This is a genomic window from Streptomyces sp. NPDC052301 (assembly GCF_044593395.1).
Lineage (GTDB): Bacteria > Actinomycetota > Actinomycetes > Streptomycetales > Streptomycetaceae > Streptomyces.
In genome coordinates this window covers 149,034-206,704 of sequence record NZ_JBIUBE010000014.1, presented here as the reverse complement: position 1 = coordinate 206,704, position 57,671 = coordinate 149,034, and the positions used below count along the sequence as shown (strand labels likewise).

Here is a 57,671-nt window from a genome sequence, read left to right as displayed (position 1 = left end):
TCATGACGACGAGCGTGCCACAGCCTCGATGGCCTTGGGTGCCTGGTCCTCGGGCAGCTCCGGGCGCGGGTGCGGCTTGGCGTTCTGCAGGACGGCCGCCGACTCCTTCATCGAGGCGGCCACCTTCTGCGGGCCCTGGCTCTTCTTGGCCTTCTTCGCGAACAGCAGGCCGATGCCCGCGAGGAGGCCGGCGACCAGCACGTTGGCCGCGAAGGACAGCAGGAAGCAGACGGCCAGGTTCCAGCCGCTCCAGGTCCGGATGCCGTAGGCGAGGGCGAAGTTGAGCATCGGCAGGGAGAACACCAGTACCGCGCCCGCCACGGAGAAGGCGCCGCCGCTCACCGCGCCCTTCTTCACGTCGCGCTTGAGCTGGGCCTTGGCCAGGGCGATCTCGTCGTGCACCAGCGCCGACAATTCGGTCGTCGCCGTGGCGAACAGCTGGCCGATGCTGCGTTCGGCGCCGACCGGGCTGCCGTCGGGTGCGCTCATCGCGTTCTCCCTCGTCGTCTAACGTGCCGTCTTGATTTGTACCGTCTCGTCAGATCATGCCGGACGGTCGCCCTCCTCGCCTGCCCCGCCCGGTACTTCCTGAAGCCCGTGGCGCGCCGCGTCCGCCCGCTCGGCGGCGATGCGCCGGTGTTCGGCGGCCTTGCGCTCGTGGATCTCGGCCATGCGCAGGTGATAGGCGGGGTCGTCCTGCTCGTAGACGTCCGGGACCCCGTCGAGGTCCTCGTCCCGCTCCTCCTCCTCGCACAGTCTGCGGTACTTGGCGTTCCGTATCTTCAGCAGCACCGTGGCGCACACGGCCGCTGCCAGGGAGCCGGTGAGCACGGAGGCCTTGACCTCGTCGGTGACCACGGTGTCGCCGGCGAAGGCGAGTTCGCCGATGAGCAGGGAGACCGTGAAGCCGATGCCGGCGAGCGAGGCCACCGCGAAGACGTCCGCCCAGGCGAGTTCCTCGCTGAGCGAGGCGCGGGTGAAGCGGACGGTCAGCCAGGTGCCGCCGAAGATGCCGATCGTCTTGCCGACGACCAGCCCCAGTACCACCCCGAGCGTCTCGGGCCGGGTGAACACCTCTCCGAGCGCCCCGCCGGAGATCGGCACCCCCGCGCTGAAGAGCGCGAACAGTGGTACGGCGAGCCCGGCCGACAGCGGTCGCACCAGGTGTTCGATGTGCTCGCCCGGCGACCGGCTCTCGCCCTCCCGGCGCGTGCAGCGCAGCATCAGTCCCATCGCCACACCGGCGATGGTGGCGTGCACGCCGCTGTTGTACATCAGTGCCCAGATCACCAGGGCCAGCGGCAGGTACACGTACCAGCCGCGCACGCCCTTGCGCAGCAGCAGCCAGAAGACCAGCAGTCCGGCGGCGGCCCCGCCGAGCGCGGCGAAGTTCAGCCGGGCGGTGAAGAAGACCGCGATGATCAGGATCGCGAAGAGGTCGTCGACGACCGCGAGGGTGAGCAGGAAGGCCCGCAGCGCGCTGGGCAGGGAGGTGCCGATGACCGCGAGGACGGCGAGCGCGAAGGCGATGTCGGTGGCGGTGGGCACGGCCCAGCCCCGGGTCGAGCCGTGCCCGGCGAGGGTGGTCAGGGTGTAGACGAGCGCCGGTACGGCCATGCCGCACAGCGCGGCCACCACGGGCAGCACGGCCGCCCTCGGGTCGCGCAGGTCCCCGGCGACCAGTTCGCGCTTGAGCTCGATGCCGGCGACGAAGAAGAACACGGCGAGCAGGCCGTCGGCGGCCCAGTGGGTGACGGACAGGTTCAGGCCCAGGACTTCGGGGCCGAGACGGAAGTGGCCGACCGTCTCGTAGCCGTGCTGCAGGGCGGGGATGTTCGCCCAGATCAGTGCCGCGACGGCGGCGAGGAGCAGCAGGACACCGCCCACCGTCTCGGTGCGCAGCGCGTCCGTGACGAAGGTCCGCTCGGGCAGGGACAGTCGTCCGAGAACCCGGCGAACGGTGCGGGGGGTGCGGGGCGCGGTCACGGGGACCTCCGGTCGATGGGCAGGACGGCTCACATTGCCGACCAGACTTCCCGGCGCACCTTGTCGCGTTCTTGACGCTTTACTTAGCTTACCTAAGGTTGCTTGGTCGTCCAAGGATGCGGTCCGGAACCGGTGGTCCTCACGCTAGACGCAGAAGGGGCACCCGGCCCGTCGGCCGGATGCCCCCGAGGGTCGGCGCCGCTCAGTCCTCGCTGGGCGCCGCGGGCAGCTTGGTCTGGATGAGGTCCATGACCGTGGAGTCGGTCAGCGTGGTGACGTCACCCAGCTGACGGTTCTCGGCCACATCCCGCAGCAGACGGCGCATGATCTTGCCGGAGCGGGTCTTCGGCAGCTCGGCCACCGGCAGGATCCGCTTGGGCTTGGCGATCGGGCCGAGCGTGGCGCCGACGTGGTCGCGCAGCTCGCCGACGAGCGCCTCGGTCTCCGCGGCCGTGCCGCGCAGGATCACGAAGGCGACGATGGCCTGCCCGGTGGTCTCGTCGGCGGCACCGACGACGGCCGCCTCGGCGACCGACGGGTGGGAGACGAGCGCGGACTCCACCTCCGTGGTGGAGATGTTGTGCCCGGACACGAGCATGACGTCGTCCACGCGGCCCAGCAGCCAGATGTCGCCGTCGTCGTCCTTCTTCGCGCCGTCACCGGCGAAGTACTTGCCCTCGAAGCGGGACCAGTAGGTGTCGATGAACCGCTGGTCGTCGCCCCAGATGGTGCGCAGCATCGACGGCCACGGCTCGGTCAGCACCAGGTAGCCACCGCCGCCGTCGGGCACCTCGTTCGCCTCGTCGTCGACGACGGTCGCGCTGATGCCGGGCAGCGGGGTCTGTGCGGAGCCGGGCTTGGCCGCGGTGACGCCGGGCAGCGGCGAGATCATCATCGCGCCGGTCTCGGTCTGCCACCAGGTGTCCACGACGGGCGTGCTGTCGGCGCCGATGTTCTTGCGGTACCAGATCCACGCCTCGGGGTTGATGGGCTCGCCCACCGAGCCGAGGACGCGCAGGGAGGACAGGTCGAACTTGGCGGGGATGTCGTCACCCCACTTCATGAACGTCCGGATCGCGGTCGGCGCGGTGTAGAGGATCGTGACCTTGTACTTCTGCACGATCTCCCAGAACCGGCCCTGGTGCGGGGTGTCCGGGGTGCCCTCGTACATCACCTGCGTCGCGCCGTTGGCCAGCGGGCCGTAGACGATGTACGAGTGGCCGGTGACCCAGCCGACGTCGGCCGTGCACCAGTACACGTCCGTCTCCGGCTTGAGGTCGAAGACCGCCCAGTGGGTGTACGCCGTCTGGGTGAGGTAGCCGCCGGAGGTGTGCAGGATGCCCTTCGGCTTACCCGTCGTACCGGAGGTGTAGAGGATGAACAGCGGGTGCTCCGCCCCGAACGCCTCGGGGGTGTGCTCGGCGGACTGCCGTCCGACCAACTCGTGCCACCACACGTCCCGCTCGCCGTCCCAGGCCACCTCCTGCCCGGTCCGGCGCACCACGAGCACATGCTCGACGGTGCCGGCCTTCTGCACCGCCTCGTCCACGGCCGGCTTCAGCGCGGAGGGCTTGCCGCGCCGGTAGCCGCCGTCGGCGGTGATGACGACCTTGGCGTCCGCGTCCTGGATCCGGGTCGCGAGCGCGTCCGCCGAGAAGCCGCCGAAGACGACCGAGTGCGCGGCGCCGATCCTGGCCGAGGCCAGCATCGCGATCGCGGTCTCCGGGATCATCGGCATGTAGATGGCGACCCGGTCGCCCTTCTGGACACCCAGCTCCAGCAGGGCGTTGGCGGCCTTGGAGACCTCGTCCTTCAGCTCGGCGTAGGTGATCGCGCGGCTGTCGCCGGGCTCACCCTCGAAATGGATGGCGACGCGGTCCCCGCGACCGGCCTCGACATGCCGGTCCACGCAGTTGTACGCGACGTTCAGCTCGCCGTCCTTGAACCACTTCGCAAACGGAGGGTTCGACCAGTCCAGCGTCTCGGTCGGTTCCTTGGCCCAGGTCAGCCGGCGGGCCTGCTCGGCCCAGAAGCCGAGCCTGTCAGCCTTGGCCTGTGCATACGCCTCCGCTGTGACATTGGCGTGCGCGGCCAGGTCGGCGGGCGGCGCGAACCTGCGTTCTTCCTTGAGCAGGTTGGCCAGGCTTTCGTTGCTCACGACATCTCCCTCTCGAAGGGTGTCCGTTGTGTCCCAGGCCACAGCTCATCAGACGCGAGGGGCCGATGACAAGGGTCGACGGAAAAATTGGTTTAGACCTGTCGCGAGTGCGGCTCACACCGGACTGCCTGCCTCCTCTCCTGCGGTGACTCCTCTCTCGACGTCCTCGAACACGGGGACCGCTCCGTCCAGCGCCGTGAACAGATACGCCCGCGCCTCGCCCACATGGAAGTACATCCCGTGCAGTTCCAGCTCGCCCCGCTCCAGCGCCCGGGCGACCGGGCCGTGGGCCTTCAGGTGCTCCAGCTGCTGGACCACGTTGGTCAGGCACAGCTCCTCGGCGGCGTCCGCCGGGCCCCGGCCGGCCAGCCGCGGCCGGTCCGCGCGGGCGTCGGACGTCCGGGCGAGACTCGGCAGCCCGTGTCGCAGCCAGCGCCGCAGCGCGGTGCCGTCCGGGGCGGCCCCCGGTGCCGGTGCGCCGGCCAGCAGCGCCTGCATGGCCCCGCACCCGGAGTGCCCGCACACCGTGACGGAGCGGACCCCGAGCACGTCCACGGCGTACTCGACGGCGGCCGCCACCGAGTCGTCGCCGCTTTCCTCGCCCGGCGGCGGCACCAGGTTGCCGACGTTGCGGACGACGAACAGGTCGCCGGGACCACTGGCGGTGATCATCGACGTGACCAGCCGTGAGTCGGCACAGGTGATGAAGAGTTGTGAAGGCCGCTGACCCTCCCGGGCGAGCCGCGCCAGCTCCTCGCGCACCAGCGGAGCGGTGTGCCGCTGGAAGGAGTTGATGCCCCAGACCAGCTCGTGCCCCGGACGCTGTCCTGCCGAGGCGGTGGGGTGCCCCACGAAGCCCATGAAACAGGACTGGTGATTGCGCCAGGGTGTCCAGGGCCGGCACCGGCACCCGGTGGAGGCGGTCGGCCCGGCGGTCCGGGTTCCGTCGCGCCGTCCCGACAACTCGGCCGTACCACCCCGCGCGATGTGGGAGCTGCGCCAGTCCTGCAGAGACTCGTACGCCGCGTGGTCCATGAACGAACCGCTCAACTCCACCACGGCGTGGGCGCCTTGGGGTACGAGATGCAGGGCTCGGCTCAGCCGGGGCACCGCGAGGAACGTCAGCTGGCCTCGGATGTGTACGTGATGGACTCCTTCCTGCTCGTCATGGGTGATACGGGTGCGGGTGAGGCGGTGCAGGGCGACGGCGACCGCCACGGCGACCCCGAGGAGCACGCCCTGAAGGACGCCGAGGAACACCACGCCGAGTGTGGTCGCGGCGTAGACCGGCACTTCGCGGTGGCGCGTCACCGTGCGGATGTGGTGCAGGGACACCATCTGGATGCCGACGGCCATCACCAGGGCGGCGAGGGAGGCGAGCGGGATCTCCTCCAGGATCGGGACCATCAGCAGCGCGGCGACTACTACGAGAACGCCGTGCAGCATCGTGGAGTTCCGGCTCACCGCACCGGATTTCACATTCGCGGTACTGCGTACGGCCACCCCCGCGACCGGCAGTCCGCCGAGCGCTCCGGAGACGATGTTGGCGGCGCCCTGGCCCAGCAGTTCCCGGTCCAGATCGGAACGGCCGACGCGGGAGGCCGAGCCAGGCCGGGAGACAGGGTGGGCGGAGCCCGGCCTGTTGGCGGTCAGCTTGTCCACGGCCACCGCGCCGAGAAGCGACTGCACGCTGCACACCAGCGTGGTGGTGAGCACGGCGGCCACGATGCCGAGCACCGGGCCCTCGGGCAGCCCGGCCAGCGCGTGACTGCGCCAGGACGGCAGCTCGACCCGGGGCAGGGCGAGGCCTGCGAGGGACGCGGCAGCGGTGGCCCCGGCGACGGCGACGAGGGCGGCCGGCACCGTACGCAGCAGCCGGCCCGCGCGGCCGGGCAGTCGTGGCCAGGCCAGCAGCAGGACCAGGGTCACCGCGCTCATCGACACGGCGGCCGGATGCATACGGGCCAACTGCTCCGGCAACGCACGGAGGTTGGCGAGGACGGAGCTGTCCGGGCTGCCGCCGAGCACGATGTGCAGCTGGGCGACGGCGATGGTGAGGCCGATGCCGGCGAGCATGCCGTGCACCACGGCCGGACTGACCGCGAGCGCGCCGCGGGCCACCCGTAGGCAGCCGAGGCCGAGCTGGGCGAGACCGGCGAGGACGGTGATGCCGCAGGTGGCACGCCAGCCGTAACGCTGGATCAGGTCGGCGGTGACCACGGTGAGCCCGGCGGCCGGGCCGCTGACCTGCAGCGGACAGCCGCCGACCCGCCCGGCCACGATGCCGCCGACGGCGGCGGCGACGAGGCCGGCCTGGAGCGGGGCGCCGGTGGCGAGGGCGATGCCGAGGGACAGGGGGAGAGCGATCAGGAACACCGCGACGGCGGCGGACACATCCACACCCTCGACGGGGAGGCGGCGTCGGCGCCGGGGCGGGGGGCTGTGCGGCGGGTGGGAGTGCTGGGCGTGAGGGGGTGCGCAGGCTGACATGGTCCCGTCTCCTCCGGGGGATGGCGCGGTCGCGGACTGGGCGGGATGGATCAAAGTCGGTAAATGAACCGTAATGAAGCGTAAAGACAAGGCATAGCTTTCCCGGGCAAATGGCACAGAGGATCACTCACTCGGGTGGAAGTAAGTCCTTTCATCGGTTTGTCGTACTAATTCCTTCCCGGTCCCGTGCGACCTTGGCGGCGCTGTCGGGACAAACACGGCACATCATCCGAAACCCCCCTCGACAGCGTGTGCCTGAGAGAAGGAAGAAGGTGGGCGGAACATGGCCGCCACCCAGAGGATCGCCGTCGGCGCCGTGGTCGCCGCGGCCTGTGCCACCTCGCTCGCCGGTTGCTCGACCGGCACCCACGGTTCCAAGGAAGGGGCACCCGGACCGCAGCAGGGGGCCCCGGCGCCGGGCAGTGTGCTGCGGCTGATCGGCGACGGGTCCACCGCGTACACCGGCTCCCAGCCGCATCTGCCCAGGCCCGAGAGGCTGAAGCCCGGTCAGAAGCCACCGCAGTTCGTCGTGTTCTCCTGGGACGGCGCGGGCGAGGACAGCCAGAAGCTGTTCTCCCACTTCCGCAAGGTCGCCAAGGAGAACCGCGCGACCATGACGTTCTTCCTCAGCGGTGTGTACACGCTGCCGGAGGAGAAGCGCGACCTGTACAAGCCGCCCAAGCACGCGCCGGGCAGCTCCGACATCGGCTTCAACGACGAACAGGGGATCGCCGACACCGTCAAGCAGGCGCGGCTTGCCTGGTTGGAGGGCAATGAGATCGGCACCCACTTCAACGGCCACTTCTGCGGGCCCGAGGGCGGGGTCGGCACCTGGTCGGTGGACGAGTGGAAGAGCGAGATCGCCCAGGCCAAGCAGTTCGTGAAGACCTGGAAGACCAACACCGGAAGGAAGACGGCGGCCCCGCTGCCCTTCGACTACGACAAGGAGCTGATCGGCGCCCGTACCCCCTGTCTGGAGGGGCAGAAGAACTTCATGAAGGCAGCCCGCCAGTTGGGCTTCCGCTACGACTCAAGCGGCGTCAACAACCAGGTCTGGCCCAAGAAGAAGGAGGGGCTGTGGGACGTGTCGATGCAGCTGGTGCCCTTCCCGGGGCACACCTACGAGCAGTTGACCATGGACTACAACTTCATGGTCAACCAGTCCGGCACCCAGACCCAGGGCGACCCCGACATGTTCGACTACTGGGGAGACCAGATGCGTGACGGCCTGATCAAGGGCTTCTACCGCGCCTACGACGGCAACCGCGCGCCCCTGATCATCGGGAACCACTTCGAGTCCTGGAACGGCGGCACCTACATGCGTGCCATCGACGACGTGGTGAAAGAGGTGTGCAACAAGCCCGAGGTGCGCTGCGTCTCCTTCCACCAGCTGGTCGACTGGCTGGACGCCCAGGATCCGGCGACCCTCGACAGGCTGCGGACCCTGGAGGTGGGTGAGGCCCCCCGGCAGGGCTGGGCGTCCTTCCTGTCCGGTCGGCCCGCCCCGGCGCCCAAGGGGGTGCCCGGGGCGCCGGCGGCCAAGCAGTAGGCGTCAGGCGGGAGCCGCCACGCTCTCGCCGAGCACGAAGGCGGGGTCGACCTGTGCCGCCAGGTCGGCCCCGGTGCGCTCGTTGCCCCATGCCTCGGCGTTCTTCAGGTGGAAGTGCACCATCTGGCGGGTGTAGCGCTCCCAGTCGCGCAGCTCGTGGGTGGCGTCCGCGGTGGTTCGAAGGGTCTGCAGGGCGCGGGCGTTGGCCTCCTCCAGGAGATCGAACCGGGGCGGGCGGCCCTTCTCCATGGAGCGCACCCAGTCCGAGCGCCCGACCGTCACGAGCAGGTCGTCCCCGACCTCCGCGCGCAGGAAGTCGATGTCGTCCTGTTCCTGGATCTTGTTGCCGACGACCTTCAGCGCGACCCCGAAGTCGCGGGCGTACTCCTTGTACTGGCGGTAGACGGAGACCCCCTTCCGGGTCGGCTCGGTGACGAGGAACGTCATGTCGAAGCGGGTGAACATGCCGGAGGCGAAGGAGTCCGAACCCGCCGTCATGTCGACCACGACGTACTCGTCGGGGCCGTCGACGAGGTGGTTCAGGAACAGCTCCACCGCTCCCGTCTTGGAGTGGTAGCAGGCGACCCCCAGGTCGGCGTCCGTGAAGGGGCCCGTGACCATCAAACGGGCGGCGCCGCCTTCGAGTTCCACCGGCCGCGCGCAGGCGTCGTAGATCGGGTTGGGCTCCCGCACCCGGACCAGCCGCGAACCCTCGCCGGGCGGGGTCGTCTTGATCATCGTGGCGGTCGAGGGGATGCGCGGGTTGGAGCCGCGCAGATGCTCCTTGATCAGCGACAGTCGCTCGCCCATGGCGGGCAGCGCGGCGGCCTCCGCCTCGTCGAGGCCGAGGGCGGGACCGAGGTGCTGGTTGATGTCCGCGTCGATGGCGACCACCGGGGCGCCGGAGGCCACGAGGTGGCGGATGAAGAGGGAGGAGAGCGTGGTCTTGCCGCTGCCGCCCTTCCCGACGAAAGCAATTTTCATGTTCACCAAGAGTAGTCAGGTGATAGCTGTATGTGTCAGGGGAAAGTGAAGAAGACCACTCCTTCGAGGGGTCGGCCGGTGGGATGCGTAGGGTCGTACTCATGAGTACGACAGGCGCGACCGCCGATCCGCTCGCGGCCCTGGGTTCGCTGCCCGGTGTGGCCGAGTCCGTGGAGTCCGTGCGCAAGGCCGTGGACCGGGTCTACGGACACCGGGTCATGCGGCGTCGCAGCAACGAGATCAGCTCCGAGGCCGCACTGCGCGGTGCCCGCGGCTCCGCGGCGCTGTCCGGTGCCGACTGGGCCCTGGAGGAGGTGCGGCGGCGCACCGACTTCGGCGCCGACGCCGAGGCGCGCGTCATGGGCGCCGCGCTGCGACTGTCGGCCGAGGCGGGGCAGCTGCTCTCCATCTGGCGGCAGTCACCGCTGCGGGTGCTGGCCCGGCTGCACCTGGTGGCCGCGGCGAGCGACGAGGCCGAGGTCGGCAGGCCGCGTCAGGCCGGTGAGGCGGTCGACGAACCGCTGATCGAGCTGCCCCTGCCGGACGCCCAGGAGGTCTCCGGCCGGCTGGAGGGCCTGGCCGGCCTGATCATCGCCGGGACGTCCGCGCCCGCGCTGGTGACGGCCGCCGTGGTGCACGGCGAACTGCTCGCGCTGCGTCCCTTCGTCTCCGGCAACGGGCTGGTCGCGCGCACGGCCGAACGGATCGTGCTGATCGGCAGCGGCCTGGACCCGAAGGCGGTCTGCCCGGCCGAGGTCGGCCATGCCGAGCTGGGCCGCGCCGCCTACCTGGCTGCACTGGACGGATACGTCTCCGGTACCCCCGAGGGCATGGCGGCCTGGATCACCCACTGCGGGCGGGCCGTGGAGCTGGGCGTGCGCGAGTCGACGGCGGTGTGCGAGGCGCTGCAGCGCGGGGCGGCCTGAGGGGCGCCCGGGAGAAGTCCTGAACAGGGTTGCGGCGGTACGAGTGCTCGTACCGCCGCTGGCATGCTCACCGGGTTACCAAGCGTCCTCGATATGTGCCCATCAGGCCGGGGACTTTGCCCGTCACCTGGTGCGGCTGGCCCGTAATCGACGGGTCGACGTCGCGTGGGTGCGCGGTGTTCATGCGGGGTCCGTGGGCCAAGTGCGTAGTGGTAGGTGATCCTCGCGGATGTCCTTTGGTCGCGGGCCTGGTTTCTTTGTACCGCGCGTCCCAAGGAAGCGGAACCCCTGCCCGCACTTCTTTACTTTCAGGTGCGAACGAGGGCGAAACGGACGCCGGTCAGGCGGTGCCGCGGCGCCGGTTGGCGTACCAGACGAGGCCGGCCGTCGCGGCCGCCGCTCCTATGGCCGCCGCCGCGACCAGTGCCGGGCGGGGCGGGACGGTCAGTGTCGGCAGCCGCTTCTTCAGTGGCACCGGGTGGCGGAACTCCAGCACCGGCCACCCGCGCGCGACGGCCTCGCGGCGCAGGGCGCGGTCCGGGTTCACGGCGTGCGGGTGGCCGACCGTCCGGAGCATCGGCAGATCGGTCGCGGAGTCGCTGTAGGCGTAGCAGCGCTCGAGGTCGTAGCCCTCGGACGCGGCCAGCTCGCGGATCGCCTCGGCCTTGGTCGGGCCGTACGCGTAGTACTCCACCTCGCCGGTGAAGCAGCCGTCGTCGCCGACGACCATGCGCGTGGCCACCACCCGGTCCGCGCCGAGCAGCTCGCCGATCGGCTCGACCACCTCGGCGCCCGACGTCGACACGATCACCACGTCCCGGCCCGCCGTGTGGTGCTCCTCGACGAGGGAGGCGGCCTCGTCGTAAATGATCGGGTCGATCAGGTCGTGCAGGGTCTCGGCGACGATCTCCCGCACCTGCTGCACGTTCCAGCCGCGGCACAGCGTGGACAGATACTCGCGCATACGCTCCATCTGGTCGTGATCCAGGCCTCCGGCCAGGAAGACGAACTGGGCATATGCGGTACGCAGCGCGGCCCTGCGGTTGATCAGCCCGCCTTGGTAGAAGGACTTGCTGAAGGTGAGCGTGCTCGACTTCGCAATGACCGTCTTGTCCAGGTCGAAGAAGGCTGCTGCGCGGGGCAAGGAGTGGTTTTCCACGCCCCTGAGCATAGGCGCAGCCCATTCGGCGTAAGGTGGGCGCGTGGGTTTGCCTGAGAGGGCTCTCGGGTACACCATGGAAGTCACGGATCGTTCGCGACCGTGCTAACCCGGTCCGGCTCCTCCCCCCCCGAGTCGGCCGTGGAGACGACCCCCGCTCTCCCCCCCGGCGGGGGTCGTCGCATGTCCGGACGGGTTTTCTCTTCCCTCCTCCTTCTCCGTACAGCCGCAGCGCCTGCGCCGTTCCCCTGCGGGCACCCTTTCGGCATGTCCATGATCGATTACCCACGGTAATCAGAGGGCTGCTCTCCGGAAGTCGCACAGGGGTCGGTACAGGGGGCGGTACAGGGGTCACCGGTATGGGTGACGGAGATATTCACAGGCGCCGAGTTGTCCACGGTTTTCGACCAAGATCCACACGATTTCCCGGATCGCTGCACCGTGATTCCAGCGCGCTCCGGCCGTGGCGAGTTCATGGCCGGTTCCGATTGCCGGAGCGTGTTTGGCCGGATTCTGTCGGCCGCTCCTATGAGGACCGCTCGACGGTTCTCCACAGGTTGGGGAATCGCGCGGCCGCAGAGGCTGCGCGGAACACACAGCGAAGGGGGAACACACGTGTCCGGAACCGTCACCCACGATCCGCCGCCCGGCACCGCGGACCGGCCGGGACGGCCGCTCATCGTCACCGAGGACGCCGACCTCCTCGACGACCTGCTGCGGCTGTGCGCGGCCGCGGGCGCCACACCCGAGGTCCACCACGGCCCACCCGAGAACGGCGACGGCTGGCAGGCGGCCCCGCTCGTGCTGGTCGGCGACGACGCCGCCCGCCGGGTCCGCGGGGCCCCGCGCCGACGCGGAGTGGTGCTGGTCGGCCGCGACCAGGACGACTCGGGGGTGTGGAAACGAGCCGTCGAGATCGGCGCCGACCACGTCCTGATGCTGCCCGACGGGGAGCAGTGGCTGGTCGACCGCATCGCCGACGTCGCCGAGGGCGTCGGCCGCCCGGCGCTCACCGTCGGCGTGATCGGCGGCCGCGGCGGGGCCGGCGCGTCCACGCTCGCCTGTGCGCTCGCCGTCACCTCCGCGCGCGAGGGCCTGCGCACGCTCCTCGTGGACGCCGATCCGCTGGGCGGCGGACTCGACGTACTCCTCGGTGGGGAGAGCGCCGACGGTCTGCGCTGGCCCGCCTTCGCCGCCTCCCGCGGCCGGGTCGGCGGCGGCGCCCTGGAGGAGTCGCTGCCGGAGCTGCACGCGCTGCGGGTGCTCAGCTGGGACCGCGGGGACTGCGTCGCCGTGCCGTCCCAAGCGGTGCGCGCGGTGCTCGCCGCGGCCCGGCGGCGCGGCGGCACGGTCGTGGTCGACCTGCCCCGCCGCCTCGACGACGGGGTCGCCGAAGCCCTCGCCCAGCTCGACCTGGCCCTGCTGGTCGTCCCCGCCGAACTGCGCGCGGTCGCTGCCGCCGGGCGGGTCGCGTCCGCCGTCGGCATGGTCGTGCGGGATGTCCGCGTGGCGGTACGCGGGCCGTACCCGCCCGGCCTGGACGAGCGGGAGGTGGCCCGGCTGCTCGGGCTGCCGCTGGTGGGTGAGGTGCCCGTCGAACCGGCGCTGCTGCGCCCGCGGAGCGGCGTGAAACCGCCCGGCTCGGCCGGACGCGGCCCACTCGCCCGCTTCTGTGTGGACTTCTGGGAGCGTGCCCTGGTCGAGTCGGGAGGCACCCGATGACGTTCCCCGGACTCGACCGGGCCGACGGCGCGGCCCTGCTCGACGGCGTCAGGCGCCGGCTGGCCGAGAGCGGCGCGGAACCCACCCCCGCGCGCGTGGCCCAGGCCCTGCGCGAACAGGGCCGGGTGCTCGGCGACGCCGAAGTCCTCGGCGCGGCCGAGCACCTGAGGTCCGAGCTGGTCGGCAGCGGCCCCCTGGAGCCGCTGCTCGCCGACCCGGAGGTCACCGACGTCCTGGTGTCCGCACCCGACCGGGTCTGGGTCGACCGCGGCTGCGGCCTGGAGCCGACCTCGGTGACCTTTCCCGACGCGGCGGCCGTACGACGGCTCGCGCAGCGGCTGGCCGCGGTGGCGGGACGCCGGCTGGACGACGCACGACCCTGGGCGGACGCCCGGCTGCCCGACGGGACCCGGCTGCACGCGGTGCTGCCCCCGGTCGCCGTCGGCTGCACCTGCCTGTCCCTGCGGGTGGTGCGGCCCCGGGCGTTCACGCTGGAGGAACTGGTCGCGGCCGGCACCGTGCCGCCCGGCGGCGACCGGATCCTGCGGGCCCTGCTGGCGGCCCGGCTGTCCTTCCTCGTCAGCGGCGGCACCGGCAGCGGCAAGACGACCCTGCTGAGCGCCCTGCTGGGTCTGGTGGGACCGGGTGAGCGGATCGTGCTCGCCGAGGACTCCGCCGAGCTGCGCCCCGACCACCCCCATGTCGTCCGGCTGGAGACCCGGCCCGCCAACCAGGAGGGCGCCGGCCTGGTCACCCTCGAGGACCTCGTACGACAGGCGCTGCGCATGCGGCCCGACCGGCTGGTCGTCGGCGAGGTGCGCGGCCCCGAGGTCGTGCATCTGCTCGCCGCGCTCAACACGGGCCATGAGGGCGGCTGTTGCACGGTCCACGCCAACGCGGCCGGGGACGTGCCGGCCCGGCTGGAGGCGCTGGCCACGGCAGCCGGCCTCGACCGGGCCGCGCTGCACAGCCAGTTGGCGGCGGCCCTTTCCGTGGTGCTGCACCTCGTACGGGACCGGTCCGGGCGGCGCCGGATCGCCGAGGTGCACGTGCTGGAGCGGGACGCCACGGGGCTGGTGCGGACGGTGCCGGCCCTGCGCTGGGGCGAGCACGCGTTCGTGCGGGAGCGCGGCTGGGAGCGACTGGAACACCTGCTCGGCGCATCGGACGGGTCGGGCGACACGGGGGAGAGGGACCGGAAGTGAACGGTGGGACGTCCATGGGGGCCGCGCTCGTCTGCCTCGGCGCGGTGGCCTGGCTGCTGGGCGCGGGGCATCACGGGATGCGACGGGCGCGACTGCTCCTCGCGGGGGGCGGGGTGGTGGCGACGGGCCCGCCTTCCTGGCATCAGACCCGCGCGGAACTGCGTCGGCTGGGCTCACGGGTGGGGCCCGAGTGGTGGGCGCTCGCGGCCGGGCTGCTGCTCGCCCTGCTCGGCTCCTCGGCGCTTCCGGTCGCCGCGGGGGCGGCCGGGGTGCCGGTGCTGCGCCGGGTGCGGCTGACCCGGCGGGCCCGGCACAGCCGTGAGCGGCGGGTGGACGCGGTGATCGGCCTGTGCGGAGCCCTCGCCGGGGAGGTGCGGGCGGGGCGGCAGCCCGGTGAGGCGCTGTTGCGGGCGGCGCGGGACTCCGGCGGACTCGGGGACGCGCAGGCGTCCGTGGTCGCGGCGGCCCGGTTCGGCGGGGACGTGCCCGGCGCGCTCGCCGCGGCGGCCCGGCAGCCGGGCGCCGAGGGCCTGCTCGGACTGGCCGCGTGCTGGAGGGTGGCCGTCGACCAGGGCGCCGGGCTCGCAGTCGGCCTCGACCGCCTCGACGCGGCCCTGCGGGCCGAGCGTGATCAACGGGCGGATCTGCGAGCCCAGTTGGCGGGTGCCCGGGTCACGGCCCTGCTGCTTGCCGCACTGCCCGGCCTCGCCCTGCTCCTCGGCGCGGCCATGGGCGCCGATCCACTGCACGTCCTGCTCCACACCGGCGCCGGACTCGGCTGCCTGGCGGCCGGGGCGGCCTTCGAGGCGGCCGGGATGTGGTGGGCGATGCGGATCGTGCGGGGAGCGGAGGCGGTGTGAGGGGCGTCGGAGCGGGAGCGGCCGGGGCCGGGGACGGCCGGGATGCGAGGGACGGTCCGGAGCGTGGAGGGAGAGCGGAGCGTGGAGGGAGAGCGCGCGGGATGAGCGGAGAAGTTGTCCACAGGCTGGGGACGGCCGGGGCCGTCGTACTGGCCCTCGGGTGGGGGATCCGGTGGCTGGAGGCCGTCCGGCGACGGCGCCGGGCACGGCGGCGGGCGGCCGAGCTGCTGGGGCTGGAGGTCAGGCAGCGCAGACGGACGTTCGAGGTCGCGGGTGCGGTGCGCCGGTGGCTGCCGCCGACCGGTGCGGCATGCGGTGCCTGGGTGCTGGTCGGTGGTGTCACCGGGGCCGTGCTGGGGCTGGGTGCCGGTGCCGTGCTGTGGCGGTGGCGAAGCCGGCGGGGCGCGGACGAGGCCGAGGCGGTCGACACCGCGGAAGCGGCGCGCCGGCTTCCGCTCGCCGCCGACCTGCTGGCCGCCTGCATCGCTGCCGGTGCCGGGCCCGTGATCGCCGCGCAGGCGGTGGGGGAGGCGCTCGGCGGACCCGTCGGGGAGGCGCTGGCGCGTGGTGCGGCGGAGGTGCGGCTCGGTGGCCGGCCGGCGGACGCCTGGCGGCGCTTGGCGGCGCTGCCCGGCGCCGGGACGCTGGCACGGCTGCTGGAGCGGGCCGACGAGACCGGACTCCCCGCGGCCGTACCGGTCGCCCGGCTCGCCTCGGACGCGCGCGCGGAGTGGGCCCGCACCGCGACGGCCCGCGCGCGGCGCGCGGCGGTACTGATCTCCGCGCCGGTGGGCCTGTGCTTCCTGCCCGCCTTCGTCGCGGTCGGCGTGCTGCCCGTGGTCATCGGACTCGCGGGCGGGGTGGTGGGAGGCAGGTGAGGCGGAGGAGCAGGTGAGACGTACGGGAGCGGCCGCACGGAAGTGACCGCGGACGGCCGGCGACGAAGACGGCCGACGACGAAGACGACCAGCAACGGAACGAAACCTCAAGGGGGTTGGAATGCGCAGGAGGATCAGGGAAGTGGCGGTACGGCTGCGGGCCAGGAGCCGGGCGGACGCCGGAATGGTGACGTCCGAGTACGCGATGGGGATCATCGCGGCGGTCGGGTTCGCACTGCTGCTCTACGAGGTCGTCACCAGCGGCCAGGTCAGGGAGGAACTGCAGAGCATCGTGAAGAAGGCCCTCAGTGCGCGGATGTGAGCGAGGAGCGGACCGGGGGTTCGTGACCGCGGAGGCGGCCATGGTGCTGTGCGTGCTGGTGGCGTTCACGATGGCGCTGGTCTGGGGGCTGCTCGTGGTGGCGGCGCAGATCCAGTGCGTGGACGCCGCCCGCGCGGGAGCCCGGGCCGCCGCCCGTCAGGACCCGGCCGACGCGGTGGTGACGGTGACCCGGGAAGCGGCGCCGCGCGGGGCGCGGGTGACGGTGGGCCGCGAGGGTGATCAGGTCCGGGTGTCGGTGGTGGCCAGGCCGCCGGTGCTGAGCGGGCTGCCCTTCGAGGTGCGTGAGGAGGCCGTGGCGTCGGCTGAGGACACGGTGGGCACGAGAGGAGCGGGGCCGTGAGGCGCGGGCGGGCTCCGGGCCGGCGGTGCTCCGACCGCGGGTCGGCCACCGTCTGGAGCCTGGGCGCGATGGCGGTGCTGTGCCTGGTGTTCGGTGCCGTGCTCGCTCTGGGACAGGCCGTCGTCGTACGGCACCGGGCCGCCGGCGGCGCGGATCTGGCGGCGCTCGCCGCGGCGGACCACTGGGCCGAGGGCGGCACGGCGGCCTGCGCCCGGGCCGAGCGGGTGGCGGCGGCCCAGGGGGTGCGGCTGGTGCGGTGCGCGATCGTGGGGGAGACCTCGGAGATCACGGCCGCCTCGGGACGAGGGCCGTTCGCGGCGGAGGTCAGGGCCAGAGCGGGGCCGGCGGGTCCCGTGCCGCCCCCGCTCAGCGGCGGGGCGCCCGCCCCGGCTCCGCCGCAGGCTCCGCCAGGCCCCCGCGCCCTTCCTGGGTCGGCTGGTCTCGCTGGCGCGGCTGCTCTTCCTGGGGAGGCTGTTCTCCCTGGGCGGGCGGGTCTCCCGGGGGCGGCTGCTCTTTCCAGGCCCACTGGGCTCCCAGGAGCGGCTGGCCCTCCGGAGCGAGCTGATCTCCCTGGGGCGACCGGTCTTCCTCAGGCGATCGGTCTTCCTAAGGCGATCGGCCTTCCTGGGTCCGCTCCCCTTCCTGGGCTGGCTCCCCTTCCTGGGCCGGCCGGCCTCTCCGGGGTGACTGGCCCTCCTGAGCCGCTTGTTCCCCCACCGTCTCCTCCGCCGTCGTCCCGGCGCTCGCCCCAGGCCTCACCACGGCATCCGAGCCTGCCGCTGCGAACGCTGTCTCCCCGGCGCTCCGCTCCCCGTTCTCCTCCGGTGCTCCTCGCAGCAGCACCGTGAGCAGCCGGACCGCCCCTCGCTTGTGCAGCGGGTCGTTGCCGTTGCCGCACTTGGGGGACTGGATGCAGGACGGGCAGCCGGCCTCGCACTCGCAGGAGGCGATGGCCTCGCGGGTGGCGGCGAGCCAGGCCCGGGCGGTGTGGAAGGCGCGCTCGGCGAAGCCTGCTCCGCCGGGGTGGCCGTCGTAGACGAAGACCGTCGGCAGAAGCGTGTCGGGGTGGAGCGGGATCGAGACACCGCCGATGTCCCAGCGGTCGCAGGTCGCGAAGAGGGGCAGCATGCCGATCGAGGCGTGCTCGGCGGCGTGCAGGGAGCCGCCGAGGATCTCCGGGGTGATCCGGGCCTCGTCCAGCTGGTCCTCGGTGACCGTCCACCACACCGCGCGGGTGCGCAGCGTACGAGGAGGGAGGTCGAGTTTCGTCTCGCCGAGCACTTCACCGGTGATCAGGCGTCTGCGCAGGTAGGAGACCACCTGGTTGGTGACCTCCACGGAGCCGTAGCACAGGCGGCCCGCGCCCCACGGGATCTCGGTGTCCGTCTCCAGGACGGAGATCGCCGTGGTGTCGCGGGCGACCGTGGAGTACGGCGGGTCGGCCTGCTCGACCAGGGCGACCGAGTCCTCCAGGTCCAGGTGACGCACCAGGTAGGTGCGGCCCTGGTGCAGGTGGACCGCGCCCTCGTGCACCGTGGAGTGTGCGGCACCGGCGTCGACCGTGCCGAGCAGCCGGCCCGTGCCCGCCTCGACGACCTGCACCGGGCGGCCACCGGCGCCCCGGATGTCGGTCAGGTCGGCGGCCCGCTCCCGGCGGGTCCAGTGCCAGGCCTTCGTACGGCGGCGCAGCAGCTTCGCGGCCTCCAGCTGCGGCAGCACATCCGCGCAGGCCGGCCCGAAGAGGTCCCAGTCCTCCTCGGTCAGCGGGAGTTCCGCGGCGGCGGCGCACAGGTGCGGGGCGAGGACGTAGGGATTGTCGGGGTCGAGGACGGTCGACTCCACCGGCCGGTCGAACAGGGCCTCGGGGTGGTGGACCAGGAAGGTGTCCAGCGGGTCGTCGCGGGCGACGAGGACCGCCAGGGCGCCCTGGCCGGAGCGGCCCGCACGGCCCGCCTGCTGCCACAGGGAGGCGCGGGTGCCCGGGTAACCGGCGATCACGACCGCGTCCAGGCCGGAGACGTCCACACCCAGCTCCAGGGCCGTCGTGGCGGCGAGGCCCAGGAGGTCGCCGGAGTGCAGGGCGCGTTCCAGGGCGCGGCGCTCCTCGGGGAGATAGCCGCCGCGGTAGGCCGCGACACGCCGGACCAGGGAGCGGTCCACCTCGGCGAGTTTCTCCTGCGCGATCACCGAGATCAGCTCGGCGCCGCGCCGGGACCGTACGAAGGCCACCGAGCGCACGCCCTGCACGGTGAGGTCGGTCAGCAGGTCGGCGGTCTCTGCGGTGGCGGTACGCCGGACGGGTGCACCCTTCTCGCCGTGCAGTTCGGTCAGCGGGGGCTCCCACAGGGCGAAGACGAGCTCCCCGCGCGGGGAGGCGTCGTCGGCGACCTCGGTCACCGGCAGACCGGTCAGCCGGCGGGCGGCGACGGCGGGCTCGGCGGCGGTGGCGGAGGCCAGCAGGAACACGGGAGAGGCGCCGTAGCGGGCACACAGCCGGCGCAACCGGCGCAGCACTTGGGCGACGTGCGAGCCGAACACGCCCCGGTAGGTGTGGCACTCGTCGACGACGACGTACTTCAGCGACTTCAGGAAGGAGGACCAGCGCGGGTGGGACGGCAGGATCCCGCGGTGCAGCATGTCGGGGTTGGTCAGGACGTAGTTGGCGTACTGGCGGATCCACTCCCGTTCCTCGAACGGAGTGTCGCCGTCGTACACGGCCGGCCGTACGGCATGGCCCAAAGATTGTGAAAGTTCCTTCACCGACCGGCACTGGTCCGCCGCGAGCGCCTTGGTGGGGGCCAGGTACAGGGCGGTGGCACCGCGGCCGTTCGGAGCCTCGGAGCCGTCCAGGAGGGTGGACATGACAGGGACGAGGTAGGCGAGGGACTTGCCGGAGGCGGTGCCGGTGGCGACCACCACCGAGTCACCGTCCAGGGCGTGCTCGGCGACCAGCGCCTGGTGCGCCCAGGGGTGCTCGATCCCGCACTCCTGGACGGCCGCGATCACCTCGGACCGAATCCGGTCAGGCCAGACGGCATGGCGGCCCGCGCGCGGGGGCAAGTGCTCCGTATGAGTGATGCGCGCAGCCCGGCTCGGCCCGGAGGCGAGCCGGCCCAGAACCGTGCCCGGAGACGGGCCGGAAGCCGGGTTCGCCGGGGGCAGATCGGATCGGTGATTCTTGGCCATCGGCACCGAGTGTGTCACTGGCGTGACGGACAATGGAGCCAAGGCGTCGTGCACGCCTGCCGGTAAGTGATTGAATGCCATCGCGGCTGGCGATGCGTTCCGGGCGCGGCAAGCCGAGGTGCCCGAGAGGCGACCGCTCGATAGCAAGGTGCTGGAGGATCCGTGGACCTGTCCCTGTCGACCCGTACCGTCGGCGATCGTACGGTCGTCGAGGTCGGTGGCGAAATCGATGTATACACCGCGCCCAAGCTGCGCGAGCAGCTGGTCGAGCTGGTGAACGACGGCAATTTCCACCTCGTCGTCGACATGGAGGGCGTGGACTTCCTCGACTCCACCGGTCTCGGCGTGCTGGTCGGCGGCCTGAAGCGAGTGCGTGCCCACGAGGGCTCGCTGCGCCTGGTCTGCAACCAGGAGCGCATTCTGAAGATCTTCCGCATCACCGGCCTCACCAAGGTGTTCCCGATCCACACCTCGGTCGAGGAAGCGGTGGCGGCCACCGACTGACCCGGACCGTCCCCGGCGGCGGGCCGCTGCACGCGGTCCGCACGCCGGTCGGTCCCGTCCCGGGCAGCCAGCCCGGGGCACTGAAGCACACCAGGGGGTACGGGCTCTGCGCGGCCCCGCCCCCGATCGCACGCCCGTAGTCGCGAGGGGGATGCATGGCCACCGTCGAACTCCGCTTCAGCGCGCTGCCCGAGCACGTCCGGACCGCCCGGCTGGTGGCGGCAGCGGTGGCGCGCAGGGCCGGGGTGGACGAGGCCGTGCTGGACGAGGTCCGGCTCGCCGTGGGCGAGGCCTGCTCCCGTGCCGTCGGACTGCACCAGAGCCACGACATCACCGCACCGGTGAAGGTCGCGCTGATCGAAGAGGAGAAACAGTTCTCCATCGAGGTCGGCGACGCGGCTCCGCACGCCGCTCCGGGCGGCGACACGCCCGGCGACGCGCCCGACGGTGACGCGGAGGCCGAGGAGGACGAGATGGGCCTCGCGGTCATCAGCGGCCTCGTCGACGACGTGGAGGTCTCCACCAGCCGCAACGGCGGCCTGATCCGCATGACCTGGCCGACGACCCCGCCGGTCACGGCGCTTCTCTGACGCTTGGCGCACACTCCCGAGGGCCCTGCTCAGCAGGGCCCTCGCTGCTTTTTCCGACACCCTCGCGAGCCGCTCGGCCGGCGGTCGTGGAATTCGTGAAGGAATTCACGATCAGCCGCCACCGCTTTGATCAAGCATCAATGTGTCGCGTCAATGCCCCGAGGGCATTACTCCATTCGGGTTCCCCGCTGGGACCTCGATCATTTTCCTGCTGAGCCGGTTGAGGCCAATTCCGTTTACCGTGCTCTGTTGCGATCACACGCGGGTACCTAGAATCCGTCCACATCTTGAGCTCAGCCCAAGCGTCAAGGAGGACGAATGGCGGGGCTTTCTTCCCCTCATCAGTTGGGTCACCCCACTTCCCTCGCAGCCGCGGTCCTGACCGACGACAACCGGATCATGGTGGCCGTCATCGCGGCCGTCGCCCTGGCCGCGCTGGTGGTCGCGGGCGTCCTGGTGCGCCAGGTGCTGGCGGCCGGCGAGGGCACCGACAGCATGAAGCAGATCGCCGAGGCGGTCCAGGAAGGCGCCAAGGCGTATCTCGCCCGGCAGCTGCGCACGCTCGGCGTATTCGCCGTGATCGTTTTCTTCCTGCTCATGCTGCTGCCCGCGGACGACTGGAATCAGCGTGCCGGACGCTCGGTGTTCTTCCTGATCGGAGCGGCGTTCTCGGCGGCCACCGGCTATATCGGCATGTGGCTCGCCGTGCGCAGCAATGTGCGTGTCGCCGCGGCGGCCCGGGAAGCCACCCCGGCCGAAGGCGAACCCGAAAAGGATCTCACCACCGTCTCGCACACCGCGATGAAGATCGCATTTCGCACGGGCGGCGTCGTCGGAATGTTCACGGTGGGGCTCGGCCTGCTGGGCGCCTCCTGCGTGGTGCTGGTGTACGCGGCCGACGCACCGAAGGTGCTCGAGGGCTTCGGCCTCGGCGCCGCCCTGATCGCGATGTTCATGCGTGTGGGCGGCGGCATCTTCACCAAGGCCGCCGACGTCGGCGCCGACCTGGTCGGCAAGGTCGAGCAGGGCATTCCGGAGGACGACCCGCGCAATGCCGCGACCATCGCCGACAACGTGGGCGACAACGTCGGCGACTGCGCGGGCATGGCGGCCGACCTCTTCGAGTCGTACGCCGTCACCCTGGTGGCCGCGCTGATCCTCGGCAAGGTCGCCTTCGGTGACTCCGGGCTGGCGTTTCCGCTGCTGGTGCCCGCCATCGGTGTGATCACCGCGATGATCGGCATCTTCGCGGTCGCCCCGCGCCGCACCGACCGCAGCGGCATGTCCGCGATCAACCGCGGCTTCTTCATCTCCGCGGTGATCTCCCTCGTGCTGGTCGCCGTCGCCGTCTTCGTCTACCTGCCGTCGACGTACTCCGGCCTCAACGGTGTGACGGACGCGGCCATCAAGGGCAAGGGCGGCGACCCGCGGATCCTCGCCCTGGTCGCGGTGGCCATCGGCATCCTGCTCGCGGCCGTCATCCAGCAGCTGACCGGCTACTTCACCGAGACCAACCGCCGCCCGGTCCGGGACATCGGCAAGACCTCCCTCACCGGCCCGGCCACCGTCGTCCTGTCCGGCATCTCGGTCGGCCTGGAGTCCGCCGTCTACACCGCGCTGCTCATCGCGCTCGGTGTGTACGGCGCGTTCCTGCTCGGCGGAACGTCGATCATGCTGGCGCTGTTCGCGGTGGCGCTGGCCGGCACCGGCCTGCTCACCACGGTCGGCGTGATCGTCGCCATGGACACCTTCGGGCCGGTCTCCGACAACGCGCAGGGCATCGCCGAGATGTCCGGTGACGTCCAGGGCGCCGGCGCGCAGGTGCTCACCAACCTGGACGCGGTCGGCAACACCACCAAGGCCATCACCAAGGGCATCGCCATCGCCACCGCCGTCCTCGCCGCGTCGGCGCTGTTCGGGTCGTACCGCGACGCGATCACCACCAACGTGCACGACGTCGGGGTGAAGCTCACCGGTCCGGGGGCGCCGCTCAGCCTGTCCCTGGACATCTCGCAGCCCAACAACCTCGTCGGCCTGATCGCGGGCGCCGCGGTCGTCTTCCTCTTCTCCGGACTGGCGATCAACGCCGTGTCCCGGTCGGCGGGGTCGGTCGTGTTCGAGGTGCGGCGGCAGTTCCGCGAGAAGCCCGGGATCATGGACTTCACCCAGAAGCCCGAGTACGGCAAGGTCGTCGACATCTGCACCAAGGACGCCCTCAGGGAGCTGGCCACGCCCGGTCTGCTCGCCGTCATGGCGCCGATCTTCGTCGGGTTCACGCTCGGCGTCGGCTCGCTCGGCTCCTACCTCGCCGGCGCGATCGGCGCGGGCACGCTGATGGCGGTGTTCCTGGCCAACTCCGGTGGCGCCTGGGACAACGCCAAGAAGCTGGTGGAGGACGGCCACCACGGCGGCAAGGGCAGTGAGGCCCACGCGGCCACGGTGATCGGCGACACCGTCGGCGACCCCTTCAAGGACACCGCCGGACCGGCGATCAACCCGCTGCTGAAGGTCATGAACCTGGTGTCCCTGCTCATCGCGCCGGCGGTGATCAAGTTCTCCTACGGCCACGACAAGAACATGGCTGTGCGGATCCTGATCGCGGTCTTCGCGCTGCTGGTGATCGTCGTCTCCGTGTACGTCTCCAAGCGGCGCGGAATCGCCGTCGGTGACGAGGAGAAGACCGAGCGGGTGTCCAACTCGCCGGACACCGCGGTGGTTTCGTAGACCGGCTCCGGGTCGCCTGTGCACCGGGCGGGCGGGTCGCACGTACGGACGTGCGGCCCGCCCGCCCGCGTGCGGGGCGGCGCCCACGCCGTGAGCCTTCTCTCTCATGGTGCGAAGAGTCACAAAGAGCGCCTTAGGGGGCGTACGGCGTGGGGAGGGTGTGCGTCCGCCGTGTAGGGTCCGGGGGCCGAGAGCCATGGAAGGGACCGATCCGGTGAACAAGAAGCTCACGGCCGCGCTGTCCGGCGGTGCGGTACTGGTAGTGGCGCTGTCGGGATGCACCAGCAGCAGCGGCGACAAGGGGCCCGACCCCAAGCTGGTCGCCTGGGCGAAGACGGTGTGCGACGCGGTGCCCGCGCAGGACGCGAAGATCAAGGCCGCGAACGCGGCGATCAGCACCACGGCCGCCGACACCGCCAAGCCCGAGACGCTGCAGAAGACCGACTCGAAGGCCTTCCAGGACATGGCCGACGGTTACAAGGCGATAGCCACCTCGATCAACGACGCGGGGGCGCCTCCCGGGGTCGACGGGGGTGCGAAGCGGCTGCAGGACGTCGTGAAGAGCTTCAACAGCCTCGCCGCGTCCTACGGCGACCTGAAGAAGCAGGTCGACGGGCTCGACACCAAGAACCAGGGGAAGTTCGCCTCGGGTCTGCAGGACGTCGCCGCGCGGATGACGGAGCTGGAGAAGAAGCACCAGGCGGGCACCGAGTCGCTGACGAAGCTGCAGCAGGGCGAGGTCAAGGACGCGATCGCCGAGCAGGCCAGCTGCAAGAAGATCTCGGCCTCGGCTTCGCCGGCGGCGGGCTGACCCTCGGCTCCGCCGGGAGTGTGCGGGGAGGTCGTCGGGGCGGGGCGCGGGACACAATGGGGGCGTGACTGACTCCGGACTCGCCCCCCTGCCCGCTTCCGACCGGACCGACACCGCCGCGCGGCTGCGGGACGCGCTGCTGGCCGCCTCCTTCACCGCCGACGGGCTGCTCGACCTGCTCGGCGCCCCCGCGTACGCGGCGCTGGCCCGCAGCGAGACCGTGCCCGCCCTCAGGGCGACCCGCGGCGACACACCGCTGGAGACACTCGTACGGCTGTTCCTGCTGCAGCAGCCGGTCGCCCACGCGCGCGTGGCGGCCGTTCTCCCCGTCGAGGACGCGCTGGAGGCCGGTTGGCTCACGCGCGTGGGCGGCGACGAGGTGGCCGCGACCGTCGACGTACGGCCCTACGGCGGGCCCGACGGCGAGGACTGGTTCATCGTCTCCGACCTCGGCTGCGCCGTCGGCGGCGCGGGCGGCATCGGACAGCGGGACGAAGGGGTCGTCCTGGGCGTCGGCGGGGCCTCCACGACCCTCGCCGGCATCACTGTCCGCACACCCGTCGCGTCCGCCCTGGACCTCGGCACCGGCTCCGGCATCCAGGCCCTGCACGCCGCCCGGCACGCCACGCGCGTGACGGCGACCGACCTCAACCCGCGCGCACTGCACATCACGGCGCTCACGCTCGCGCTCTCCGGTGCGCCCGCCGCCGAGCTGCGCGAGGGCTCACTGTTCGAACCGGTCCGGGACGACGAGTCCTTCGACCTGATCGTGTCCAACCCGCCCTTCGTGATCTCGCCCGGTGCCCGGCTGACGTACCGGGACGGCGGCATGGGCGGGGACGATCTGTGCCGCTCGCTCGTTCAGCAGGCGGGGGAACGGCTGAACGAGGGCGGGTTCGCGCAGTTCCTCGCCAACTGGCAGCACGTCGCGGGGGAGGACTGGCAGGACAGACTCAGGTCGTGGGTGCCGCGCGGCTGCGATGCCTGGATCGTGCAGCGCGAGGTGCAGGACGTCACGCAGTACGTCGAGCTGTGGCTGAGGGACGCCGGTGACCACCGCGGCGACCCGGCGGAGTACCAGGCGCGCTACGACGCCTGGCTCGACGAGTTCGAGGCGCGCAAGGTCAAGGCGGTCGGCTTCGGCTGGATCACGCTGCGCCGGACGGGGGCGGCGGAGCCCTCGATCACCGTGGAGGAGTGGCCGCACCCGGTCGAGCAGCCCCTCGGGGACGCGATCAGGGCGCACTTCGAGCGGCTCGACTATCTCCGGGAGCACGACGACGCGGCGCTGCTCGACAGTCACTTCGCGCTCGCCGCGGAAGTGGTCCAGGAGCAGGTCGGGCTGCCCGGCGCCGAGGACCCGGAGCACGTGGTGCTGCGCCAGCACCGCGGGATGCGCCGGGCGACCAAGGTGGACACGGTCGGCGCCGGTTTCGCGGGCGTGTGCGACGGCACGCTGAGCGCGGGCCGGATCCTGGACGCCATCGCCCAGCTCATGGGCGAGGACCCGGTGCTGCTCCGCGACCGGACCCCGGCACAGATCCGGCTGCTGGTGGAGCAGGGGTACCTGGAGCCGGTGCGCTGAACCGCGCGCCGTGCCGAGGCGCGGGTGCCGCACGCCGGGTACCGTGCCGTCGTAGCGCGTTCGGATCATGGTCGTACGCCCGTGGCACGAGCTGGAACGCGCCGGGGCGGTAAAACGGCCGGAAAAATATGGGTGCCGTGGGACGGACGGCGTATATCGAACCCGTGTACGGAAAAGTCCCGGCCTTCCGTTCACCCCGATGTCGCCCGCTCGTCACCCCCGCGTGCCACCCTCCCCGCGCTGGGCAGAGCCGGGTGGCACGGAAGGGCGGGCGGACATGGAGAGCGGGCCGGCGATCTTCGCGGGAGCGGTGTTCGCCCTGTTCGGAGGCGCTCTGCTGGCATGGACGGGGGTTCGCCTGAGGCGGCGCGAGCCGGTGGCCCAGGGTGTGAACCAGGTCGCATCGGCCACCCTCGCGAGCGTGTCCGGGACGGTCGCTCTGGCCCTCGGTGTGTACTGCCTTTCCCGCCTCTGACATCGGCGGGCGCCGGTCCGCGGCGGTGCCGCGACAGTAAGGGGAGCGTCACGCTCCGGACAGGGGACAAGGGGGTACCCGGTAGTCCGGGCGGCAGGAAGGGCGGTAGTCGGGTTACCGTTCGAGTGGCCGTTGTGGGCTTTTCCCGTTTGACACGGGAGCGGGATGTACCGTCACACTCCGCAGCGTCACATGAGCCAGCAGCACGCCGCGACCCCGGGAGGAAGCCCTGGGGAGGCCCCAGCGTCGATCCGGAGAGAAGAGCGAAGTTGTCCCCGACCAGCGAGACCGCACAGGGCGGCCGCCGACTCGTCATCGTCGAGTCGCCTGCCAAGGCGAAGACGATCAAGGGCTACCTCGGCCCCGGCTACGTCGTCGAAGCGAGTGTCGGGCACATCCGCGACCTCCCCAACGGCGCCGCGGAGGTGCCCGAGAAGTACACCGGCGAGGTCCGTCGCCTCGGTGTGGACGTAGACCATGACTTCGAGCCGATCTATGTCGTCAACGCCGACAAGAAGGCGCAGGTCAAGAAGCTCAAGGACCTGCTGAAGGACTCCGACGAACTCTTCCTCGCCACCGATGAGGACCGCGAGGGCGAGGCCATCGCGTGGCACCTCCTGGAGGTCCTGAAGCCCAAGGTCCCGGTCAAGCGGATGGTCTTCCACGAGATCACCAAGGACGCGATCCGTGAGGCCGTCGCCAATCCGCGCGACCTCAACCAGCGCATGGTCGACGCCCAGGAGACCCGCCGCATCCTCGACCGCCTCTACGGCTACGAGGTCTCGCCGGTCCTGTGGAAGAAGGTCATGCCCCGGCTGTCCGCCGGCCGCGTGCAGTCCGTCGCGACCCGTCTCGTCGTCGAGCGGGAACGCGAGCGCATCGCGTTCCGTTCCGCCGAGTACTGGGACCTGACGGGCACCTTCGCGACCGGCCGCGCAGGGGATCCGTCGGACCCGTCGTCGCTGGTGGCCCGCCTGCAGACCGTCGACGGCAGGCGGGTCGCGCAGGGCCGCGACTTCGACTCCCTGGGACAGCTCAAGAGCGCGAACACCCTCCACCTCGACGAGGCGAACGCCCGCGCCCTCGCCGCCGCGCTGGAGAACACCCGGTTCTCCGTGCGCTCCGTCGAGTCCAAGCCGTACCGCCGTTCGCCGTACGCCCCGTTCCGTACGACGACGCTGCAGCAGGAGGCCAGCCGCAAGCTCGGCTTCGGCGCGAAGGCGACCATGCAGGTCGCGCAGAAGCTGTACGAGAACGGCTACATCACGTACATGCGTACGGACTCCACGACGCTGAGCGACACGGCGGTCGCGGCGGCCCGTGCGCAGGTCACGCAGCTGTACGGCGCCGACTACCTGCCGCCGCAGCCGCGGACGTACGCCGGCAAGGTCAAGAACGCCCAGGAGGCGCACGAGGCGATCCGCCCCTCGGGTGATCGTTTCCGCACGCCCGCGGAGACCGGCCTGACGGGCGACCAGTTCAAGCTGTACGAGCTGATCTGGAAGCGGACCGTCGCCTCCCAGATGAAGGACGCGACCGGTAACTCCGTCACCGTGCGGATCGGCGGCACCGCGGCCGACGGCCGGGACGTCGAGTTCAGCGCCTCCGGCAAGACGATCACCTTCCACGGCTTCCTGAAGGCCTATGTCGAGGGCGCCGACGACCCGAACGCCGAGCTGGACGACCGTGAGCGCCGGCTGCCGCAGGTCGCCGAGGGCGACGCGCTGTCCGCCGAGGAGATCACGGTCGACGGGCACGCCACCAAGCCCCCGGCCCGCTACACCGAGGCCTCCCTGGTCAAGGAGCTGGAAGAGCGCGAGATCGGCCGCCCGTCGACGTACGCGTCGATCATCGGCACGATCCTCGACCGCGGCTACGTGTTCAAGAAGGGCACGGCCCTCGTGCCGTCCTTCCTCTCCTTCGCCGTGGTCAACCTCCTGGAGAAGCACTTCGGGCGGCTCGTCGACTACGACTTCACCGCCCGGATGGAGGACGACCTCGACCGCATCGCCGCCGGTGAGGCGAAGGCCGTGCCGTGGCTGAAGCGCTTCTACTTCGGCGAGGGCAACGTCACGGGCGCCGCGGCCGACGCCGGCAACGGCGACGGGGACCACCTCGGCGGCCTCAAGGAGCTGGTGACGGACCTGGGCGCAATCGACGCGCGCGAGGTGTCCTCGTTCCCGGTGGGCAACGACATCGTGCTCCGCGTCGGCCGCTACGGCCCGTACATCGAGCGGGGCGAGAAGGACACCGAACAGCACCAGCGCGCCGACATCCCGGACGACCTGGCGCCGGACGAGCTGTCCGTCGAGCTGGCCGAGGAGCTGCTGGCCAAGCCCAGCGGCGACTTCGAGCTGGGCACCGACCCGGCGACGGGCCACCAGATCGTCGCCAAGGCCGGCCGCTACGGCCCGTACGTCACCGAGGTGCTCCCCGAGGGCACCCCGAAGACCGGCAAGAACGCGGTCAAGCCGCGCACGGCCTCGCTCTTCAAGTCGATGTCGCTCGACACGGTGACGCTCGACGACGCGCTGAAGCTGATGTCCCTGCCGCGCGTCGTCGGCACCGACGCCGAGGGCCAGGAGATCACCGCGCAGAACGGCCGCTACGGCCCGTACCTGAAGAAGGGCACGGACTCGCGCTCGCTCCAGGCCGAGGAGCAGCTCTTCACGATCACCCTCGAAGAGGCGCTGGCCATCTACGCCCAGCCGAAGCAGCGGGGCCGGGCCGCCGCCAAGCCGCCGCTGAAGGAGCTCGGCGAGGACCCGGTCTCGGGCAAGCCGGTCGTGGTCAAGGACGGCCGCTTCGGCCCGTACGTCACCGACGGCGAGACCAACGCCACCCTCCGCTCGGGTGACAGTGTCGAAACGATCACTCCGGAGCGCGGCTTCGAACTGCTCGCCGAGAAGCGTGCGAAGGGCCCCGCCAAGAAGACCGCGAAGAAGGCGCCGGCCAAGAAGGCGGCCCCGGCGAAGAAGACCGCCGCCAAGAAGACCGCCGCCAAGAAGACGACGGCCGCCGCCAAGAAGACCACGGTCAAGAAGACGGCCGCCAAGAAGGCGACGGCTTCCGGCGCCGAGGGCTGACACCCCGGCGGGCGGAGAGTCCGGCGAACCGGAGAACGCCCGGTCAGGCTTCGCAGAGCGAACGCCCCGGCATCACTTTGATGTCGGGGCGCGTTCATGTCAGGACGGGCGAGGTGTGGTGTCGGTGCCTGCGGATAGGCTGAACGCATGACGCGAGCCGAGCAGCCAACGGCCCACACCCCAGCCCCGGACGACACCCTGGTCGCGGACTCCCGCGAGCGTGCCGTCCGTTCTCTGCTGCGCCGACCGCAGTTGCGGCGCCTGTGGAGCGCGCAGCTGGTGAGCGGTGTCGGAGACACCCTCGCCCTCCTCGTCCTGGTCGTCCTCGTCCTCCAGGCGGCGATCAGCGAGAGCGCGTTCGGCGGCGGCTATCGGGGCGTGGCGTTCGCAGTGGCGACGGTCTTCGCGGCGCGCATCCTCGCCGTGCTGCTGTTCGGCGCGGTCCTCCTCGGCCCGCTGACCACGCTCACCGCCCAGGAGGGCCCGCTCGACCGCCGCTGGACCATGGTCGGCGCCGACGGCGTGCGCGCCGCGCTGCTGATCGTCGCGCCGCTGTGGATCGACTGGACCCCGGACGACGCACTGGCGGTCCTGCTCGTCACCGTGTTCGTCACGGGCGTCGCCGAGCGGCTGTGGACGGTGTGCCGGGAGAGCGCGGCCCCGGCCCTGCTGCCCGCCCCGCCGCCCGAGGGGGCGACCGTACGGCCGCTGCCGGACCACCTGGACGCGCTGCGCCGCCTCGCGCTGCGCACCGGCTTCCTCGCGGTCCCGCTGGCCGCCGCCGCCCTGGTCGTCGCCTCCCTGCTGAACAACCTGCTGGGCACGGGCGTGGCCTGGTTCGACCAGCATCAGGCGGCCCTCGCGTCGTATGTGGCGGCGGGCCTGTTCGCGGCCTCGCTGTCCGTGCTGACCTTCCTGGAGCTGCCCGACACGCGCACCCCGCGCCCGCGGTCCCCGCTGGAGGGCCTGCGCCGTCCGCGCACCGGCGCCGGCGTCGACAAGGGCCGTACGGGCGCCATCCCGCTGCTCGTCCCGGCCTGCGCCGCAGTCGCGGGGGCGATCGCGGCTGCCGTCTCGGTGTGCGTGCTGCACGCCAAGGACATGGGCGGCGGCCCGGTCCTGTACGGCCTGCTGGTGCTGGGCCTCACCGGGGGCGTGGCCGCCGGTATCCGGACGGCCCCCTCGCTGCTGCCGTCGCTGTCGCGCCGCCGGCTGCTGGCCCTCGCCATCGCCTTCACCGGCATCGCGCTGCTGGCCGCCGGGCTGGTCCCGGACGTCACCACCGTGGTGCTGATCGTCACCCTCGCCGGTGTCGGCGCGGGTGTGGCCGCCAACACCGGGCACATCCTGCTCGACCAGGAGACCGAGGACTTCCGCCGGCCGCGGATCACCGAGCACCTGCACGCGGTCGTCCGGGTCTTCATAGCGCTCGGCGCGCTCGTCGCCCCCGTGGTCGCGGGGCTGATCGGCCGGCACCGCCTGGAGAACGGCAAGTTCGTCTTCGCCCACGGCGGCGCGTCCTTCACGTTGATGCTGGTCGGCGCGCTGCTGCTGCCGGTGGCGGTCCTGGTGCTCGCCAAGGTCGACGACCGTTCCGGCATCCCGCTGCGTCAGGACCTCAGGGACGCCCTGCTCGGCGGCGACGACCCGGACACCGTCCCGGCGGCCACCGGCTTCTTCATCGCCCTGGAGGGCGGCGACGGCGCCGGCAAGTCCACCCAGGCCGAGGCGCTCGCCGAGTGGATCCGAGCAAAGGGCCACGAGGTCGTGCTCACCCGCGAGCCGGGGGCGACGCCCGTGGGCAAGCGACTGCGCTCGATCCTGCTGGACGTGTCCTCGGCCGGCCTGTCGCACCGCGCGGAGGCGCTGCTGTACGCCGCCGACCGCGCGGAGCACGTCGACACCGTCGTACGCCCCGCCCTGGAGCGCGGCGCCGTGGTGATCTCCGACCGCTACATCGACTCGTCCGTGGCCTACCAGGGCGCCGGCCGGGACCTGTCCCCGACGGAGATCGCCCGCATCAACCGCTGGGCCACCAACGGTCTCGTCCCGCACCTCACCGTCCTGCTCGACGTGTCCCCGGAGACCGCGCGCGAGCGCTTCACCGAGGCGCCCGACCGGCTGGAGTCGGAGCCGGCGGAGTTCCACGCGCGCGTGCGGGCCGGTTTCCTCACGCTGGCCGCCGCCGACCCGGGCCGTTACCTGGTCGTGGACGCGGGCCAGGAGCCCGAGTCCGTCACCACGGTGATCCGGCACCGGCTCGACACCGTGCTGCCGCTGTCCGAGGCCGAGATCGAGGCCCAGGAGGAGGCCCGGCGGAAGGCCGAGGAGGAGGCCCGCCGCAAGGCCGAGGAGGAGGCCGCGCGCAAGGCCGAGGAGGAGCGCCTGGAGCGGGAGCGCCAGGAGCAGCTGGCCCGGCTGCGCGCCGAGGAGGAGGAGCGCAAGCGCCGCGAGCTGGAGGAGGCGCAGCGCCGCGAGGCCGAACGGCAGGCCGAGGAGGCCCGGCAGCGGGCCGCCGAAGCCGCCCGGCGCGCGGAGGAGGAGCGGCAGCGGCTGCTCGCCGAGGAGAAGGCCCGCGCCGAGGAGGAGGCCCGCCGCAGGGCCGAGGAGGAGCGGCGCCGCAAGCAGGCCGAGGAGGAGGCCCGGCTGCGCGCCGAGGAAGAGGCCCGGCAGGCCCGGCTGCGCGCCGAGGAGGACGCCCGGCGGCTGGAGGCGCAGCGCAAGGCCGAGGAGGCCCTGCTGCGTGCCGAGGAGGCCCGCCGACAGGCGACCGAGGCCGCGGCGGCGGCCGACGCGGCGGCCCGCAGGCCCAGCAGCCCGCGGCCGACGGCGCCGGGCGTGGTCCCGGACGCGGCGACGGTCCCGACGCCGGTGGTGTCACCGGGCGGGCGGGAGCCGGGTGCCGGTGCGCCCGAGTCGGCCGTGGAGGAGACGGCGGTGCTGCGCCCGGTGCGCGAGGACCGCGCGCACGGCGGGGGCGACGGCCGTTCGGCGCGCGCGCCCGAGTCCCGTTCCGACTCCGAGGTGACCGCCGAGCTGCCGCAGCCGCCGGCGGCTGCGGGTGCCGCGGACGAGACCGCCGTACTGCCCGCCGTGCCTCCCGGTGCCGCGGACGAGACGGCCGTGCTGCCGCCGGTGGGTTCCGGGGCGGCCGACGAGACGGCCGTGCTGCCGCCCGTGCGGGGCGGGGACCCGGCGGACCGGATGCCGTCCGGCTTCTTCCGGGACGAACGGACCGGCGCGGGCCCCGACGGCTCCGAGGACCGTACGCGCGAGATGCCCCAGCTCGACGCCGACGGCACGCCGCGCCGCCGGCCGCGTCCCGACTGGGCCGAGGAGACCCCGCTGGACGACCTGCCGACGCTGGCGGACGAGCTGCTGGGGTCGTACGGCGAGCCGGACCACGGTGACCGCGACGAGGAAGGCCGCAAGGGGCGCGGCCGGGGCCGGCGGGGCTGAGGCCCGGCGCTCGCCGGACGCCGTCCCCCCTCGTCGGCGCACACCGGGTTGTCGGTGCCCACCCGCACAATGGACGGGGAACGCGGAGTGTGACGGAAGGGCGGCGTGACCCATGACCGTGTGGGACGACCTCGTCGGGCAGGAGAAGGTGAGCGCGGTGCTCGACGGAGCCGCGCGGGACGCCGATGCCCTCGTCACGGCCGCCGCGGCCGACGAGCCGCTGCCCGAGACGTCGCGGATGACGCACGCCTGGCTGTTCACGGGACCGCCCGGAGCGGGCCGTGTCCAGGTGGCGCGGGCCTTCGCCGCCGCCCTGCAGTGCGTGAGCCCCGACCGCGCCCTGGGCGGCTCACCGGGCTGCGGCTTCTGCGACGGCTGCCACACGGCGCTGCTCGGCACCCACGCGGACGTCACCACGGTCGCCGCGGTCGGCTCCGAGATCCTGGTGAAGGACATGCGGGACACGGTCCGCAAGTCGTTCACCGCGCCGGCGAACGGCCGCTGGCAGATCATCCTGGTCGAGGACGCCGAGCGGCTGAACGAGAAGTCGGCCAACGCCGTCCTCAAGGCCGTCGAGGAGCCCGCCCCGCGCACGGTGTGGCTGCTGTGCGCGCCTTCCGTCGAGGACGCCCTGCCGACCATCCGCTCCCGCTGCCGCCACCTGAACCTGCGCACGCCGTCCGTGGAGGCGGTCGCCGACATGCTCGTGCGCCGTGACGGCGTCGAGCCGCAGGTCGCCGAGGCTGCCGCCCGCGCCACCCAGGGCCACGTCGACCGGGCCCGCCGCCTGGCCACCGACCCGGCGGCCCGCGAGCGCCGTGCCGCCGTGCTGAAGCTGCCGCTGCGGCTGGACGAGGTCGGTTCCTGCCTGAGAGCCGCGCAGGAACTGGTCGACGCCGCGGCGGAGGACGCCAAGCAGCTCGCCGAGGAGATGGACGGCAAGGAGACCGAGGAGCTGAAGGCGGCGCTGGGCGCGGCCCAGGGCGGCCGGCTGCCGCGCGGGACGGCGGGCGTGATGAAGGACCTCGAGGACATGCAGAAGCGCCGCAGAACCCGCACGCAGCGCGACAGCCTCGACGTCGCCCTCGGCGACCTGACCGCCTTCTACCGCGACGTCCTCGCCCTCCAGCTCGGCTCCCGCGTGGCCATCGCCAACGCCGACGCCGAGGACGTCCTGGAGCGGCTGGCCCGGTCCGGCTCTCCGGAGTCCACGCTCCGCCGCATCGAGGCGATCGCAGCGTGCCGCGAGGCCCTGGACCGCAACGTGGCCCCGCTGCTCGCGGTGGAGGCGATGACCATGGCGCTGCGGGCGGGGTGACCGAAGGAGGCGGCGATGTCCCTCGTACGAGCCACGATTCGCACGCACCGCACCTGGCTCGTCGCACAGCGTTACGCTCGCCTGATGCACACCAGGCCCTCTCCCCGCCGCCTCACGGCCACCCTCCTCACGGCCGCCGCCCTCCTCGTGTCCGCCTGCTCCTCCGGGAGCTCGACCGCGTCGGCCGACGGTGCGGTGGACGCGGCGCTGGCCGCGCTGCCGCGTTCGACACCGTCGGCGCTGGCGCCGTACTACGGGCAGCGGCTGCGGTGGCGCAGCTGCGGCGCCCCCGGCTTCCAGTGCGCGACGATGAAGGCCCCGCTGGACTACGCCCGGCCCGGTGCCGGGGACGTCCGGCTGGCGGTCGCCCGCAAGCCGGCCACCGGGAAGGGCAGGCCGCTCGGCTCGCTGCTGGTCAACCCGGGCGGCCCGGGCGGCTCGGCGGTCGACTACCTCCAGAGCTACGCGGGTGTCGGCTACCCGGCCGCGGTCCGCGCCCGCTACGACATGGTCGCGATGGACCCGCGGGGTGTCGCCCGCAGCGAGCCGGTGAAGTGTCTCGACGGCCGTCAGATGGACGCGTACACACAGACGGACCTGACGCCGGACGACGCGAAGGAGGAGAACGCGCTGGTCGCGGCGGACCGGAGGTTCGCGGAGAGCTGCGGGGCGCACTCGGCGCGGCTGCTGCGGCACGTCTCCACCATCGAGGCGGCCCGGGACATGGACATCCTGCGGGCGGTGCTGGGTGACCGGAAGCTGGACTACGTGGGGGCCTCGTACGGCACCTTCCTCGGGGCGACGTACGCCGGGCTGTTCCCGCAGCGGGTCGGCCGTATGGTCCTGGACGGCGCGATGGACCCCTCTCTGGACGCCCGCAGGCTGAACCTGGACCAGACGGCCGGCTTCGAGACGGCGTTCCAGGCGTTCGCGAAGGACTGCGTCAGGCACGCGGACTGCCCGCTCGGCGGCAGGGGGACGACACCCGCGCAGGTCGGCGCCCACCTCACCGCGTTCTTCCGCAGGCTGGACGCCCACCCCGTCCCGGCGGGCGATGCGGACGGCCGCAGGCTCGGCGAGTCGCCGGCCACCACCGGCGTGATCGCGGCGATGTACGACCAGGGGTCGTGGGAGCAGCTGCGCGAGGCGCTGAACTCGGCGATGAAGGAGAACGACGGCGCGGGCCTGCTCGTGCTCTCCGACAGCTACTACGAGCGCGACGCGCAGGGCCGGTACAGCAATCTGATGCCGGCCAACGCCGCCGTGAACTGCCTGGACCTGCCGCCCGCCTTCACCGGCGCCGGCCGGGTGCGCCAGGCGCTGCCCGCGTTCGAGAAGGCGTCCCCGGTGTTCGGCGCCGGTCTGGCCTGGGCCTCGCTGAACTGCGCGTACTGGCCGGTGCGGGCCACGGGCGAACCGCACCGCATCGCGGCGAAGGGCGCGGCACCGATCGTGGTGGTCGGCACCACCCGGGACCCGGCGACGCCCTATCGCTGGGCGCGGTCCCTGTCCCGCCAGCTCTCCTCGGGGCGTCTGCTGACGTACGTCGGTGACGGGCACACCGCCTACGGCCGCGGCAGCGCGTGCATCGACACGGCGATCGACACGTACCTGCTGCACGGCACCCCGCCGGCGGCCGGGAAGCGCTGCTCGTAGCCCGGTCCGCCCGCCCCCGGACCCCTGCGGTCCGGGGGCGGGTACGAAGCACCCCCGGATACTGTGTAGACTTACCGACGTTGCCGACCGCACCATGGTGTGGGCAGCACGCCGCTTTAGCTCAGATGGCCAGAGCAACGCACTCGTAATGCGTAGGTCTCGGGTTCGAATCCCGAAAGCGGCTCCACTGGGACCCCAGATCAGGTAGATCCTGAGCTGGGGTTCTGTCGTTCACGGCATCCGTTCGGAGAACCACCCGAGTTCACGGCGTTCATGCCGTTCAGCAGTGATCACTAGCATTACTCGAGTTGAGCGCGACGGTCTCGCGTCATTCTGCTGCTTGGTTCGAGACTAGTGAGGCGCATATGGATAAAGCAGTAGAAAGGGCGATCGAGTACATTCGGCGGCGTTACGGTGAGCCACTGACTCTCGCGGAAATCGCCGACAGCGCACTGCTCAGCCGTTTCTATTTCACGCGGCTGTTCAAGGAGGAGACCGGACTCACGCCCGGAAGATTCCTCGCCGCCATCCGCATTCATCAGGCCAAACGGCTCATCGAGACCACCTCGATGAGCATCACCGACGTCTCCTTCGCGGTGGGATACAACAGCGTCGGTTCCTTCACCAATTCCTTCACGGCCAGTGTCGGGGTGTCGCCCAGCCGCTTCCGCAGGCTGGCGCGGGAGGGCGGGGAGGGTCTGCCGGGGCCGGAGCCGAGCGCCTGGACGGGGTTCGGCACGGTCGCGGGCACGATCAGCCTGCCGGAGGGCCACGGGAACGCCCAGGTGTACCTGGGGGCCTTCCCCACGCCCATCGTGCAGCACCCGTCCGTCGCCGCGGTCGTCGTCGACGTACCGAGCGGCCGTCCGTCCTGTTACTCGCTGCAGGACGTCCCTGAGGGGAGCTGGTACCTGCTCGCGGTGGCGGTGGCCGACGGCATCGGGCCGGACCGGCGGTCCGGACGGACCTCGCTGGTCGGCGGGCACGGTGTGGCCACCGTGGCCGTGGCCGCCGACACCGTCACCAGCGCGGCGGTGCGGTTGCGCCCGAGCCGGCTGTCCGACCCGCCGGTCCTGCTCGCACTGCCCGAGCTCGAACCCCCGGCCACCGTGGTGGGCCACCCGGGGTGTGCCTCCGTGAACCCGGTTCCGGCTCCCGCCGGACGGCGCCGGGCCGCGGGACACCTCAGGGTGGCGTCCGCGGCACCGGCGCCGTCACGGTGAGGGCGGGGGGTCACGGCACCATGTCCTGCTTGGCCTTGAGCCGTTCGGCGAGCAGGCCCCACTCCCGGGCGATGCGCTCGGCGATCGGGGCGACGACGCCGAGCCAGTGCGAGGGCACCGCGTCGACCAGCTCACGCCACTCCTCGTCGGGGTCGGTGGCGTGCAGCTGCATCCAGCGGAGGAACTCCCTGCCGCCCGCGTTGTAGCGGATGGCGGGGTCGGTGGCCATCTTGGCCGCGACCGTCGCCCACGAGGGCGGCGCGTCGGTGTGGTTCCGGCGGTGCACGGGCGCACCGTCGGGGCTGGGCGCCACCCGCAGCGGCACCCGGGGCCCGCCGCCGGACACCAGGGCGGCGGGCCTCGCCGTGTCGTCGGCCGGCCGTACCGGGTGCCCGGCGTGCATGGGCCGGACGGGCGCCATGGGCTGCACGGGCGTCATGGGCTGCACGGGCTGCAGCGGCTGGGGTTGGGCGGCGGGCCTGCGGCGCCCGTCCCGCTCGGGGCTGTCGCCGCGCCGCAGCCGTGCGCTCACGTCGTGCACCGTGCCGAGGGACACGTCGGTCTCCCGGGCGACCTGGCGCAGCGGGGCGTTCGGATGCGCGGTGATGTACTCGGCGGCGCGCCGCCTGCCCTCGGCCGCGTCCACCGGGCGCCGTCGGCCGTCCCGGCCGATGCGCTTGCCGTCGAGGGGCACGTCCGCCGACCGGTCGCGCAGCGACGCGATCGTCTTCGCGCTCAGCCCCGTGATCCCGGCGATGGCCCGGTCGGACCAGTCCGGGTGCGAGGTGAGGACCCGCCGGGCGCCGGACACGCGGTCGGACTTCGACAGCGGCAGGCCGTGCGAGCCGTTCGCCTTCATGCCGATGACGAGCGCCTCGGAGTCGGAGCAGTCGAGGAAGCGCGCCTTGATGCTGGTGTCGCCCCGCAGCCGGGCCGCCTCCACCCGGTGCAGGCCGTCGATGACGCGGTACCCGTCCATCTGGACGAGAATGGGCGGCAGTTCCGCCGTGCCCGCCGCATCTATGAGAAGTTGGATGTGAGCGGAGTCCGTTCCGCCCTGGCGCAGGGCTACTCCGGTCGACAGCGCGTTGATGGGGACATCGCGTGCCGGCAGTTTCTCGAAGTTCTTCAGGTCGAATTCGCTGCGCGCCGAGGAATCGGCGATCTCCGTCCTGACGGAGCTGAATGCACTCGTTATCAAGACGGCTTGCCCGTTGCTCTGAGCCATTCCGTTCACTCCCTCTCTGCTGCCGCTCATCACGAGGGTGGCAAGAGGGTCTTTAGCTGCAGTCGAGGGCAGGTTGACGCTCTCTGGAAACACGTCCGCGGGTGCCCGCCGGTCGGCGGACACCCGCGGGTGGGTGCCGAGGTCAGGCGTCCCTGCGGCGCAGCAGCGCCGCCGCGACGACCAGCAGGACGGCCGTCCAGAGCGCGAGCACCCCGAGGCCCTGCCACGGCCCCAGCACGTCGCCCGCGCGCGAGTGCTGCTGGGTGATGAGGTAGCCGGCCTCCGTGGGGAGGTAGCTGTGGATGTGCTTGCCCACGCTGCCGGGCAGCATGCGGGCCATCGGCTCCAGCACCAGGACGAAGCCGATGACGCCGGTGATGCTCGCCGCCGTGTGCCGGATGATCGCACCGATCGCGAGTGCGAACAGGCCGAGCAGCGCCAGGTAGAGGCCGCAGCCGAAGACGGCGCGCAGGACGCCGGTGTCGCCGAGCGAGACCGGCGCCTTGCCGTGCAGGATCGGCGCGCCGATGAAGAACGACGCGAACGAGGTCACCTCGCCCACCACCAGGACGACGAGCCCGAAGACGGCGCCCTTGGCCGCAAGCACCGGCACCCGCCGGGGCACCGCGAGCAGGCTGGCCCGGATCATGCCGGTGGAGTACTCGGAGGCGATGACCATCACGCCCAGCACGCAGACGGCGAGCTGGCTGAGCAGGATGCCACTGCCGAGGATGGTGCCGGTCGGGTCGAGCCTCATCTCGGCCTGCTGCGAGGCGCTGCTCTTGTCCCAGTTGGCGACACCCATCTCCATGAACACCACGGTGAAGATCAGGGTGAGCACGATCAGGATGGCGAGCGACCAGACGGTGGAGCGGACGGAGCGGATCTTCGTCCACTCCGAGAGCATCAGCCGGCTGAAGCCGGCCTTTCGCTCGTCGGCGACGGGTGCGGTCGCGGGGGCGGATGCGGTCACGGCGGTCACTTCACACCTCCGGCGGTGGGCACGTCGGTGTCGTACTCGACGGCGTCCTTGGTCAGTTCCATGAAGGCTTCCTCCAGCGATCCGCGGCGGGTCGCCAGCTCGTGCAGCACCAGGCCGCCGGCGGCGGCGAGTTCGGCGATGCGGGGCGCCTCGAGCCCGGTGACGTCCAGGTCGCCGTCCTCCGCGTCGGTGACGGTGGCGCCCTCGGCCCGCAGCAGCTCGGCGAGCTGCTCCCGGTCGGGGGTCTTCACCAGGACGCTCTGCTCGGTGCTGCGCTCGATGAACTCCTCGGTGGAGCAGTCGGCGACCAGCCGGCCGCGGCCGATGACGATGAGGTGCTCGGCGGTGACGGCCATCTCGTTCATCAGGTGGCTGGAGACGAAGACGGCGCGGCCCTCGGCCGCGAGCGACTTCATCAGGTTCCGGATCCAGAGGATGCCCTCGGGGTCGAGGCCGTTGACCGGTTCGTCCAGGATCAGCGCCGCGGGGTCGCCGAGCAGCGCGGCGGCGATGCCCAGCCGCTGACCCATGCCGAGCGAGAAGCCGCCCGCCCGCTTGCGGGCCACCGACCCGAGACCGACCTGCTCGATGACCTCCTCCACCCGGCGCTTGCCGATGCCCTGGGTCTGGGCGAGGCAGAGCAGGTGGTCGTAGGCGCTGCGGCCGGTGTGCACGGCGCGGGCCTCCAGCAGCGCGCCGACCACCCGCAGGGGCCGCGAAAGCTCCTGGTAGTGCACGCCGTTGATGGTGGCCTCGCCGCTGTCGGGCCGGTCGAGCCCCAGCAACAGCCGCATGGTGGTGGACTTGCCCGCCCCGTTGGGGCCCAGGAAGCCGGTGACCCGGCCGGGCTCGACGGTGAACGACAGGTCGTTCACGGCGGTCTTGTCACCGTAGCGTTTCGTGAGGTTCTTGGCCTCGATCATGGTCACCTCGGTTGAATGGGCTGCAAGGGATTACGGGCATAAAATGCTTCCCGCCTGTGGTACCAGGAGTGCGATTCCGTTCAACAGGCCTGGTCGGCCCCGTTATGAACGTTGGCCTCCACTTCGCGCCCATGGCTAATTTTGACGACGATGACGGTCCGCGGAAGCGGTTGTTTCATCTGCGCATTGTCCTCAGTTGAACCCGGACCCATGAGGGTGGTCATGAATTCAGTCGTGAATGACCCGGCGAGCGCCGGGCGTCCGGTGGTCGGGATCTGCGCGCGGACCGCGCCGGTCACGCTGCAGGGCAGCGACATGGTCGTCAGCCTGGCGCTGCAGACGCACGTGGCCTACCTGGCCGCGGCGGGCTGCACGCCCCTGCTGCTGCCGCTGCTGCCCGGCGTCGAACGCCTGGCGGACCGGCTCGACGGCCTGCTGGTGCCGGGCGGCCCCGACCTGGATCCTGAGCTGTACGGCGCGGAACCGCACCCGGTGACCCGGGCGATGACCCCGGACGCCGACCGGGTCGAACTGACTCTGGTACGCACGGCACTTGAGGCCCGACTGCCCGTGCTGGCCATCTGCCGCGGCATGCAGCTGCTCAACGTGCTGCACGGCGGCGGCCTGCACCAGCACCTGCCGGACGTCACGGGCCACGACGGCCACCGCCCGGGGACGCCCACCTTCACGCTCGGCCGTCACCGGCTGAAGCTGGAGCCGGGCAGCCGGATCGCCGGCGTCCTCGACGAGGAAGAGCCGGAGACGGCCTGCCACCACCACCAGGCCGTCGACCGGCTCGGCGCCGGCCTGACCGCCACCGGCTGGGCCCAGGACGGCACCGTCGAGGTCGTCGAAGTCACCGGGCACCCCTTTGCGATCGGCGTTCAATGGGAGGCGGGACAAACGGCCGACAAACGACTTCATGAAGCACTCGCCCGAGCCGCCGGAGCTCCGGATATCGGTTAACCGGTGGAATTCGCATTAGTTGAGAAAAGACTGCCCGTGCGGGCAAGCTGATCCCGATCCCGATCGAAGGAGAATTACCGATGTCGCCGCGGATGCCTAACCCGTCGCTGGTCGTTCCCGATGTTCTGCCGCCCATGCGCGAGCTGGTCAAGGCCATCAACAACGTTGGTGTGCCGTTGCAGACGCTGGTGCTCATCCACCTGCGGGTGAGCCAGATCAACGGCCGTCCGGTCCAGATCCCCGTGAAGAAGCGCGAGTTCGAGGAGGCCGGCGAAGAGGACTTCCGCCTGCCGCTGGTGGAGGCCTGGCGGGAGCAGACCTGCTTCACCGACGCCGAGCGCTCCGTACTGGCGCTGGCCGAGGCCGCCACGCGCATCAACGACCAGGAGGACCCGGTCCCGGACGACGTCTGGAACGAGGCCGCCAAGCACTGGAACCAGACGGAGCTGGGCGCCATCGTCCTGCACATCGGTCTGGTCAACCTGTGGAACCGCGTCAACGTCGCCACCAAGCAGGAGCCGGTGGACTGGCGCATCAACCCCAAGAAGTGGACCCCGATGACCACTCGGCTCGCCGCGAGCCGGTAACTCCCTTCGCATTCAGGCCCTGTCCGGTGGAACCTCCACCGGACAGGGCCTGAATTGTTTTCGCATTCGGTTGTCGGACTCGGTTCTCCGAGTGGTTCGAGCGGTTCAGACGCTTCTCGCGGCGGCGCCGGTGTTGAGGACCGCGAGCAGGCTGCGGGCCTGGACGTTGACGTAGCGGGTGTGTCCGGCGAGCCAGTTGAGCTGGCCCGGGGTGGCCCACTGGAACCCCGGGGGCGCCTGGGCCGGCGTCGTCTCCTCGTCGGTCTCGACGATCATGTAGCGGCTCTCGGCGTTGAGGAACCGGCCGCCCTCCTCGGAGTGGACCGCCGAGTAGCGGATGCGGTCGGGGGAGGCGTTCAGCATCAGGTCGAGGAACGGCGGGCGCTGCCCGGCCGGCAGGTGGGCGTAGTTCTCCGGCACGTACTGCACGGTCGGCGCCAGCTCCGCGGTGTCGAGGAAGCCGCCCTCCACGCGCGCGTGCACGAGGACGTGCGGGACGCCGTCGAAGACGCGGTGGGCGAAGGCCACGAGTCCGGGGCCCACCGGCTCGACGATCGGCTGGGTCCAGCCGGCCACCTCGCGGCCGGCGCCCTCCACGGAGACCGCCACCACCCGGAAGAACCGGTCGTCCTCGCGGCGGACGGAGTAGTCGTCGCGCCGCCACCCGGCGATCTCCCGCAGCGGCATGCGGCGGGTGCGGATGTCGTGGTGGGCGCGCTGGCCCGTGAACCAGGCCAGCAGATCGGCGTCGCAGGACAGCGCACCGGGCTCGGGCGGGGCCGTAGGGGCGCTCGCCAGCACGGTGCGCGCATCCATGTTCACCACGTTGTCCTGGTGCAGCAGCGCCACGATCTGCCCGAGGGTGAGCCAGCGGAAATCGTCGTCGACGGGTACGTCGCCCTCCGCCTCGACGATCATGTTGCGGTTGCGCTTCTGGTAGAACCAGGCGCCGTGCTCGGACTGCAGGACGTCCGTGAGCACCCGGTCCCGGTCCGGGTCGAGGAAGTGCTCCAGGTACTTCACCGCCGCCCCGCCGTGGGCCTTGGTGTAGTTGCTGCGGGTGGCCTGCACGGTGGGCGAGAGCTGCACCAGGTTGGGGTTGCCGGGCTCCATCTTGGCCTGCATCAGGAAGTGCAGGACGCCGTCGAACTCCTTGGCCAGGATGCCGAGGATGCCGATCTCCGGCTGGACGATGATGGGCTGCTGCCACTGCGTCCCGGGCCGCTCCACGTGCAGCCCCTCGATGGTGAAGAACCGTCCGCTGCTGTGCTGCAGGTCGCCGGTCTCCGGCGCGAACGACCAGTGGTCGAGCTCGGCGAACGGGATCCGCCGGACCGCCGTCCCGCAGGACAGCCGGTGGAACTCCAGCCAGGCCCGTACGTCGGCCGTCGCGATGTGGACGCCCTCGGCCGTCGCGGCGGACAGGGCCATCCGCTCGGATATCCCGGACCGGGTCCGCGGAACCAACAGCTGTGTGCTCACGGCCGGCCTCCGCTCTCCTTGACCGGCTTCCACCACTGCGGGTTGTCCCGGTACCAGGCGACGGTGTCCGCCAGTCCGCGGTCGAACGGGGTGAGCGGCCGGTGGCCGAGTTCCTGCTCGATCTTCGTCTGGTCCAGCGCGTAGCGCCGGTCGTGCGCCTTGCGGTCGGTGACGTGCTGGACGAGGTCCGGGTCCGCCCCGCACAGCTCGACGAGCCGGTGGGCCAGCGTGAGGTTCGGTACGGCCGTGCCGGCGCCGATGTTGTAGGCCTCGCCCGCCCGGCCCGCGGTGAGCACCCGGTGCACGGCCCGGCAGTGGTCGTCGACGTGCAGCCACTCGCGGATCTGCTGCCCGTCCCCGTAGACCGGGATCGGGCGGCCCTGCAGCAGGTTGGTGACGGCGAGCGGGATGAACTTCTCGGGGTGCTGGTAGGGCCCGTAGTTGTTGGAGCAGCGGGTGACCGAGACATCGAGCCGGTGGGTGCGGAAGTAGGCCAGGGCGACGAGGTCCGAGGCGGCCTTGGAGGCGGCGTACGGGGAGTTGGGCAGGAGGGGGGACTCCTCGGTCCAGTAGCCCTCGGGGATGGAGCCGTACACCTCGTCGGTCGAGATGTGCACCACCCGCTCCACGCGGGCCGTCAGACACGCCTCGAGCACCGCCTGCGTGCCCTCCACGTTGGTGCGGACGAACGCGGCGCCGCTCTCGATCGAACGGTCCACATGGCTCTCGGCCGCGAAGTGCACGACCGCGTCCTGGCCGTCCAGCACCGTGCGCAGCAGCTCGCGGTCGAGGATGTCGCCCCGAACGAAGGTGAGGCGCGGGTGGGAGGCGGGGAGGTTGTCCCGGTTGCCCGCGTACGTCAGCCGGTCGAGCACCGTGACGTGCGCGTCCTCGTAACCCTCGAATCCCCCCTCGAGCATGGTCCGTACGTAGTGCGAGCCGATGAACCCGGCTCCGCCGGTGACGAGGATTCTCATGAGATCACATCGCAGTCGCAAATCCACGGTCGAAGCATCTGCCTGCCCTTTTCGATGAGGGGGATGAATACCGTGGAATTCACGCTAGAGAGCCGCCCGATCCGGGGGCACCTCTCAGATTGCCGGTCGGCATGCGTTCGAGTGAGAGGCCGGCCGGCGGTCTGCGGGACGGGGACCCTCCTCGCCCGGCCCGGCCGACGACTTCCGGCCACCACGGCCGAGCCCCTCGCGAGTCGGACTCGACCAGAACTCGAGGGGGACCCGAGGCGGTTCGAGGGCGGCCCGAGAGGGGCTCGAGGGGGATTCGAGGCGGCTTCGAGTGCGATGCGACCGCGACTCGACCGGAATTCGAGGGGGGTGCGAAGGGGATTCGAGGGGGATAGGAGGAGGATTCGAGAAGGATCCGTGCGGGATCCGTGGGGGGTGTGCGGGGGGAAATGGGGATCCCGGAGTCCTTGGACGCTCAGCGGTCCTGCAGCAGGCCGAGGACATTGCCGTCGGTGTCGATGACCGTGGCCACCAGGCGCCCGCCGCCGACGTCGGCCGCCGGGTCCTTCACCGTGGCGCCCGCGGCGGTCACCTCGGCGAGCTTCGCCTCGATGTCGGGCACGTGCCAGTAGACGACCGGCGTGGCCATGCCCTGCGTACCCGCTCCCGGCACCAGCCCGATGTGCTGTCCCGCGACGTCGAAGCCGACGTAGAAGGGCTCGTCGGTCTGCGGTTCGACGCCGAGCAGGGCGGCGTACACCTTCTTGGCCGAGGCCAGGTCCGTGACGGGGTGCAGCACGGTCTTGATGCCCTGGGTGGCAGGGTCAGCCATCTTCACTCACTCCTGGGGGTCGGGAACTCGAAATTCATGCTAGGGAATTCCCACGTCACGGCGCTTCTCCGTTCTTGCTCGACTCCAGTGGGGTTCCAGCCATCTTTGACCGGAATCAAAGAGGGACTTGCCAGGGTGCGAGCGGGTTGTATCCAGAAGGGGAATCACGTGAAAAAGCTCGCATTGGTCACATCAGTGATCTTGGCCGGTCTGCTGGGGCCGACCGTCACACCGGTGGCGGCGCAGGACGCGACGGAGGACGCCGCCGACGGCGCCATCAGGCCGGTCGCCGGCAGCATCGCCTGGTCGCCGTGCCCGGACACGGACCCGAACCTCGGGAACCTGCTCAAGGGCCTGGAGTGCGGCTCCATACAGGTGCCGCTCGACTACGGACACCCCGACGGCAAGAAGATCTCCCTGGCGCTGACCAGGGCCAAGCACACCGTCGCCGACGCCGACTACAAGGGTGTCGTGCTGCTCAACCGCGGCCAGTGGCCCGGCGGCATCGGCCGCGACCTGCCCACCCGGTACGCCAAGGGCACGAGCGGGCTGGCGCAGGACGTCGGCGGCGCCTACGACTGGATCGGCTTCGACCCGCGCGGCGTCGGGGCCAGTGAGCCGTCGGTCGTCTGCGACACCGACTACGTCGACCCGGGCTACGCCAAGCCCGACCCCGTGCCCAGCTCGCCCGCGGCCGAGCAGGCGCTGGTGGAGCGGGCCCGCGCGTACGCCAAGAGCTGCGGCGACATCTACGGCGACGAGCTCAAGCACCTCGGCACCAAGGACGCCGCGCGCGACCTCGACCGGATGCGGATCGCCCTCGGACAGGACAAGATCACCTACTTCGGCACCGACTGGGGCACCTACCTGGGCTCGGTCTACGCGTCGATGTACCCGAACCGGGTGCGCCGGATGGTGCTGGACAGCGTGGTGAGCCCCAGCGGCGTCTGGTACCAGGACAATCTCGACAAGAACGTGACCACCGAGCAGAACGCGAAGATCTTCTTCGCCTGGGTCGCCAAGTACGACGCGGTGTACCACCTGGGCACGACCGAGGCCGAGGTCGAGGCGAACTACTACAAGGGTGAGGACGCGCTCCGCCGGTTGCCCGTCGACGGCAAGATCGGCCCGGCGGAGTGGGCGGACGTCTTCGAGCCGGTCGTCTACCGCAGCTGGACCTGGACCTCCCGCGCGAAGGTGCTCTCCGACTGGGTGGTGCAGGGCGACCCGGCGTCGCTGCGGGCCACCTTCACGGTCCCGGGCTGGCCGCACCAGAACAGGCAGGCGGCGAACAACGCGGACCAGTGCCGCGACGCCTCCTGGCCGCGGGACTGGTCCACCTGGCACGCGGACTACTCCCGTCAGTACGCCGCCGGCAACCACTTCCTGACCTGGACGAACGCCTGGTACAGCGCTCCGTGCGCCTTCTGGCCGGTGGCCGCCAAGACCCCGCCGAAGGTCGGCGACAAGTCGGTCGACGTCCTTCTGGTGCAGCCGGAGTTCGACACCGCGCACGGTGTCAAGGGCGCCTACGAGACGCACAAGCTGTTCCCGAACTCCCGGCTCATCCTGGAGAAGGGCGGCCACAACGTCGGGGCCGCGCTGTCGGCGAACAACGACACCTGCCTCAACACCTACGTCGGTGACTTCCTGCGGGACGGCACCCGTCCCGCCTCGCAGGACGGCGTCGACGCCACCTGCCAGGCGCCGGCGGACCCCGTGCCGGCGGCCTGACCGCCGCCCGGCGGCCCCGCATGATTCCCACGCCTCATGCGGGGCCCCCTTTCATCCGGGTCAGTGCGTGACGAGGGCCGCGCCGGTCCCGTGGGTCACGGCCAACTCCTCCAGGACGTGCACCAGTTCGTTGGGGGAGGGCGTGGCCAGCACCTCCGCGCGCAGGCGCTCGGCGTTCGCCCGCAGGCTCCCGTCCTCCAGCAGGCGGACGATCGCCGCACGGACCCCGGGCCCGTCCGCCTCGGCGGGGTTCATGGAGAGCCCGGCCCCGCTGCGTTCCAGGCACTTCAGCTTCAGCGGCACGTCGAAGGCCCGGCTGACCAGCAGTTGGGGGACGCCGTGGCGCAGCGCGCAGCCGAAGGACCAGGCACCGCCGTGATGCACCATGGCCGCGCAGGTCGGCAGGATCTCGGAGAGCGGGACGGACTCCACCAGGCGGGTGTTGGCCGGCACCTGACGCAGCTGCTGCTGCGCCTCGAACGGCAGGGTCAGCACCAGCTCCATCTCCAGGTCGGCCACCGAGTCGAGGATCTCCTGGATCCGTTCGACGGGCAGCAGGTGCTGCACCGGCCCGTCGTTCACCGAGTCGCCGAACGTCATCAGTACGCGCGGTGCCCGCGGCGGCTCGGCGAGCCAGGACGGTACGACGGCCGGCCCGTTGTACGGGACGAACTGCATGGGCAGCGTCGTCGGGCGGGCGTCGGGGCGGAACGCCTCGGGCAGCGGGTCGATGGTGAACTGCCCGCTCACCAGCTCCTCGGAGAACGCGAAGCCGTACTTCTCGGCCCAGCCGGCCAGCCAGTCGCCGAGGAGGTCGACGCGGTCCTGGGGCGGCTGCTGGGCCATGGCGTGCAGGTAGTCGTCCCGCATCCGGGGGTAGACGTCGACCGAGTACAGCACCCGGGCGTGCGCGGCGCCCACCGCGGCTGCGGCCACCGCGCCCGCGAACGCCTTCGCGCCCCAGAGCACCAGGTCGGGCTGCCACTCGCGGGCGAAGGCGACCAGGTCGTCCATCATCGAGTCGTTGGACCGCCGTGCCTGCGGCAGCACCAGGGTGTCGAACAGCCGGGTGACCTGCTCCCAGCCGAGCCGTTCGCGGTCCGGCCGGATGTCGAAGAGCGGGTCGAGCTCGCCCTGCGCGGGGCCCTTGCCGGCCGGCGCGGAACCCTTGGGGCGTCGCCGGTCCCGCTGCGCGCGTTCCTGCGCGCTCTCGCCGGGACCGACGGCGACGCCCGTCAGCCCGGCCCCGGTGACGGAGTCGAGGAGCTGCGGCCAGACGGCCACGCGCACCTCGTGCCCGGCCGTCTGCAGCGACCACGCCAGCGGAACCAGGTTGAACAGATGGGTCTTCCAGGGGAACGGCACGATGAGAACCCGCACGGCAGACTTCCTTAGACATGGGGGGACAGGGGGGTGGCACGGGCGGACGCCGTGAGACGTACCGGCGAGCGCCACGCTTTCCGCTCCCTGCCATCTTGATCAGGAGTCCCGCACAGGTCTTCTCCACGCTTGCCGGGTGTCACCGGTTGCGGCGGTGACCATAAGTGTGGTCAGGACGACCACGAGGGTGCTGGGCACCGGGCCCACCAGGTCGCACAGGGCGCCCATGACCAGGATGGACACCGCCACTCCGGAGGGCAGCAGGGTGGCCCGGAGCGTCACCACCGAAGCGAGTTCCTCGGCTGAGGCCGCGGCCAGCAGCCGGTTGTTGTAGTGGACGTAGGCGACCTCGAACAGCACCAGGAACACCGCGTACAGCGCGAGCGTCGGCGCCGTGCGGCCGACCAGCACCGCGGCCAGCAGGGGCGGCATGGGCAGCAGGGCCCAGGCGGCGGAGGGGAGCCGGTCGAGGTACCGCTGGGCCGGCAGGGCGGCGAGCGATCCGGCGAAGATCGCGACCGCCGAGACCGCGACGAACACGCCGACCAGGCGGGTGCCGCCGCCCAGCACGTGCAGCGGGATCACGGTGACGGCCACGGTGTGGAAGCCCTGCCAGAAGGCCACCAGGAGGAAGCGGGCGAACAGCCGGCGCAGCACCGGGTCGTCGACACGCGGGCGGGCGCCGGCCGGGGAGTCCATCTCGTCCCGGGCGGCCCCGTCGGCGCGTTCGGGCGACGACGGCAACGCCTGGGCGAGGAGCGCGGAGCAGGCCAGCGTGGCCGCGTTGACCGCGAGCAGGCCGCGCAGCGACAGGACCGCACCGGCCGGCCCGACCAGTGCCGCGCCGATGCTGAGCCCGGTCAACTTGCCGATCTCCGCGACGGTGTTGGCCCGGTCCAGGCGGTCCGGCGCGACCGTGCCGCGCAGGACGACCGACGTGGCCGAGCGGGTGATCGCCTCGAAGTACCCGCGGACGACGATGAGCACGGTGGCACCCACGAGCAGCGCGCGGCCCGGCACCAGGAGGGCGACGGCGGTCAGGACCAGGCTCGCCGCCTCGGCCAGCCGGACGAGCCGCTCCGGGGCGGGCCGGGCGAGCAGCCGGTTGAGCGGTGCGGCCAGCAGCAGCGCGGGCAGCCACGGTGCGCTCAGCACGGCTCCGGCGAGCAGCCCCGACCCGGTGACCGAACCCACGTGCGTGGACAGGCTGACCAGGACGAGAAAACTCCCGAGCGTGTTGACGAAAAGCAATATCGGAGTGAAATGGGGCGAGCGGAACCTCGCGATAAAAGATGTCATCCTAACCTCCTCCAGGGCTGGAGAATGTCAGAGATGAACAGATTTCAGCGAGGGTGGAGTCTGTCTATCTTGAACATATGACAGAAGCCATTGAGGGCCGCCCGTGCATCGTGCTCGTGGATGCCTACGCCGCGGTCCGCTCACTCGTACTTGAATTCCGGAAGCAGGGCTGTTCCATCGTCCGTGTGCAAAGCACACACGAGGTGCCGTTCGTCTACCGGACGGCGCCTTTCGTGCCCGACGACTTCCTCGCGAACATCGTGCACGACGGCGACCTGGACACCACCGCCGCCGCGGTCGCGGCCTTCGAGCCGGTCGCGGTGCTCTCCGGCGGTGAGATCGGGGTGGAGCTCGCCGACCTGCTGGCGGAGCGGCTCGGGCTGCCGGGCAACCCGACCGGCCTCAGCGCCGCGCGGCGCGACAAGCACCTGATGGTGGAGACGATCCGCGCCGCCGGGCTGCGCGCGGCCCGGCAGCTGCGGGCCACCGACGCCGACGAGCTGGCCGCCTGGCACCGCGAGCTGGGCGGACGCGTCGTCGTCAAACCGCCGCGCAGCGCGGGCAGCCAGGGGGTCTCCTTCTGCGACACACCGGAGGAGTCGGTCGCGGCCTTCCTCGCCCTCGCCGACGCCGACGACGTCTTCTCGCAGCCCAACAACGGGGCGGTGGTGCAGGAGTACCTGCCGGGCACCGAGTACATGGTGAACACCGTCAGCCGGGACGGCCGCCACCAGGTGTGCGACATCTGGCGGACCGGCCGGGTCAGCCGGAACGGCGTCGTCGACCTCTGCGACGCGCTGTCGCTGATCGACGCGGAGAGCCGGGAGGTCGCACCGCTCACGGCGTACGCGTTCGACGTCCTGGACGCCGTCGGCATCCGGCACGGCCCGGCGCACCTGGAGATCCGGCTGACCCCGGACGGCCCGTGCCTGGTGGAGGTCGGCGCACGGATCGCCGGCGGCGGCATCCCGGCCAGCGCCGGCCTCGGCATCGGCGAGTCGCAGCTGGAGTGGACCGTCGACGCCTTCCTGCGCCCCGAGCGGTTCCACGCCCGGGCCGGAACGCCGTACGCGGTGCGGAAGTACTGCGCGATCTACGGCATGGTCTCGCCGGTGCGGGGCGTGCTCAGCGAGTACCGGGGCATCGAGGAGATCGAGCGGCTGGAGAGCTTCCACGCGCTCGTTCCCCTGGTCAAGCCGGGTCAGGAGATCGCCCGGACGGTCGACGACCTCACCTTCCCGGTCGTCGTGACGCTGCTGCACGACCTCGAGGAAGTCGTGCAGCGCGACCTGAACACGATCCGCCATCTCGACGGCACCGGCTTCTACGTCCTCGACCGCCGGGCCGGCTCCTGAGGGCACCGTTCGACCGCCGCCCCGCCGCAGTCGAACATCACCGGCCGGCGGGGGCGGCGGCCGGCTCCCACCGCAGCCGCGTCCACGCGGGCCGGGGCACCTTGTAGACGAAGCTGACGGCGGTGCGCGGCTCGTCCGGCGTGGTGTTGGGGGCCGAGCGGTGCAGCACCATGCCGTCGAACATCACGGCCGACCCCGGCGCCAGGGGCACGGCGACGGCTTCCCGACCCCGGGGCAGGAGGGCGTCCGGGACGTGCGGCTCGACCGCCTCGGCCATCGGCGGCTCGCCCGGTCCGCGCTCCTTGTCGCCGGAGTGCGGGAACAGCCCGTACCGGTGGGAGCCGGGGAGGAACTCCAGGCAGCCGTTGCGTTCGGTGGCGGGCTCCAGCGCGATCCAGACCGTCAGGATGGCGTGCTCCCCGGGGTCGAAGCCGGGAGGCGCGAAGGCCATGTCCTGGTGCCAGGGCTTCGCCGAGCCCACCACCGCCGGCTTGGCCCACAGGAAGGAGTTCACCAGCGTGCCCGCGGTGCCGGCGACGCGGGCGACCGGCCCGTCGGCCAGCCCCAGCGACTGCTGCACGGCGTCGAACTCGGGCACGTGCCGGTGGATGCTGCCGGCCATCCGCAGCACCCCGGCGAGGGCTTCCTGGTCCTGCTGCCAGGCCGCCCAGCCGCCGATGCCGGCCGCCTCCAGGATGAAGTCACCGTTCGAGACGGTACGGCCGCTCGCGAGCTCCTCGAGCCGGCCCACCGCGGTGCGGAGCCGGGCGAGGGCCTCGTCGTCCGCGACCGCGGGAAGCCGTACGAAGCCGTCCTCCCGCAGGCCGCGGGATTCCATGTCAACCGTCATCTTCTCCCTTTCCGACATGTTCCAGCGCGTCCCTTCATCCATGTTCAAGCGCGCCCATTCTCCTTGTTCAAGTGCGCGCTTTTCGCATGTTCAAGCGCGCGGTTCACGGCCGTTGCCGCGTCTTCTGCGCCCTGCGTATTCTTCCGAGTCGTGAGGCCGTTTGGCCACACACAACAAATGTGACGAAGGGAGAGACACATGTCGGACCGCGACTTCATCGAGACCCGTGACGCTCAGCAGGAGACCAGCAAGTGGTAATCCGCTGACGAGCGAGACCCGCCGCCCGTATGGAATTGCGTACCACGCATTTCCGTGCGGGCGGCACGTCGTCCGAGAGAGGTTGAGATGGTAGGTAATCGCGTTTCACACGTCATCGACATCCCCGCCGACCTGCTGGCGATCGACGACTCCACGGACGACCGCTACTGGGCGTCGGTCGGACGTGTCGTCGACCTGGCCGAGGAGAAGGGCAGGACCGCCGACGGGATCCCCCTGCTGGCCAGTCTCGTGGTCGGCCACCCGGAGTGGCCGGTGCGGGCCGGCGCGGTGCGGCTGCTGGCCGCGCACCACGCGGGCGTCCCCACCGCCGACACCGCCGTGGCCGCGGCGACCCACGACACCGTCGACTGGGTCGCGTTCACCGCGCTGAAGGTCATCACCGAGCACCGGATCTCCGCCGCCGTGCCCGACCTGATCCGGATCTCCGGCTGGCCCAGCAACTTCACCCGCCCCGACTGGGCGCGCAAGCCCGTCGGCTGCGGTGCCGCGCTCACCAAGCGCGCCCTCATCGCCGTGTTCGGCACCCGTGACCCCGCCGAGCTGCGCCGCCTCGAGGACGAGTACTTCTCGGACATGCGGGCCCGCATCGACGCCGCGCGCAAGCGGACCCGGACCCACCAGGACGTCGTGCTGGTGCCGGCCGGTCCGGCGATCATCGGCGCGAACGAGCAGCCCGACGCCTTCCGCATGGCGCAGGACGACACCACGCTGCGCGCCGTCGACGTGCCCGCCTTCCACATCGACCGCACCACCGTCACCAACGCGCGCTACCGGGAGTTCCTGGAGGAGGTCGGCGACTCCGGCGAGTTCGACCACCCGGACCAGCCGCTGGAGCGGTCGCACCGCCCCGCGCACTGGCACGACCCGCGCTTCAACGCGCCCGAGTTCCCGGTCGTCGGCATCGACTGGTACGACGCCTACGCCTTCGCGAAGTGGGCGGGCGGCTCGCTGCCCAGCGACATCCAGTGGGAGAAGGCCGCGCGGGGCGTGGACGGCCGCCGCTACCCGTGGGGCGAGGAGTGGGACCCCGCCCGGGTCAACTACGTGGAGCGCTCCTTCGGCGAGGCCGTGGCCGACCTCGACTCCCTCGAGGCGCTGCTGGTCACCATCGAGCAGGGGGAGAACCCCGCGCACCCGGTGCTGCCGGCGGACGCCCTGCCCGAGGGCGCGAGCCCGTACGGCGTCCTGCAGATGTCGGGGAACGTCTGGGAGCTGACCCGGACCAACTTCTACACGGGTGAGGACATGGATCCCTTCTTCAAGGGCCGCCACCCGCTGGACTTCATGAACCGCAAGGAGGCCTTCCACGTGCTGCGCGGCGGCACCTGGACGTCCCCTCCGGCCTGCCTCACCACGTTCTACCGGGGCAAGGACCTGATCACCGACCGGCACATGGAGGTCGGCTTCCGCTGCGTGTACGAGACGAGCGACTGATGCGTCTGACCTCCCTCGGCCATGCCGCGGTCCTCGTCGAGACGGGGACGGAGCGGATCCTCTTCGACCCGTGGCTCACCCAGCGCCTGGACCGGTTCTGGGAGCACCATCCGCCGCTGCCGGACGAGCTGGTCGCCCGGGTGCTCGACGAGGGCGTCGACTACGTGGTGCTCAGCCACCACCACTTCGACCACCACCACTTCCCCTCGCTGCTGCGCCTGGTCGACGGCGCCGACGTCGACTTCGACGACAGCCCGCGGCGGAGCTCCGGGGTCACCTGCATCTACCCCGCGGGCCCGGTGCCGCCGAAGCTGACCGCCTCCGGGCTCGGCCACCAGGCGATCGCCTGGACGCTGCGCCGCTTCGGCTTCGAGCGCCTGCACCCGGTGACGCCGGGCGACACGGTCACCCTGGGCGGGGCGACCCTGCGGACGTTCCCGTCGGCCGTGTCGTTCCCGGAGATGAGCGTGCTGGTGCAGACGGACGACGCGGCCGTCATGCTGTGCGGGGACGCCCTGCTGCACGAGGACACCGTGGCGGCGTTCCGCCGCGACGACGCGCCCCGCCTCGACGCCGTGTTCGTCCCCGCGCACAGCATGTCGCCGCCCGGCGTGCTCACCGAGCGCCGCCAGGTGACCGACCCGGACGGGGCCCGTGCCCGCGCCCTCGCGAACTTCGACCGGTACGTCGACGCGATCCCCGCGACCGTGACGGTGCCGTCCTCCTTCGGCTGGCGGATCAGCGGCGACGGCGAGCGCGACTACTCCTGGTGCAACCGGACGATCTTCCCGCTCAGCCCGGTCCAGGCCCTGCGCCGCCTGGACGAGCTGGGCCGCGACGGGCTGCTGTGGGGCCCGGGCCAGGTGATCGAGGTGGCCGACGGCAAGGCCGTACCGGCCGACGGCCCGGTCGGGCCCGGGGCGTACGACTTCGACGAGGTCTACGCCGAGGTCACCCTCGACCCGGACACGCAGGTGCCGCCGTTCGACGCCTCCCTGGACAAGTACGGCCGGCAGACCCGCGCCGGCGAGGAACTGCTGCGCGAGGTCCTGGACCGGCTGGTGGCGACCGACTACTGGTACCGGGCCCTGGACGACGGGGCCGGACGGCACGTCGTCTCCCTGTACGAGGACGACGGCAGCGAGACGTCGTTCCTGCTCGACCCGGTGACCGACCGTGTCACCCGGCTCGGCGCGGGACCGGCCCGCGGCCATGTCACCGGCGCCGAGGGCTGGACCGAGATGGCGGCGAGCACGCTCGAGGCCATGCTCGACGCCGACCTGCTGTTCGGCAGCTCCTTCGCCCTGTGGGCCAGCGACGGCGTGCTGCTCTCCGCGGTCTTCCACCACCCGTCGTTCTACACCCGCCATGTGGACCGCACCCTGCGGGAGGCGAGCGGCCCATGAGCGACGCTCCCACAGCGGTCCTGCTCGACCACGAGAGCACCTGCCTGCGGGACAACCCGCTGGGCGACCCCCACCGCCGCCGGATCGAGGTGCACCTGCCGCCCGGCTACGACGGCGTGCGGCGCTACCCGGTCGTGTACTGGCTGCCCGGGTTCGGCGCCCACCCCAGCCTCACCGGCCGGGCGCTCGCCTTCGGCGCGTCCGTCGCCGACCGGCTCCGCGCGGCGATGGCGGACGGCCGGGTGCCGCCCGCGCTCCTCGTCGTGCCCGACGGCACGACCGCCTACGGCGGCTCGCAGTACATCGACTCCGCCGCCTCCGGCCGGTACGCCGGCCACCTCGCCGAGGTCGTCGCGGAGGTGGACCGGCGGTTCGCCACCCGGCCGGAGCCGGCCTGGCGCGCCGTCGCGGGCAAGTCCAGCGGCGGCTACGGCGCGCTCGTCGCCGGCATGACGTCCGACCTGTTCGGATCCGTGCTCGCCTTCTCCCCGGACGCCGGGTTCGAGCACTGCTACCTGCCGCTGCTGCCCGCCGCGCTCGACACCGTGCGGGCGGCCGGCGGCGTCGACGCCCTGCTGGCGCGCCGGGACGGCGGACCGCACGACGTGCCCTTCATGGTGGCGATGAGCCTCGTCGCGATGGGCATGTGCTACGCCGACGACCCCGGGACCACCCCGTCGGACGCGCTGCCCTGCGACCCGCAGACGGGTGCGTTCCGCGACGAGGTGTGGCAGCGCTGGCTCACCCACGACCCGGTGCGGATGCTGCCCGCCCACGCCGAACGGCTCGCCGGGCTCGGCCTGCTCCACCTCAGCGTCGGCGAACGCGACGACTACGGCATGCACTGGGGGGTCCGGGCGCTGCACGCCGCCCTCGACGCGCACGGTGTCCCCCACCTCTACCGGGAGCACGAGGGCGGACACCACGGCATCGAGTACGTCTTCACCGAGGCCCTGGCCCGGCTGTGGCGGGTGTGGCGGGAACCGGAGCGTGACGCATGTGCGGCATAGCGGGCTTCGTCAGCCTGGACGGACGGCGGGACGCGGCGTGGCTGGACGCGCTGGGCCGGACCATGACGGCCGCCATGGCGCACCGCGGCGAGGGGGCTTGCGCCCCGTACGTCTCGGAGTGCGGCACCGTCATGCTGTGCGCGACCCGGCTGGCGGTCCGCGACCGCTCCGAGGCGGGCGACCAGCCGATGTCCGACCCCACCGGCCGGGTCGTCCTGGTGCACAACGGTGAGGTCTACGGCTCCCGTTCGCCCGCCCCGCCGCTGTGGCCGCGCCGCACCACCTGTGACACCGAGTTCGCGCTCCAGCAGGTCTGCCGCGAGTCCGACCCGGCCGCCGCGCTGCGACCGCTGTCCGGCATGTTCGCGCTCGCCTGGCACGACACGGTCTTAGGCCGTGTGGTGCTGGCCCGCGACCACTTCGGGGTGAAGCCGCTGTTCTACGCCCGCGTCCCCGGCGGGCTGCTGTTCGCCTCCGAGCAGGGGGTGCTGCTGCGCACCGGCCTGGTCATCCCCGAGGTGGAGCCCGAGGAGTACCTGCTGCGCTCCTGGATCCGGATGGACGCGGCCGACGACCGCACCTGGCTGCGCGGGGTGCGGGCGCTGCAGCCCGCCGAGTACCTGGTGGTCGACCGGCCGCGCACGAGCACCCACCGCTACTGGCAGCCCACCCCGGTGGACGGCCTGGTCGACGCCGGGGAGATCAGGGCCGCCTTCGACCGGGCGATCGCCGAACGGGCCGTGTCCGACGTGCCGCGGGCGGCGGTGCTCAGCGGCGGCGTGGACAGCACCGCCGCCGTCGCGGCCCTGACCGCGCTCGGGGTGCCCGTCGACGGATACGTGCTGCGCTACCAGGACGGCATCGGAGGCTCGGGCGACGACGTGGTGCACGCCGCCGAGGTCGCCGACCGGCTCGGCGTGCCGCTCACCGTCTGCGACCTGGACCGGCACACCGCCGCAGACCTGGTGCCGGTGCTGCCCACCCGGCTGATGCGGCCCCTGCTGCACGGCGCCGAGCTGGCCATGCACCACCTGTACCGGACCATCGCCGGCGACCGGAACGTGGTCGTCTACTCGGGGCACGGCGCCGACGAGCTGTGGGGCTACCAGGCCGGCCGGTACTTCCCCGTCGTCGACCCCTTCGCGCCCACGTACATCCACGGGCGCCACTACCTGACGAACGAGCTGTACTCCGACGAACGGCCGGTGTGGGCGCGCCTCGTGACGTGGCTGGCGGGCGAACTCGGCGTCGACATGACGGCGGTGACCGACCGGGTGTGGGAACGCACCATGGACGAGTACCGGAACCTCAAGACGGCGTCCCCGCTCAAACGCGGCCGGTACCACCTGCTGCGGCGCTTCCTGGTCTACGTCAACGACATGGTCGACGCCACCTCGGCGACCTTCACCCTGGAGGACCGGCCCGTCTTCCAGGACGTCGCCCTCGCCGAGCTGGCCTTCCGCTGCCCCGAGCACCTGAAGGACCGCGGCGAGCCCGGCACCAGCCACAAGGGGCTGCTCAAGGACGCCCTCGCCGACCTGTTGCCCGACTCGGTGCGGCACCGCCGCAAACAGGGCTTCCCGACCCCCACCGACCCCGGCTACGTCAGACAGCTGGCGGAGCTGGCCGACGGCCTCGGCTCCCCGTTCGGGCTGCCCCCGCTGCCGGCCGGGCTCCGGGCCGAACTGGGCGTCGGCGAATGGATGTTCCTTGCATCGACCTCCGCCTGGCTGGACCACCTC

General features: G+C 71.9%; 44 protein-coding genes, 1 tRNA gene and 1 pseudogene (2 of these 46 cut by a window edge). 29 read left to right on the top strand and 17 right to left on the bottom strand.

Annotated elements, in window-relative coordinates:
- Window positions 1-4 carry the 5' portion of an alpha/beta fold hydrolase gene (locus ACIHEJ_RS32330; protein ID WP_400140788.1) on the bottom strand. 920 nt of this gene lie to the left of the window's left edge, so only the first 4 of its 924 coding nucleotides appear in the window; the start codon lies at window positions 2-4; the stop codon falls past the left edge of the window.
- Window positions 1-489 (bottom strand): phage holin family protein, encoded by a 489-nt coding sequence (locus ACIHEJ_RS32325; protein ID WP_400140786.1) that lies wholly within the window; start codon window positions 487-489, stop codon window positions 1-3. Before ACIHEJ_RS32325 ends, ACIHEJ_RS32330 begins: the two co-directional genes overlap by 4 nt.
- 54 nt (window positions 490-543) lie before the next feature.
- Window positions 544-1,986 carry a Na+/H+ antiporter NhaA gene (gene nhaA / locus ACIHEJ_RS32320; protein WP_400140784.1) on the bottom strand — a complete coding sequence of 481 codons (1,443 nt, stop codon included), beginning with the start codon at window positions 1,984-1,986 and terminating at the stop codon, window positions 544-546.
- A 202-nt stretch (window positions 1,987-2,188) separates the two neighbouring features.
- The gene (gene acs / locus ACIHEJ_RS32315; RefSeq protein ID WP_400140782.1) at window positions 2,189-4,144 is read right to left on the bottom strand and encodes an acetate--CoA ligase; all 1,956 of its coding nucleotides are present in this window, start codon (window positions 4,142-4,144) and stop codon (window positions 2,189-2,191) included.
- A 114-nt stretch (window positions 4,145-4,258) separates the two neighbouring features.
- Window positions 4,259-6,634, bottom strand: a complete 2,376-nt coding sequence (locus ACIHEJ_RS32310) for a bifunctional SulP family inorganic anion transporter/carbonic anhydrase (protein ID WP_400140780.1) — start codon at window positions 6,632-6,634, stop codon at window positions 4,259-4,261.
- Between the two features lie 283 nt (window positions 6,635-6,917).
- Between ACIHEJ_RS32310 and ACIHEJ_RS32305 the strand changes: the two genes are divergently transcribed.
- Window positions 6,918-8,183 (top strand): hypothetical protein, encoded by a 1,266-nt coding sequence (locus ACIHEJ_RS32305; RefSeq protein WP_400140778.1) that lies wholly within the window; start codon window positions 6,918-6,920, stop codon window positions 8,181-8,183.
- A 3-nt stretch (window positions 8,184-8,186) separates the two neighbouring features.
- Here ACIHEJ_RS32305 and ACIHEJ_RS32300 read toward each other — a convergent pair whose 3' ends face one another.
- Complete coding sequence (locus ACIHEJ_RS32300; protein ID WP_400140776.1) at window positions 8,187-9,167, bottom strand: ATP-binding protein; 981 nt, start codon at window positions 9,165-9,167, stop codon at window positions 8,187-8,189.
- 101 nt (window positions 9,168-9,268) lie between these two features.
- Between ACIHEJ_RS32300 and ACIHEJ_RS32295 the strand changes: the two genes are divergently transcribed.
- A complete protein-coding gene (locus tag ACIHEJ_RS32295; RefSeq protein ID WP_400140774.1) occupies window positions 9,269-10,093 on the top strand; it encodes an oxidoreductase in 825 nt (274 codons plus the stop codon).
- A 340-nt stretch (window positions 10,094-10,433) separates the two neighbouring features.
- Here ACIHEJ_RS32295 and ACIHEJ_RS32290 read toward each other — a convergent pair whose 3' ends face one another.
- Complete coding sequence (locus ACIHEJ_RS32290; protein WP_400140772.1) at window positions 10,434-11,264, bottom strand: HAD family hydrolase; 831 nt, start codon at window positions 11,262-11,264, stop codon at window positions 10,434-10,436.
- 603 nt (window positions 11,265-11,867) lie between these two features.
- On the opposite strand from ACIHEJ_RS32290, the gene ssd reads away from it, so the two are divergent.
- The 7 genes and pseudogenes from ssd to ACIHEJ_RS32255 all read left to right on the top strand — a co-directional run.
- Window positions 11,868-12,974, top strand: a complete 1,107-nt coding sequence (gene ssd / locus ACIHEJ_RS32285; RefSeq protein ID WP_400140770.1) for a septum site-determining protein Ssd — start codon at window positions 11,868-11,870, stop codon at window positions 12,972-12,974.
- Window positions 12,971-14,179, top strand: a complete 1,209-nt coding sequence (locus ACIHEJ_RS32280) for a TadA family conjugal transfer-associated ATPase (protein WP_400140768.1) — start codon at window positions 12,971-12,973, stop codon at window positions 14,177-14,179. The genes ssd and ACIHEJ_RS32280 overlap by 4 nt, the downstream gene beginning before the upstream one ends.
- 14 nt (window positions 14,180-14,193) lie before the next feature.
- On the top strand, window positions 14,194-15,039 hold the full coding sequence (locus ACIHEJ_RS32275) for a type II secretion system F family protein (protein ID WP_400140849.1): 846 nt from the start codon (window positions 14,194-14,196) through the stop codon (window positions 15,037-15,039).
- A gap of 101 nt (window positions 15,040-15,140) precedes the next feature.
- The gene (locus ACIHEJ_RS32270; RefSeq protein ID WP_400140766.1) at window positions 15,141-15,917 is read left to right on the top strand and encodes a type II secretion system F family protein; all 777 of its coding nucleotides are present in this window, start codon (window positions 15,141-15,143) and stop codon (window positions 15,915-15,917) included.
- A gap of 121 nt (window positions 15,918-16,038) precedes the next feature.
- Window positions 16,039-16,239 carry a DUF4244 domain-containing protein gene (locus ACIHEJ_RS32265; RefSeq protein WP_400140764.1) on the top strand — a complete coding sequence of 67 codons (201 nt, stop codon included), beginning with the start codon at window positions 16,039-16,041 and terminating at the stop codon, window positions 16,237-16,239.
- Between the two features lie 22 nt (window positions 16,240-16,261).
- Window positions 16,262-16,600, top strand: coding sequence for a TadE family type IV pilus minor pilin (locus tag ACIHEJ_RS32260; protein WP_400140762.1), 339 nt, complete (start codon window positions 16,262-16,264; stop codon window positions 16,598-16,600).
- Window positions 16,597-16,995: pseudogene (locus ACIHEJ_RS32255) on the top strand (Rv3654c family TadE-like protein); the annotation flags it as partial. The gene ACIHEJ_RS32260 and the pseudogene ACIHEJ_RS32255, both read left to right, overlap by 4 nt.
- A 211-nt stretch (window positions 16,996-17,206) precedes the next feature.
- On the opposite strand, the gene ACIHEJ_RS32250 reads toward ACIHEJ_RS32255, so the two are convergent.
- On the bottom strand, window positions 17,207-19,867 hold the full coding sequence (locus tag ACIHEJ_RS32250) for a DEAD/DEAH box helicase (protein ID WP_400140760.1): 2,661 nt from the start codon (window positions 19,865-19,867) through the stop codon (window positions 17,207-17,209).
- 81 nt (window positions 19,868-19,948) lie between these two features.
- Here ACIHEJ_RS32250 and bldG point away from each other — a divergent pair, with 81 nt between their 5' ends.
- The 12 genes from bldG to ACIHEJ_RS32190 all read left to right on the top strand — a co-directional run bounded on the left by bldG (window position 19,949) and on the right by ACIHEJ_RS32190 (window position 37,217).
- Entirely contained in the window at window positions 19,949-20,290 is a 342-nt protein-coding gene (gene bldG / locus ACIHEJ_RS32245; protein ID WP_010986038.1) for an anti-sigma factor antagonist BldG, read from the top strand.
- A 155-nt stretch (window positions 20,291-20,445) separates the two neighbouring features.
- Window positions 20,446-20,880 (top strand): ATP-binding protein, encoded by a 435-nt coding sequence (locus ACIHEJ_RS32240; protein WP_400140758.1) that lies wholly within the window; start codon window positions 20,446-20,448, stop codon window positions 20,878-20,880.
- Window positions 20,881-21,198: 318 nt separating this feature from the next.
- The gene (locus tag ACIHEJ_RS32235) at window positions 21,199-23,604 is read left to right on the top strand and encodes a sodium-translocating pyrophosphatase (RefSeq protein ID WP_400140756.1); all 2,406 of its coding nucleotides are present in this window, start codon (window positions 21,199-21,201) and stop codon (window positions 23,602-23,604) included.
- Between the two features lie 196 nt (window positions 23,605-23,800).
- Window positions 23,801-24,415 carry a small secreted protein gene (locus ACIHEJ_RS32230; RefSeq protein WP_400140754.1) on the top strand — a complete coding sequence of 205 codons (615 nt, stop codon included), beginning with the start codon at window positions 23,801-23,803 and terminating at the stop codon, window positions 24,413-24,415.
- A 64-nt stretch (window positions 24,416-24,479) separates the two neighbouring features.
- Window positions 24,480-26,000, top strand: coding sequence for a methyltransferase (locus ACIHEJ_RS32225; RefSeq protein ID WP_400140752.1), 1,521 nt, complete (start codon window positions 24,480-24,482; stop codon window positions 25,998-26,000).
- Between the two features lie 277 nt (window positions 26,001-26,277).
- On the top strand, window positions 26,278-26,475 hold the full coding sequence (locus ACIHEJ_RS32220) for a hypothetical protein (protein WP_400140751.1): 198 nt from the start codon (window positions 26,278-26,280) through the stop codon (window positions 26,473-26,475).
- Window positions 26,476-26,744: 269 nt separating this feature from the next.
- Window positions 26,745-29,561 carry a type I DNA topoisomerase gene (gene topA / locus ACIHEJ_RS32215; RefSeq protein WP_400140749.1) on the top strand — a complete coding sequence of 939 codons (2,817 nt, stop codon included), beginning with the start codon at window positions 26,745-26,747 and terminating at the stop codon, window positions 29,559-29,561.
- A gap of 147 nt (window positions 29,562-29,708) precedes the next feature.
- Window positions 29,709-33,020, top strand: coding sequence for a dTMP kinase (tmk, locus tag ACIHEJ_RS32210; protein WP_400140747.1), 3,312 nt, complete (start codon window positions 29,709-29,711; stop codon window positions 33,018-33,020).
- A 112-nt stretch (window positions 33,021-33,132) separates the two neighbouring features.
- Window positions 33,133-34,338: a DNA polymerase III subunit delta' gene (locus ACIHEJ_RS32205; protein ID WP_400140745.1), complete on the top strand. Its 1,206-nt coding sequence runs from the start codon at window positions 33,133-33,135 to the stop codon at window positions 34,336-34,338.
- An 84-nt stretch (window positions 34,339-34,422) separates the two neighbouring features.
- On the top strand, window positions 34,423-35,994 hold the full coding sequence (locus tag ACIHEJ_RS32200) for an alpha/beta hydrolase (RefSeq protein WP_400140847.1): 1,572 nt from the start codon (window positions 34,423-34,425) through the stop codon (window positions 35,992-35,994).
- Window positions 35,995-36,104: 110 nt separating this feature from the next.
- Window positions 36,105-36,181, top strand: a tRNA-Thr gene (locus tag ACIHEJ_RS32195).
- 178 nt (window positions 36,182-36,359) lie between these two features.
- Window positions 36,360-37,217 carry a helix-turn-helix domain-containing protein gene (locus ACIHEJ_RS32190; protein WP_400140743.1) on the top strand — a complete coding sequence of 286 codons (858 nt, stop codon included), beginning with the start codon at window positions 36,360-36,362 and terminating at the stop codon, window positions 37,215-37,217.
- Window positions 37,218-37,227: 10 nt separating this feature from the next.
- Here ACIHEJ_RS32190 and ACIHEJ_RS32185 read toward each other — a convergent pair whose 3' ends face one another.
- The 3 genes from ACIHEJ_RS32185 to ACIHEJ_RS32175 form a co-directional block, all read right to left on the bottom strand.
- The gene (locus ACIHEJ_RS32185; protein ID WP_400140741.1) at window positions 37,228-38,445 is read right to left on the bottom strand and encodes a ParB N-terminal domain-containing protein; all 1,218 of its coding nucleotides are present in this window, start codon (window positions 38,443-38,445) and stop codon (window positions 37,228-37,230) included.
- Between the two features lie 142 nt (window positions 38,446-38,587).
- Complete coding sequence (locus ACIHEJ_RS32180; protein WP_400140739.1) at window positions 38,588-39,418, bottom strand: ABC transporter permease subunit; 831 nt, start codon at window positions 39,416-39,418, stop codon at window positions 38,588-38,590.
- A 5-nt stretch (window positions 39,419-39,423) separates the two neighbouring features.
- Window positions 39,424-40,350, bottom strand: coding sequence for an ABC transporter ATP-binding protein (locus tag ACIHEJ_RS32175; RefSeq protein ID WP_400140737.1), 927 nt, complete (start codon window positions 40,348-40,350; stop codon window positions 39,424-39,426).
- A gap of 222 nt (window positions 40,351-40,572) precedes the next feature.
- On the opposite strand from ACIHEJ_RS32175, the gene ACIHEJ_RS32170 reads away from it, so the two are divergent.
- Window positions 40,573-41,316 (top strand): gamma-glutamyl-gamma-aminobutyrate hydrolase family protein, encoded by a 744-nt coding sequence (locus tag ACIHEJ_RS32170; protein ID WP_400140735.1) that lies wholly within the window; start codon window positions 40,573-40,575, stop codon window positions 41,314-41,316.
- 80 nt (window positions 41,317-41,396) lie between these two features.
- Window positions 41,397-41,903, top strand: coding sequence for a carboxymuconolactone decarboxylase family protein (locus ACIHEJ_RS32165; RefSeq protein WP_366011672.1), 507 nt, complete (start codon window positions 41,397-41,399; stop codon window positions 41,901-41,903).
- A 105-nt stretch (window positions 41,904-42,008) separates the two neighbouring features.
- Here the strand turns inward: ACIHEJ_RS32165 and ACIHEJ_RS32160 are convergent, their stop codons facing one another.
- The 3 genes from ACIHEJ_RS32160 to ACIHEJ_RS32150 form a co-directional block, all read right to left on the bottom strand.
- A complete protein-coding gene (locus ACIHEJ_RS32160) occupies window positions 42,009-43,334 on the bottom strand; it encodes an NDP-hexose 2,3-dehydratase family protein (protein WP_400140845.1) in 1,326 nt (441 codons plus the stop codon).
- A 47-nt stretch (window positions 43,335-43,381) separates the two neighbouring features.
- The gene (rfbB, locus tag ACIHEJ_RS32155; protein WP_400140733.1) at window positions 43,382-44,362 is read right to left on the bottom strand and encodes a dTDP-glucose 4,6-dehydratase; all 981 of its coding nucleotides are present in this window, start codon (window positions 44,360-44,362) and stop codon (window positions 43,382-43,384) included.
- Between the two features lie 463 nt (window positions 44,363-44,825).
- Window positions 44,826-45,182, bottom strand: a complete 357-nt coding sequence (locus ACIHEJ_RS32150; RefSeq protein ID WP_366011669.1) for a VOC family protein — start codon at window positions 45,180-45,182, stop codon at window positions 44,826-44,828.
- A gap of 168 nt (window positions 45,183-45,350) precedes the next feature.
- Here ACIHEJ_RS32150 and ACIHEJ_RS32145 point away from each other — a divergent pair, with 168 nt between their 5' ends.
- Complete coding sequence (locus tag ACIHEJ_RS32145) at window positions 45,351-46,916, top strand: alpha/beta fold hydrolase (protein WP_400140730.1); 1,566 nt, start codon at window positions 45,351-45,353, stop codon at window positions 46,914-46,916.
- A 60-nt stretch (window positions 46,917-46,976) separates the two neighbouring features.
- On the opposite strand, the gene ACIHEJ_RS32140 is transcribed toward ACIHEJ_RS32145, so the two are convergent.
- Window positions 46,977-48,296: an activator-dependent family glycosyltransferase gene (locus ACIHEJ_RS32140; protein ID WP_400140728.1), complete on the bottom strand. Its 1,320-nt coding sequence runs from the start codon at window positions 48,294-48,296 to the stop codon at window positions 46,977-46,979.
- Between the two features lie 99 nt (window positions 48,297-48,395).
- Window positions 48,396-49,547 carry an MFS transporter gene (locus ACIHEJ_RS32135; protein ID WP_400140726.1) on the bottom strand — a complete coding sequence of 384 codons (1,152 nt, stop codon included), beginning with the start codon at window positions 49,545-49,547 and terminating at the stop codon, window positions 48,396-48,398.
- A 125-nt stretch (window positions 49,548-49,672) separates the two neighbouring features.
- Here ACIHEJ_RS32135 and ACIHEJ_RS32130 point away from each other — a divergent pair, with 125 nt between their 5' ends.
- A complete protein-coding gene (locus tag ACIHEJ_RS32130) occupies window positions 49,673-50,950 on the top strand; it encodes an ATP-grasp domain-containing protein (protein WP_400140724.1) in 1,278 nt (425 codons plus the stop codon).
- A 37-nt stretch (window positions 50,951-50,987) separates the two neighbouring features.
- Here ACIHEJ_RS32130 and ACIHEJ_RS32125 read toward each other — a convergent pair whose 3' ends face one another.
- The gene (locus ACIHEJ_RS32125) at window positions 50,988-51,800 is read right to left on the bottom strand and encodes a phytanoyl-CoA dioxygenase family protein (RefSeq protein WP_400140722.1); all 813 of its coding nucleotides are present in this window, start codon (window positions 51,798-51,800) and stop codon (window positions 50,988-50,990) included.
- A 345-nt stretch (window positions 51,801-52,145) separates the two neighbouring features.
- Here ACIHEJ_RS32125 and ACIHEJ_RS32120 point away from each other — a divergent pair, with 345 nt between their 5' ends.
- The 4 genes in view from ACIHEJ_RS32120 to ACIHEJ_RS32105 are tightly spaced (each overlapping or abutting the next) and all read left to right on the top strand, a layout consistent with a single transcriptional unit that may run on beyond the window.
- A complete protein-coding gene (locus ACIHEJ_RS32120; RefSeq protein ID WP_400140720.1) occupies window positions 52,146-53,513 on the top strand; it encodes a formylglycine-generating enzyme family protein in 1,368 nt (455 codons plus the stop codon).
- Window positions 53,513-54,919 (top strand): MBL fold metallo-hydrolase, encoded by a 1,407-nt coding sequence (locus ACIHEJ_RS32115; RefSeq protein ID WP_400140718.1) that lies wholly within the window; start codon window positions 53,513-53,515, stop codon window positions 54,917-54,919. The genes ACIHEJ_RS32120 and ACIHEJ_RS32115 overlap by 1 nt, the downstream gene beginning before the upstream one ends.
- Complete coding sequence (locus ACIHEJ_RS32110; RefSeq protein WP_400140716.1) at window positions 54,916-55,929, top strand: alpha/beta hydrolase; 1,014 nt, start codon at window positions 54,916-54,918, stop codon at window positions 55,927-55,929. Before ACIHEJ_RS32115 ends, ACIHEJ_RS32110 begins: the two co-directional genes overlap by 4 nt.
- Window positions 55,917-57,671, top strand: the 5' portion of a protein-coding gene (locus ACIHEJ_RS32105) for an asparagine synthetase B family protein (RefSeq protein WP_400140714.1). It continues 90 nt past the right edge of the window; the window shows 1,755 of its 1,845 coding nt (coding positions 1-1,755); the start codon lies at window positions 55,917-55,919; its stop codon lies beyond the right edge, outside the window. The genes ACIHEJ_RS32110 and ACIHEJ_RS32105 overlap by 13 nt, the downstream gene beginning before the upstream one ends.

Bases quoted from the DNA above. Each gene is read 5' to 3' on its own strand.
- ACIHEJ_RS32325 (WP_400140786.1), bottom strand. From the start codon at position 489: ATGAGCGCACCCGACGGCAGCCCGGTCGGCGCCGAACGCAGCATCGGC.
- ACIHEJ_RS32310 (WP_400140780.1), bottom strand. From the start codon at position 6,634: ATGTCAGCCTGCGCACCCCCTCACGCCCAGCACTCCCACCCGCCGCAC.
- ACIHEJ_RS32305 (WP_400140778.1), top strand. From the start codon at position 6,918: ATGGCCGCCACCCAGAGGATCGCCGTCGGCGCCGTGGTCGCCGCGGCC.
- ACIHEJ_RS32300 (WP_400140776.1), bottom strand. From the start codon at position 9,167: ATGAAAATTGCTTTCGTCGGGAAGGGCGGCAGCGGCAAGACCACGCTC.
- ACIHEJ_RS32295 (WP_400140774.1), top strand. From the start codon at position 9,269: ATGAGTACGACAGGCGCGACCGCCGATCCGCTCGCGGCCCTGGGTTCG.
- ACIHEJ_RS32290 (WP_400140772.1), bottom strand. From the start codon at position 11,264: ATGCTCAGGGGCGTGGAAAACCACTCCTTGCCCCGCGCAGCAGCCTTC.
- ACIHEJ_RS32280 (WP_400140768.1), top strand. From the start codon at position 12,971: ATGACGTTCCCCGGACTCGACCGGGCCGACGGCGCGGCCCTGCTCGAC.
- ACIHEJ_RS32275 (WP_400140849.1), top strand. From the start codon at position 14,194: ATGGGGGCCGCGCTCGTCTGCCTCGGCGCGGTGGCCTGGCTGCTGGGC.
- ACIHEJ_RS32270 (WP_400140766.1), top strand. From the start codon at position 15,141: ATGAGCGGAGAAGTTGTCCACAGGCTGGGGACGGCCGGGGCCGTCGTA.
- ACIHEJ_RS32265 (WP_400140764.1), top strand. From the start codon at position 16,039: ATGCGCAGGAGGATCAGGGAAGTGGCGGTACGGCTGCGGGCCAGGAGC.
- ACIHEJ_RS32250 (WP_400140760.1), bottom strand. From the start codon at position 19,867: ATGGCATTCAATCACTTACCGGCAGGCGTGCACGACGCCTTGGCTCCA.
- ACIHEJ_RS32240 (WP_400140758.1), top strand. From the start codon at position 20,446: ATGGCCACCGTCGAACTCCGCTTCAGCGCGCTGCCCGAGCACGTCCGG.
- ACIHEJ_RS32235 (WP_400140756.1), top strand. From the start codon at position 21,199: ATGGCGGGGCTTTCTTCCCCTCATCAGTTGGGTCACCCCACTTCCCTC.
- ACIHEJ_RS32230 (WP_400140754.1), top strand. From the start codon at position 23,801: ATGGAAGGGACCGATCCGGTGAACAAGAAGCTCACGGCCGCGCTGTCC.
- ACIHEJ_RS32220 (WP_400140751.1), top strand. From the start codon at position 26,278: ATGGAGAGCGGGCCGGCGATCTTCGCGGGAGCGGTGTTCGCCCTGTTC.
- tmk (WP_400140747.1), top strand. From the start codon at position 29,709: ATGACGCGAGCCGAGCAGCCAACGGCCCACACCCCAGCCCCGGACGAC.
- ACIHEJ_RS32205 (WP_400140745.1), top strand. From the start codon at position 33,133: ATGACCGTGTGGGACGACCTCGTCGGGCAGGAGAAGGTGAGCGCGGTG.
- ACIHEJ_RS32200 (WP_400140847.1), top strand. From the start codon at position 34,423: ATGCACACCAGGCCCTCTCCCCGCCGCCTCACGGCCACCCTCCTCACG.
- ACIHEJ_RS32190 (WP_400140743.1), top strand. From the start codon at position 36,360: ATGGATAAAGCAGTAGAAAGGGCGATCGAGTACATTCGGCGGCGTTAC.
- ACIHEJ_RS32185 (WP_400140741.1), bottom strand. From the start codon at position 38,445: ATGGCTCAGAGCAACGGGCAAGCCGTCTTGATAACGAGTGCATTCAGC.
- ACIHEJ_RS32175 (WP_400140737.1), bottom strand. From the start codon at position 40,350: ATGATCGAGGCCAAGAACCTCACGAAACGCTACGGTGACAAGACCGCC.
- ACIHEJ_RS32170 (WP_400140735.1), top strand. From the start codon at position 40,573: ATGAATTCAGTCGTGAATGACCCGGCGAGCGCCGGGCGTCCGGTGGTC.
- ACIHEJ_RS32165 (WP_366011672.1), top strand. From the start codon at position 41,397: ATGTCGCCGCGGATGCCTAACCCGTCGCTGGTCGTTCCCGATGTTCTG.
- ACIHEJ_RS32160 (WP_400140845.1), bottom strand. From the start codon at position 43,334: ATGGCCCTGTCCGCCGCGACGGCCGAGGGCGTCCACATCGCGACGGCC.
- rfbB (WP_400140733.1), bottom strand. From the start codon at position 44,362: ATGAGAATCCTCGTCACCGGCGGAGCCGGGTTCATCGGCTCGCACTAC.
- ACIHEJ_RS32150 (WP_366011669.1), bottom strand. From the start codon at position 45,182: ATGGCTGACCCTGCCACCCAGGGCATCAAGACCGTGCTGCACCCCGTC.
- ACIHEJ_RS32130 (WP_400140724.1), top strand. From the start codon at position 49,673: ATGACAGAAGCCATTGAGGGCCGCCCGTGCATCGTGCTCGTGGATGCC.
- ACIHEJ_RS32125 (WP_400140722.1), bottom strand. From the start codon at position 51,800: ATGACGGTTGACATGGAATCCCGCGGCCTGCGGGAGGACGGCTTCGTA.
- ACIHEJ_RS32120 (WP_400140720.1), top strand. From the start codon at position 52,146: ATGGTAGGTAATCGCGTTTCACACGTCATCGACATCCCCGCCGACCTG.
- ACIHEJ_RS32115 (WP_400140718.1), top strand. From the start codon at position 53,513: ATGCGTCTGACCTCCCTCGGCCATGCCGCGGTCCTCGTCGAGACGGGG.
- ACIHEJ_RS32110 (WP_400140716.1), top strand. From the start codon at position 54,916: ATGAGCGACGCTCCCACAGCGGTCCTGCTCGACCACGAGAGCACCTGC.